Source organism: Luteibacter anthropi (assembly GCF_011759365.1).
GTDB classification, from domain to species: Bacteria; Pseudomonadota; Gammaproteobacteria; order Xanthomonadales; family Rhodanobacteraceae; genus Luteibacter; species Luteibacter anthropi.
The window spans coordinates 1-57,671 of sequence record NZ_JAARLZ010000012.1 but is presented as its reverse complement, the minus strand read 5'-3'; the positions used below and the strand labels follow the sequence as shown (position 1 = coordinate 57,671).

Annotated in this window: 48 protein-coding genes and 1 tRNA gene (1 of these 49 running past the window's edge); 21 read left to right on the top strand and 28 right to left on the bottom strand. The window is 64.7% G+C overall.

Features of this window, described 5'->3' with window-relative positions; all coding sequences use genetic code 11:
• From ychF to HBF25_RS18495, 8 genes are all read right to left on the bottom strand, one after another.
• Positions 1 to 494 carry the 5' end (the start) of a redox-regulated ATPase YchF gene (ychF, locus tag HBF25_RS18530; RefSeq protein ID WP_166951151.1) on the bottom strand. 598 nt of this gene lie to the left of the window's left edge, so the window shows 494 of its 1,092 coding nt (coding positions 1-494); it begins with the start codon at positions 492 to 494; its stop codon lies off the left edge, out of view.
• Between the two features lie 87 nt (positions 495 to 581).
• Positions 582 to 1,160 (bottom strand): aminoacyl-tRNA hydrolase, encoded by a 579-nt coding sequence (gene pth, locus HBF25_RS18525; RefSeq protein ID WP_166951149.1) that lies wholly within the window; start codon positions 1,158 to 1,160, stop codon positions 582 to 584.
• Between the two features lie 51 nt (positions 1,161 to 1,211).
• Positions 1,212 to 1,847: a 50S ribosomal protein L25/general stress protein Ctc gene (locus HBF25_RS18520; protein WP_166951147.1), complete on the bottom strand. Its 636-nt coding sequence runs from the start codon at positions 1,845 to 1,847 to the stop codon at positions 1,212 to 1,214.
• Between the two features lie 81 nt (positions 1,848 to 1,928).
• Positions 1,929 to 2,867 carry a ribose-phosphate diphosphokinase gene (locus HBF25_RS18515; RefSeq protein WP_166951398.1) on the bottom strand — a complete coding sequence of 313 codons (939 nt, stop codon included), beginning with the start codon at positions 2,865 to 2,867 and terminating at the stop codon, positions 1,929 to 1,931.
• Positions 2,868 to 2,937: 70 nt separating this feature from the next.
• Positions 2,938 to 3,014: transfer RNA gene (locus HBF25_RS18510), tRNA-Gln, on the bottom strand.
• 63 nt (positions 3,015 to 3,077) lie between these two features.
• Positions 3,078 to 4,466, bottom strand: coding sequence for a 4-(cytidine 5'-diphospho)-2-C-methyl-D-erythritol kinase (gene ispE / locus HBF25_RS18505; protein ID WP_166951145.1), 1,389 nt, complete (start codon positions 4,464 to 4,466; stop codon positions 3,078 to 3,080).
• Between the two features lie 164 nt (positions 4,467 to 4,630).
• Positions 4,631 to 5,242, bottom strand: a complete 612-nt coding sequence (lolB, locus tag HBF25_RS18500) for a lipoprotein insertase outer membrane protein LolB (RefSeq protein WP_166951143.1) — start codon at positions 5,240 to 5,242, stop codon at positions 4,631 to 4,633.
• Positions 5,243 to 5,362: 120 nt separating this feature from the next.
• Complete coding sequence (locus HBF25_RS18495; protein ID WP_341778107.1) at positions 5,363 to 7,066, bottom strand: tetratricopeptide repeat protein; 1,704 nt, start codon at positions 7,064 to 7,066, stop codon at positions 5,363 to 5,365.
• Positions 7,067 to 7,215: 149 nt separating this feature from the next.
• Between HBF25_RS18495 and hemA the strand changes: the two genes are divergently transcribed.
• From hemA to ppk2, 3 genes are all read left to right on the top strand, one after another.
• On the top strand, positions 7,216 to 8,487 hold the full coding sequence (hemA, locus tag HBF25_RS18490) for a glutamyl-tRNA reductase (RefSeq protein WP_166951139.1): 1,272 nt from the start codon (positions 7,216 to 7,218) through the stop codon (positions 8,485 to 8,487).
• Between the two features lie 31 nt (positions 8,488 to 8,518).
• On the top strand, positions 8,519 to 9,601 hold the full coding sequence (gene prfA, locus HBF25_RS18485; RefSeq protein ID WP_166951136.1) for a peptide chain release factor 1: 1,083 nt from the start codon (positions 8,519 to 8,521) through the stop codon (positions 9,599 to 9,601).
• A 357-nt stretch (positions 9,602 to 9,958) separates the two neighbouring features.
• Entirely contained in the window at positions 9,959 to 10,732 is a 774-nt protein-coding gene (gene ppk2, locus HBF25_RS18480) for a polyphosphate kinase 2 (RefSeq protein WP_166951134.1), read from the top strand.
• Here ppk2 and HBF25_RS18475 read toward each other — a convergent pair.
• The 7 genes from HBF25_RS18475 to HBF25_RS18445 form a co-directional block, all read right to left on the bottom strand.
• Positions 10,726 to 11,565 (bottom strand): cytochrome c oxidase assembly protein, encoded by an 840-nt coding sequence (locus tag HBF25_RS18475; RefSeq protein WP_425483509.1) that lies wholly within the window; start codon positions 11,563 to 11,565, stop codon positions 10,726 to 10,728. The two genes, ppk2 and HBF25_RS18475, sit on opposite strands and share 7 nt — an antisense overlap.
• A gap of 20 nt (positions 11,566 to 11,585) precedes the next feature.
• Positions 11,586 to 13,439: a GldG family protein gene (locus HBF25_RS18470; protein WP_166951128.1), complete on the bottom strand. Its 1,854-nt coding sequence runs from the start codon at positions 13,437 to 13,439 to the stop codon at positions 11,586 to 11,588.
• A gap of 3 nt (positions 13,440 to 13,442) precedes the next feature.
• On the bottom strand, positions 13,443 to 14,177 hold the full coding sequence (locus HBF25_RS18465) for an ABC transporter permease subunit (protein ID WP_166951126.1): 735 nt from the start codon (positions 14,175 to 14,177) through the stop codon (positions 13,443 to 13,445).
• Positions 14,174 to 15,109 (bottom strand): ABC transporter ATP-binding protein, encoded by a 936-nt coding sequence (locus HBF25_RS18460; protein ID WP_166951124.1) that lies wholly within the window; start codon positions 15,107 to 15,109, stop codon positions 14,174 to 14,176. Before HBF25_RS18460 ends, HBF25_RS18465 begins: the two co-directional genes overlap by 4 nt.
• A 370-nt stretch (positions 15,110 to 15,479) precedes the next feature.
• Complete coding sequence (locus HBF25_RS18455) at positions 15,480 to 16,838, bottom strand: SRPBCC family protein (RefSeq protein WP_166951122.1); 1,359 nt, start codon at positions 16,836 to 16,838, stop codon at positions 15,480 to 15,482.
• Positions 16,839 to 17,065: 227 nt separating this feature from the next.
• Positions 17,066 to 17,707 carry a response regulator gene (locus HBF25_RS18450; RefSeq protein ID WP_144915358.1) on the bottom strand — a complete coding sequence of 214 codons (642 nt, stop codon included), beginning with the start codon at positions 17,705 to 17,707 and terminating at the stop codon, positions 17,066 to 17,068.
• Positions 17,704 to 18,966, bottom strand: a complete 1,263-nt coding sequence (locus HBF25_RS18445; protein ID WP_166951120.1) for a sensor histidine kinase — start codon at positions 18,964 to 18,966, stop codon at positions 17,704 to 17,706. Before HBF25_RS18445 ends, HBF25_RS18450 begins: the two co-directional genes overlap by 4 nt.
• Before the next feature lie 190 nt (positions 18,967 to 19,156).
• Between HBF25_RS18445 and HBF25_RS18440 the strand changes: the two genes are divergently transcribed.
• Genes HBF25_RS18440 through HBF25_RS18420 form a run of 5 tightly spaced genes read left to right on the top strand, consistent with a single transcriptional unit; the run spans position 19,157 to position 22,115 of the window.
• Positions 19,157 to 19,753 (top strand): GNAT family N-acetyltransferase, encoded by a 597-nt coding sequence (locus tag HBF25_RS18440; protein ID WP_166951118.1) that lies wholly within the window; start codon positions 19,157 to 19,159, stop codon positions 19,751 to 19,753.
• Positions 19,750 to 20,526, top strand: coding sequence for a septum site-determining protein MinC (gene minC / locus HBF25_RS18435; RefSeq protein WP_166951116.1), 777 nt, complete (start codon positions 19,750 to 19,752; stop codon positions 20,524 to 20,526). The genes HBF25_RS18440 and minC overlap by 4 nt, the downstream gene beginning before the upstream one ends.
• 34 nt (positions 20,527 to 20,560) lie before the next feature.
• Complete coding sequence (gene minD / locus HBF25_RS18430) at positions 20,561 to 21,373, top strand: septum site-determining protein MinD (RefSeq protein WP_166951114.1); 813 nt, start codon at positions 20,561 to 20,563, stop codon at positions 21,371 to 21,373.
• Between the two features lie 2 nt (positions 21,374 to 21,375).
• Complete coding sequence (minE, locus tag HBF25_RS18425) at positions 21,376 to 21,639, top strand: cell division topological specificity factor MinE (RefSeq protein WP_166951112.1); 264 nt, start codon at positions 21,376 to 21,378, stop codon at positions 21,637 to 21,639.
• Positions 21,636 to 22,115 (top strand): hypothetical protein, encoded by a 480-nt coding sequence (locus tag HBF25_RS18420; RefSeq protein WP_166951109.1) that lies wholly within the window; start codon positions 21,636 to 21,638, stop codon positions 22,113 to 22,115. Before minE ends, HBF25_RS18420 begins: the two co-directional genes overlap by 4 nt.
• Before the next feature lie 298 nt (positions 22,116 to 22,413).
• On the opposite strand, the gene HBF25_RS18415 is transcribed toward HBF25_RS18420, so the two are convergent.
• Complete coding sequence (locus HBF25_RS18415) at positions 22,414 to 23,682, bottom strand: multidrug effflux MFS transporter (RefSeq protein WP_166951107.1); 1,269 nt, start codon at positions 23,680 to 23,682, stop codon at positions 22,414 to 22,416.
• 118 nt (positions 23,683 to 23,800) lie between these two features.
• Here HBF25_RS18415 and crcB point away from each other — a divergent pair, with 118 nt between their 5' ends.
• From crcB to HBF25_RS18400, 3 genes are read left to right on the top strand one after another with little or no spacing between them, the layout of a single operon-like run.
• A complete protein-coding gene (crcB, locus tag HBF25_RS18410) occupies positions 23,801 to 24,193 on the top strand; it encodes a fluoride efflux transporter CrcB (protein WP_166951105.1) in 393 nt (130 codons plus the stop codon).
• A 48-nt stretch (positions 24,194 to 24,241) separates the two neighbouring features.
• Positions 24,242 to 25,363 carry a cyclopropane fatty acyl phospholipid synthase gene (gene cfa / locus HBF25_RS18405; RefSeq protein ID WP_166951103.1) on the top strand — a complete coding sequence of 374 codons (1,122 nt, stop codon included), beginning with the start codon at positions 24,242 to 24,244 and terminating at the stop codon, positions 25,361 to 25,363.
• A gap of 38 nt (positions 25,364 to 25,401) precedes the next feature.
• Positions 25,402 to 26,841, top strand: a complete 1,440-nt coding sequence (locus HBF25_RS18400) for an MFS transporter (RefSeq protein ID WP_166951102.1) — start codon at positions 25,402 to 25,404, stop codon at positions 26,839 to 26,841.
• Here the strand turns inward: HBF25_RS18400 and HBF25_RS18395 are convergent.
• Positions 26,773 to 27,984: a carboxylate--amine ligase gene (locus HBF25_RS18395; protein WP_166951100.1), complete on the bottom strand. Its 1,212-nt coding sequence runs from the start codon at positions 27,982 to 27,984 to the stop codon at positions 26,773 to 26,775. The genes HBF25_RS18400 and HBF25_RS18395 overlap by 69 nt on opposite strands.
• 133 nt (positions 27,985 to 28,117) lie before the next feature.
• Positions 28,118 to 29,002: a PAS domain-containing protein gene (locus tag HBF25_RS18390; protein WP_166951098.1), complete on the bottom strand. Its 885-nt coding sequence runs from the start codon at positions 29,000 to 29,002 to the stop codon at positions 28,118 to 28,120.
• Positions 29,003 to 29,222: 220 nt separating this feature from the next.
• Between HBF25_RS18390 and HBF25_RS18385 the strand changes: the two genes are divergently transcribed.
• Positions 29,223 to 29,684: a hypothetical protein gene (locus tag HBF25_RS18385; protein WP_166951083.1), complete on the top strand. Its 462-nt coding sequence runs from the start codon at positions 29,223 to 29,225 to the stop codon at positions 29,682 to 29,684.
• A 27-nt stretch (positions 29,685 to 29,711) separates the two neighbouring features.
• On the opposite strand, the gene HBF25_RS18380 is transcribed toward HBF25_RS18385, so the two are convergent.
• Positions 29,712 to 30,626 (bottom strand): MASE1 domain-containing protein, encoded by a 915-nt coding sequence (locus tag HBF25_RS18380; RefSeq protein WP_166951080.1) that lies wholly within the window; start codon positions 30,624 to 30,626, stop codon positions 29,712 to 29,714.
• Positions 30,627 to 30,900: 274 nt separating this feature from the next.
• Here HBF25_RS18380 and HBF25_RS18375 point away from each other — a divergent pair, with 274 nt between their 5' ends.
• Positions 30,901 to 31,110 carry a hypothetical protein gene (locus HBF25_RS18375; protein WP_166951078.1) on the top strand — a complete coding sequence of 70 codons (210 nt, stop codon included), beginning with the start codon at positions 30,901 to 30,903 and terminating at the stop codon, positions 31,108 to 31,110.
• Here the strand turns inward: HBF25_RS18375 and HBF25_RS18370 are convergent.
• Together HBF25_RS18370 and HBF25_RS18365 are read right to left on the bottom strand one after the other, a co-directional pair.
• Complete coding sequence (locus HBF25_RS18370; RefSeq protein WP_166951074.1) at positions 31,085 to 31,513, bottom strand: hypothetical protein; 429 nt, start codon at positions 31,511 to 31,513, stop codon at positions 31,085 to 31,087. The two genes, HBF25_RS18375 and HBF25_RS18370, sit on opposite strands and share 26 nt — an antisense overlap.
• A gap of 104 nt (positions 31,514 to 31,617) precedes the next feature.
• A complete protein-coding gene (locus HBF25_RS18365) occupies positions 31,618 to 32,298 on the bottom strand; it encodes a basic secretory protein-like protein (protein ID WP_166951071.1) in 681 nt (226 codons plus the stop codon).
• Between the two features lie 370 nt (positions 32,299 to 32,668).
• Between HBF25_RS18365 and HBF25_RS18360 the strand changes: the two genes are divergently transcribed.
• The gene (locus HBF25_RS18360) at positions 32,669 to 33,664 is read left to right on the top strand and encodes an MASE1 domain-containing protein (RefSeq protein ID WP_166951068.1); all 996 of its coding nucleotides are present in this window, start codon (positions 32,669 to 32,671) and stop codon (positions 33,662 to 33,664) included.
• A 200-nt stretch (positions 33,665 to 33,864) separates the two neighbouring features.
• On the opposite strand, the gene HBF25_RS18355 is transcribed toward HBF25_RS18360, so the two are convergent.
• Positions 33,865 to 35,385 carry a S10 family serine carboxypeptidase-like protein gene (locus tag HBF25_RS18355; RefSeq protein ID WP_166951063.1) on the bottom strand — a complete coding sequence of 507 codons (1,521 nt, stop codon included), beginning with the start codon at positions 35,383 to 35,385 and terminating at the stop codon, positions 33,865 to 33,867.
• Positions 35,386 to 35,554: 169 nt separating this feature from the next.
• Here HBF25_RS18355 and HBF25_RS18350 point away from each other — a divergent pair, with 169 nt between their 5' ends.
• The 5 genes from HBF25_RS18350 to HBF25_RS18330 all read left to right on the top strand — a co-directional run bounded on the left by HBF25_RS18350 (position 35,555) and on the right by HBF25_RS18330 (position 43,565).
• Positions 35,555 to 36,259, top strand: a complete 705-nt coding sequence (locus HBF25_RS18350) for a response regulator transcription factor (protein ID WP_279588220.1) — start codon at positions 35,555 to 35,557, stop codon at positions 36,257 to 36,259.
• Positions 36,252 to 37,631, top strand: coding sequence for a sensor histidine kinase (locus HBF25_RS22575; protein ID WP_166951058.1), 1,380 nt, complete (start codon positions 36,252 to 36,254; stop codon positions 37,629 to 37,631). The genes HBF25_RS18350 and HBF25_RS22575 overlap by 8 nt, the downstream gene beginning before the upstream one ends.
• Before the next feature lie 142 nt (positions 37,632 to 37,773).
• Positions 37,774 to 38,937 (top strand): efflux RND transporter periplasmic adaptor subunit, encoded by a 1,164-nt coding sequence (locus HBF25_RS18340; RefSeq protein WP_166951055.1) that lies wholly within the window; start codon positions 37,774 to 37,776, stop codon positions 38,935 to 38,937.
• Positions 38,938 to 38,952: 15 nt separating this feature from the next.
• Positions 38,953 to 42,135 carry a CusA/CzcA family heavy metal efflux RND transporter gene (locus HBF25_RS18335; protein WP_166951052.1) on the top strand — a complete coding sequence of 1,061 codons (3,183 nt, stop codon included), beginning with the start codon at positions 38,953 to 38,955 and terminating at the stop codon, positions 42,133 to 42,135.
• The gene (locus tag HBF25_RS18330; RefSeq protein ID WP_208392671.1) at positions 42,132 to 43,565 is read left to right on the top strand and encodes an efflux transporter outer membrane subunit; all 1,434 of its coding nucleotides are present in this window, start codon (positions 42,132 to 42,134) and stop codon (positions 43,563 to 43,565) included. Before HBF25_RS18335 ends, HBF25_RS18330 begins: the two co-directional genes overlap by 4 nt.
• Before the next feature lie 278 nt (positions 43,566 to 43,843).
• Here the strand turns inward: HBF25_RS18330 and HBF25_RS18325 are convergent, their stop codons facing one another.
• From HBF25_RS18325 to HBF25_RS18310, 4 genes are read right to left on the bottom strand one after another with little or no spacing between them, the layout of a single operon-like run.
• On the bottom strand, positions 43,844 to 46,276 hold the full coding sequence (locus HBF25_RS18325; protein WP_166951047.1) for a GH92 family glycosyl hydrolase: 2,433 nt from the start codon (positions 46,274 to 46,276) through the stop codon (positions 43,844 to 43,846).
• A gap of 26 nt (positions 46,277 to 46,302) precedes the next feature.
• On the bottom strand, positions 46,303 to 47,736 hold the full coding sequence (locus HBF25_RS18320; RefSeq protein WP_166951045.1) for a glycoside hydrolase family 125 protein: 1,434 nt from the start codon (positions 47,734 to 47,736) through the stop codon (positions 46,303 to 46,305).
• On the bottom strand, positions 47,733 to 50,357 hold the full coding sequence (locus HBF25_RS18315) for a beta-mannosidase (RefSeq protein ID WP_166951042.1): 2,625 nt from the start codon (positions 50,355 to 50,357) through the stop codon (positions 47,733 to 47,735). Before HBF25_RS18315 ends, HBF25_RS18320 begins: the two co-directional genes overlap by 4 nt.
• Positions 50,357 to 52,996, bottom strand: a complete 2,640-nt coding sequence (locus tag HBF25_RS18310; RefSeq protein ID WP_166951395.1) for a TonB-dependent receptor — start codon at positions 52,994 to 52,996, stop codon at positions 50,357 to 50,359. Before HBF25_RS18310 ends, HBF25_RS18315 begins: the two co-directional genes overlap by 1 nt.
• 758 nt (positions 52,997 to 53,754) lie before the next feature.
• Between HBF25_RS18310 and HBF25_RS18305 the strand changes: the two genes are divergently transcribed.
• Positions 53,755 to 55,521 (top strand): DUF3300 domain-containing protein, encoded by a 1,767-nt coding sequence (locus HBF25_RS18305; RefSeq protein ID WP_166951040.1) that lies wholly within the window; start codon positions 53,755 to 53,757, stop codon positions 55,519 to 55,521.
• A gap of 221 nt (positions 55,522 to 55,742) precedes the next feature.
• On the opposite strand, the gene HBF25_RS18300 is transcribed toward HBF25_RS18305, so the two are convergent.
• The gene (locus HBF25_RS18300) at positions 55,743 to 56,042 is read right to left on the bottom strand and encodes a hypothetical protein (protein ID WP_166951037.1); all 300 of its coding nucleotides are present in this window, start codon (positions 56,040 to 56,042) and stop codon (positions 55,743 to 55,745) included.
• The gene (locus tag HBF25_RS18295) at positions 56,032 to 56,322 is read right to left on the bottom strand and encodes a hypothetical protein (RefSeq protein WP_166948800.1); all 291 of its coding nucleotides are present in this window, start codon (positions 56,320 to 56,322) and stop codon (positions 56,032 to 56,034) included. Before HBF25_RS18295 ends, HBF25_RS18300 begins: the two co-directional genes overlap by 11 nt.
• Positions 56,323 to 57,220: 898 nt before the next feature.
• Between HBF25_RS18295 and HBF25_RS18290 the strand changes: the two genes are divergently transcribed.
• The coding region (locus tag HBF25_RS18290) for a hypothetical protein (RefSeq protein WP_208392670.1) at positions 57,221 to 57,671 on the top strand (451 nt) is incomplete at its 3' end.

Here is a 57,671-nt window from a genome sequence, read left to right as displayed (position 1 = left end):
AGCACCGGCTTGCGGGCCAGGGCTTCCTTGTCGTTGGCCTTGGCGGAGCGGGTGGCACGGTCGAGCGCCTTCAGCACGGACTCCAGGTCGGCCAGCGCCAGCTCGGTGTCGATGGTTTCGATGTCGGCGATCGGGTCGACCTTGTTCGCCACGTGGATAACGTTGCCATCCTCGAAGCAACGCACGACGTGGGCGATGGCGTCCGTCTCGCGGATGTGCGCGAGGAACTTGTTGCCCAGGCCTTCACCCTTCGACGCACCGGCCACGAGGCCGGCGATGTCCACGAATTCCATCGTGGTCGGGATGATGCGTTCCGGCTTCACGATGGCCGCCAGCGCGTCCAGGCGCGGATCGGGCACGGGCACGATGCCGGTGTTGGGCTCGATCGTGCAGAACGGGAAGTTGGCGGCCGCGATGCCCGCCTTGGTCAGTGCATTGAACAGGGTGGACTTGCCGACGTTAGGCAGGCCGACGATGCCGCATTTGATACCCATGGGGCGATGCTCTCGATTCTTCGCAATAGTCGTTGGCTTACGGAGCATGGCCCTGTAAGTCGGGCCGTCGGCCCTGTAACCCGGCCGCTAGGCGGCCGTATGCAGCCTTTTCATGGCTTCCTCGAACTTGCCCGACAGCGCCAGCGGCAGCACGTCGAAGGCACGCCCGATACCGATCATGATGGCGTCCTCGTCGGATGCGCTCGGGCGACCGAGCACCCACGGGGAAACCTTGTCCTTGTGCCCCGGGTGGCCGATGCCGACCCGCAGGCGATGGAACTTGCCATGGCCCAGGTGGGCCATGATGTCGCGCAATCCGTTCTGGCCGCCGTGGCCGCCATCGAACTTCATGCGGACGGTGCCGGGCGGGAGGTCCAGTTCGTCGTGGGCGACGAGGCACTCCTCCGGCGCGATCTTGTAGTAGCGCAACGCCGAGGCAACGGCGATGCCGCTCTTGTTCATGAACGTGGCCGGCTTCAGCAGCCAGACGTTCTCGCCCCCGATGCGCAGCTTGCAGGTCTCGCCATGCAGCTTGCCGTCGAAGGCCCAGCGCTCACCCTGATCCATGGCCAGGGCGTCGACACACCAGAACCCGGCATTGTGCCGGGTCCTGACGTATTCGGCCCCGGGGTTGCCGAGGCCGACGATGAGACGAATTGACGCCATGAGAAAAAACGGGAGCGGCCCGCCACGCCGTGGCGCGCGGGCCGCCGCCGATTACTTCTTCTCTTCGGCCGGAGCGTCGCCGCCTTCGGCAGCCGGATCGACTTCTTCCTGGATGGCGGCCACGGTCACGACGGCAACGTCGTGTTCCTTGCCCAGGCCCAGCTCAGGAATTTCCACGCCGGCCGGCAGCTTGATGTCGGACAGGTGGACGATGTCGCCGCCCTTGAGGGACGCGAGGTCGAGCTCGATGAACTCCGGGAGGTCCTTCGGCAGGCACGAGACGGTGATTTCCGTCAGGTTGTGCGAGATGACCAGACCGGCGGTCTTGCCGGCCGGGCTCTTTTCCTGGTTCAGGAAGTGGACCGGCACGGCAACGCGAACGGCTTCGTTCTCGTTCACGCGCTGGAAGTCCATGTGCAGCATGAGCTGCTTGAACGGGTGCTTCTGCCAGTCCTTGATCAGGACCTTCTGCAGCTTGCCGTCGACGGTCAGGTCGATCACCGACGAGTAGAACGACTCAAAGCGCGAGCCGAGCAGGATGTCGTTGTGAAGGACCTGGATCGCCTGCGGGGCTTCGCCCGCACCGTAAACGATCGCCGGCACGTGGCCCGCAATGCGAAGGCGGCGGCTCGCACCCTTCCCTTCGATCTTGCGGCTCGTGGCCGTGAGCTTGTGGTTGGTAGACATTGGTGTTGCCTCAAGTGAAACCGCCTCGCGGCGGCTTGTAAAAGACTCCCCCGCGACCAGGGGAGTCTGAAAAACGATGAATCAGTCGATGTAGAGCGAGCTCACCGATTCGCCGAAGGCGATGCGGCGGATCGTCTCTGCCAGCAGTTCCGCGACCGACAACTGGCGGATTTTCGCACAGTTACGGGCGTTGTCGCGCAACGGCAGCGTATTGGTGACCACCAGCTGGTCGAGCTGGGAGGCTTCGAGGTTGTCGATGGCCGCGCCCGAGAGCACCGGATGGACGCAGTAGGCGACGACCTTGCGGGCGCCCTTTTCCTTCAGCGCGGCCGCCGCGGCGCAAAGCGTGCCGGCGGTGTCCACGATGTCGTCCACCAGGACGCAGGTCTTGCCTTCCACGTCACCGATGATGTTCATCACCGTGGCGACGTTCGCCCGGGGGCGGCGCTTGTCGATGATGGCCAGGTCGGCGTCGTCAAGGCGCTTGGCGAGCGCGCGGGCACGCACCACGCCGCCCACGTCCGGGCTGACCACGATCAGGTCGTCCATGCTGTGGTGGCGCCAGATGTCGGCCAGCAGCACCGGCGAGGCGTACACGTTGTCGACCGGAATATCGAAGAAGCCCTGGATCTGGTCCGCGTGCAGGTCGATCGTGAGCACACGGTCGGCACCGGCCGTCTGGATCATCTTGGCGGCCAGCTTCGCCGTGATCGGCACGCGGGCCGAACGGGGGCGACGGTCCTGGCGGGCATAGCCGAAGTACGGCATCACCGCCGTGACGCTGCCGGCCGAGGCGCGCTTGAGCGCGTCCACCAGCACCAGCAGGTCGAACAGGTTCTCCGCACTGGGAGCGCCCGTCGGCTGGATGACGAAGACTTCCTGCTTGCGGACGTTTTCCTCGATTTCGATCTGGGCTTCGCCATCGCTGAAGCGCCCCACCAGGGCCTTGCCCAGCGGGATGCCCAGGCGGGCGGCAACGTCGTCGGCGAGCGCGCGGTGCGCGTTGCCGGTGAACAGCATCGGGGTGGACGTATCCACGGGGGAACTCCTGGCGAGAGATGGGTTGGATCGGCTTTGCCACCGCGGACGGTGGCTGGGGCGGCAGGATTCGAACCTGCGCATGCGGGAATCAAAATCCCGTGCCTTAACCAGCTTGGCGACGCCCCAACAATTCTTCCGGCGAGCCGGTGGCCCACCATGGCTTGCCGCTGCCCGCGGCCCTTCCCGTCCTTACGACACGATATTCCCGGTGGCGAACCGGCTCCGCGCGACATGCAGCGGGGAAGGATCGACACCTGCCGCCACGTGGGCCGTGAAGCCCGCCGGACAGCGCGAAGCGACGGCCAGCGCCGCCTCGTGGGTTCTTGTTTCCAGGAAGACGCAACCGCCGCTGCCGGACAGGCGGGCGTGGCCGAAGCCCGCCAGCCAGTCCAGCGCCGCAGCCACCCGCGGGTGACGCGCCCGGACGACAGGTTCGAAGGCGTTATCCGCCGTTTCCCCGGAAACAAAGGCCGAAATTGTCGCCCGAGGGGCGTTTCGTGTCAATTCGGGGTCAGCGAAGAGCGCGGCCGTGGGCACGTGCTCGCGCGGGTCCAGCACCACGTACCAACGCCGTGGCAGGCGGATGGGGCTCAAGGCCTCGCCCACGCCTTCGGCCCAGGCGGAACGCCCGCGGATGAACACTGGCACATCGGCCCCCAGACGCAGGCCGAGGGCGGCCAGGGCATCTTCGTCCAGACCGGTATCCCACAGTTCGTTGAGACCGACGAGGACGCTGGCCGCGTCGGAGCTGCCACCACCGAGGCCGCCCCCCATGGGGATGCGCTTGGATATCTCGATCTCGGCGCCCAGGTGCGTGCCGGTGGTTTCGGCCAGCAGGCGGGCGGCGCGAATGGTCAGGTCGGTGTCTTCCGGCACGCCGTCAATCGCCTTCGGACGGGTGATCACTCCGTCTTCGCGGATGCGCAGGCGCACCTCGTCTCCCCAGTCGAGCAGGCGGAAGACGGTCTGGAGTTCGTGGTAGCCATTGGGCAGCCGGCCGACGATGCGCAGGAACAGGTTGAGCTTGGCCGGGGCCGGCCAGAGGGTCCAGTCGTCGCGAGTCAGCGGCGCCAGCTCGCGGCTCATGAAGACGCGCAGGTGGTCGGGGAACCCGTTCTCACGGTCGCGGGCCAGGGCTTCGGCGAACCCGGGGGCGTGCTTGTCCACCTCGACGAAGCCATGCTTTGCGTAGAACGGTGCATTCCAGGGCACATCGGCGAGGGTGCCGAGGTCAACGCGGCGATAGCCGGCCTCGCGCGCCCATGCACAGGCATGTTCGAGCAGGGCCGCGCCGATGCCTTTGCCGCCATGCGAGGGCAGCACGTCGATTTCGGCGATGCCGATGGCATCGCGGGCGCTTTCCGTATCCAGGCAGACGAAGCCGACCACCTCGTCATCGACCACCGCTACCCAGACCAGCCCCCGGGCGATGAGACCATGGACGACATCGGTCGGCAGCGATACGGCGGAATACGCAGACCAGGCGACGTGCCCGCGGAAGAGTTCGACCGCCGCACGCTCGATCGCGCAAATGCGCTCGACATCGTCGGGGCGGGCGCGCTCGATGGTGAAATGCATGGTGTACCCCGACGCAGGTAAACGCGAAATTGTAGGAGCGCGCCTTGCGCGCGACCAGCGGATGGGCTGTGAGGCGGCGTACGGTACGGACGGGTTGACGATCAGAATCGACGTTGCGATCCAGCCGGTCGCGCGCGAGGCGCGCTCCTACAGTCTGGGAGGCGTTATTGGCCCAGTTTCCAGTCTTCGATGGAAAGGCGGACCTTGTAGGGGGGCTTTTCCGCGAAGACCTTGGTCGGCATCGCCGGCTGGCGGGTGGTGTCCCATTGCTTGTAGTCGACGGTCCAGCCGTCCTGCGCCAGTCGCGAGGGCAACGCATCGGCGCCAAAGGCGATATCCGCCGGGCCGGCGTCGGCACGCAGGCCGAGCACCCAGCGCCTGAGCTCCACCACCGGGATCTGCCAGCCCACGGCCTTGGCCATCAAGGTCTCGGCATCCGGACCCTGGCGCGGGCCGCCGTCGAGGCCATCGAGCTGAGCGCCCTCGGGGCCGCCGGAGAGCCGGAAGCTGCGGCCCGTGACGGGTGCCCGTACAGTGAATTCATAACGATCGCCGTCCTGATGCCAGGTCAGGCTACCCGAGCCGGAATCCTTGCCGTCGGACACCGACAGACGCCCCTGGATCGTCCAGTGCGTGGTATCGGCCAGCGTGCGCTCACGATCTTCCTGCATGCCAAGCGTGATGGCATCGCCGGGCTGATGTACCGGACCGCGGGTGGTGGCGCAGGCGGCGAGCAAGAGCGTTGCCAGGATCGGAATGGAACGGAGACGGGTCATGCGGAATCCATGCATATGGCTTTTTGTAGGAGCGCGCCTTGCGCGCGACCGGAAGTGGCGAAGCAATCATTGCTTCGCGACAACCGGTCGCGCGCAAGGCGCGCTCCTACAAGGACGGTATCAGGGGCGGAGTTTCTTTTCGGTTTTTTCGAGGGAGGCGTTTTTTGGATCGATGCGGCGCACTTCGTTCAGCACCTTGCGGGCTTCGTCGTGTTCGCCGCGCGTCCACAGCACCTCGGCCAGGTGGACGCCGATGTCGGCATCCTTGCGGCTGGCCCATGCACCGCGCAACACGCTTTCGGCCTGGTCGAGCTGGCCCTGGCGGAACTTGAGCCAGCCCCACGAATCGGCCACGGACGGATCGTCGGGTCGCGCGCTTCGCGCCGTCTGGATGAGGTTCTGCGCTTCGCCGAGATCGCGACCGGCATCGGCCAGCGTGTAGCCGAGGGCGTTGCTGGTTTCGATGTCGCCCGGCTTGATCTCCAGCACCTTGCGGAAATCGGCCACCGCCTGGTCGGTCTTGCCGGCCTCCGCGTAAGCCAGGCCGCGGCCGTAGAGCATTTCCGCGTCGTCGGGCTTCACGCGCAGGGCCTTGTCGTATGAGGACACGGCAGCGGCGTAGTTGCCTGCATCCATGTACAGCTCGGCGTCCACGGCGAAGGCCTTGCGCAGCGCTTCCGGGCGATCGGCATACGTCGTCTGCAGGTCGGCCACCACTTCGTGCGCGTCGTTGTCCTTGCCCTGCTGGTGCAGGATCACGGCGCTACGTACGGATGCATCGAAAGCGCGCGGATCGTCATCACCCACGGCGGCATACCAGTCCAGTGCGTCTTCTTTCTGATCGAGGATTTCGGCGAGCTGGCCCAGGATGAAGGCATTGTCGGCCTGCACATCGTCGGACTGGCGACGGATCTCGTCGTATAGACGCTTCAGCGCCGCCTTGTCCTGGGCGCGGGCAGCCAGGGTCATCCGCATGGTGTAGGTGTCGCTGTCCTGCGCACCGGAGGCCAGCACCTTCCCCGCCGTCTTCTCGTCACCGCCCTGCGCCAGGATCGTGGCGTAGGCCAGGCGCAGGTGGGTGTTCTTCGGGTCTTTTTCGATGGCCTTGGCGAAAAGCTTCTTTGCTCCCTCGCGATCACCGGCCTTGTACTTCTGCTGGGCGGTCCATGCGTAGGTGTTGGCGTCGTGGAAACGGCCCTGGGCCAGCTCGCCGATATGCCGGGCGTAGTCGTGCCGCCCGAAGCTCTCGCCCAGCTCGCTCATGGCCATCCAGGCCACCGAATCGTTCGGCAGGCGCTGGGGGGTGGCGATGCGTTCGAGCAGCATGCCGGCCTGGGCCTGGTCGCGGCCCATGGCCAGCGTCCGGCCGAATTCACGCCAGGCGTTGGGATCACCCGTCGCAACCATGGCATTGAGCTGGCGCTCGGCCTCGGCCGTGTCGCCTCGGTCGAGGGCCATGCGCGCCCTGCCCTCGGCAAGATCCAGCGGCTTTGCTCCCAGCGCCGCCCAGCGATCAAGCGCCTGGGCGGCAGCCGTCTGGTCGTGGATCGCCAGGGCCAGTTCGGTCGCCCGTGCGGCCACGGCCGGATCGTTGCTGATGGCCGCCGCGTTGCCGTAGGCCGTCGCAGCTGCCTTGAGATCATTGTTGGCGATGGCGAAGTCGCCCGCCATCAGCTGCGCCTGGAGATCGCGCTCGGGCGGCACGATGGCCACCTGAAGCCGGTCGAGGGGCTGCACCCCGGTGCGTACGGCCCTGGGCTGTTCCGGCCGGGTGGTGGTGGCCGCACAACCGGCCAGGGCTGCGGCTAGCGCAGAAAGGGCCACAAAATGCCGCACTTGCTTGAACTTGGACCGACCGCTCAGCACACTAGTCTCCGTCGTTTTCCATCGGCCTCGCCTACATGCGGGGGCCTCATGGGCGCACAATGCGCTCTTAGCTTAGCCGACGCCACCGACACCGACTCACGCCCGTCATGCCACTCATCGCCCTCGGGCTCAATCACCTCACCGCGCCGGTCAGCCTGCGCGAGCAGGTGGCGTTTGACGCCTCGGCGGCGCCCGAGGCGTTGGGTGATCTCGCACGCCAGCCTGGCGTGGAAGAAGCGATGATCCTCTCCACCTGCAACCGTACCGAGCTGTATGTGAGCGTGGCGGAAGGCTTCGAGGGCGTACCCGGACAATGGCTGTCGCATCAGCACCGGTTGACCCCGCAACGGCTCGATGAGTTCCTCTACCGGCACGACGAACAGGATGCCGTGCGGCATATGTTCCGCGTGGCGACCGGGCTGGACTCGATGGTGCTGGGCGAGCCGCAGATCCTGGGTCAGGTAAAGGATGCCTACCAGCAGGCACGCAGCGCCCAGGTGCTGAAGGCACCGATGGAGCGCCTGCTCCAGCACACCTTCGCCGTGGCCAAGCGCGTGCGCACGGATACCCGCATCGGCGCGCACACCGTCTCGGTGGCCTACACCGCCGTGCGTCTGGCCGAGCAGGTATTCACCGATCTGCGCCAGGCCTGCGTGCTGCTGATCGGCGCCGGCGAGACGATCGAGCTGGCCGCGAAGCACCTGGTGGACAAGCAGGTACGCCGCCTGATCGTCGCCAACCGCACGCTGGAAAACGCCCAGGAGCTGGCCGGCCGCTATGGCGCCTATGCCATCGCCCTTTCCGACCTGCCCCGGCATCTGGCCGAGGCCGACATCGTCATCAGCTCCACCGCCTCGCGCCTGCCCGTGGTCACGCGCGGCATGGTCGCCGACGCCATCGCGCAACGCCGCCGCCGGCCCATGTTCATGGTGGACATCGCCGTGCCGCGCGACATCGAGGCGGAAGTGGCCCAGTTGGACGACGTATACCTTTACGGCATCGACGACCTGAAACAGGTCATCGATGAAAACCGGCGCTCGCGAGAAATGGCCGCCCGCGAAGCCGACGCCATCATCGACCTCCAGGTCGAGCGCTACATGGCCTGGCGCCGTGCCCTCACCCTGCGCAACCCGGCGGTGGACATGCGCAGTGCGGCCGAAGCCCATCGCGACGAGGTGCTGGCCAAGGCCCAGGCCATGCTGGCCAGGGGCCGCACGGCCGAGGAGGCCCTGGCCTTCCTCGCCAACACGCTCACCAACAAGCTGCTGCATACCCCCAGCGCACGTCTGCGCGATGCCGCACTCTCGGGCGACCTCGACCTCCTCCACGCCGCCGGCCGCCTCTACGGACTGGACCCGGACGACGAGGTTTCCGCATGATGTGCGGCTATTGCCGAACCTCGTGCACCGAATGACCCCGTCGATCCGCCGCAAACTCGAAGCCCTCGCCGAACGCCACGAAGAAGTGGGCATCCTGCTCGCCCAGCCGGACGTGCTGGCCGATGGCAACCGCTTCCGCGATCTTTCGCGCGAATACGCCCAGCTGGAACCCGTGGCGGCTTCGCTGAAGGAGCACGACGACGCCGAGCGCGAACTGGCAGACACCCGCGCCATGCTCGACGACCCGGACATGCGCGAGATGGCGGCCGACGACATCGAGCGTATCGAGGCACGCCTCGTCGACCTCGATGCCGAGCTGCAGATCCTGCTGCTGCCGAAAGACCCGCGTGACGAGGGCAACCTGTTCCTCGAAGTGCGCGCCGGCACGGGCGGCGACGAGGCGGCGATCTTCGCCGGTGACCTGTTCCGCATGTACGCGCGCTATGCCGAACGCCAGCGCTGGCACGTGGAAATCCTCAACGCGAATGACGGCGAGCACGGTGGCTACAAGGAAATCGTGGCCCGCGTGGAAGGCCGTGGCGCCTATTCGCGGCTGAAGTTCGAATCTGGCACCCATCGTGTGCAGCGCGTGCCGGAAACCGAGTCGCAGGGTCGCATCCACACCTCGGCGGCCACCGTGGCAATCCTGCCCGAGCAGGATGAAGTGAACGATATCGAGATCCGCGACGCCGACCTGAAGGTGGATACCTTCCGTGCTTCGGGTGCCGGCGGCCAGCACGTGAACAAGACCGACTCGGCCATCCGCATCACCCACCTGCCCACGGGCACGGTGGTGGAATGCCAGGACGAGCGCAGCCAGCACAAGAACCGTGCGCGGGCGATGAGCCTGCTGAAGGCGCGCCTGCTCGATGCCGAGCGCAGCAAGCTGAGCGCTGCGCAGGCCGAATCCCGCCGTCTCCAGGTAGGCTCGGGCGACCGTAGCCAGCGCATCCGCACGTACAACTTCCCGCAGGGGCGTATCACCGACCACCGCATCAACCTCACGCTGTACCGGCTGACCGAGGTGATGCAGGGGGATCTGGACGAACTGGTGGACACCCTCACCCGCGAGAACCAGGCGGATGAGTTGCAGTCGTTGACTGCCGGGGGGTGAGGGTTCCGGCCGCCCGCGGCGGTGTGGAGTGCCCTGGTTTCTACGGCCGCTCGCGGCGGTGTGGAGTGCCCTGGTTTCTACGGTCGCGCGCAGGCGCGCTCCTACACATTCGCCCTGTAGAACCGCGCCTCGCCCAGAACCAACGCAACCCTGTAGGAGCGCGCCTCGCGCGCGACCCACCCAGAACCGAAGTAATCCTGTAGGAGCGCGCCTCGCGCGCGACCGGTACAAACCGCCCCGCCCCGAATCAAACCACCGCCTGCAACAGCGCGCCTCGCGCGCGACCGTTTCCTGCGGGCACGCCACCGTGACGGGGACTGCGGCATAGTGACCGCTACCTTCCAAGGAACCCGTCCCATGGGCAAGAAGAAAAAAGCCTACGACCACGCCCTCGAAGACCTCCAGATCGAACTGGTCGGCCTCACCCGATGGCTGCGCAGCACGGGCAAGCGCATGGTGGTGATCTTCGAAGGCCGCGATGCGGCCGGCAAGGGTGGCACCATCAAGGCCATCACCGACAAGCTCGACACCCGGGCCGCGCGCGTCGTGGCCCTGGGCAAGCCTTCGCAGACCGAAGAAAGCCAGTGGTACTTCCAGCGCTACGTGCCCCACCTGCCTGCCGCCGGTGAGCTCGTGCTGTTCGACCGCAGCTGGTACAACCGCGCCATCATCGAGCCCGCCATGGGCTTCTGCACGCCGGAACAGTACGAATCCTTCATGAAGGCCTGCCCTGCCTTCGAGAAACTGCTCACCGACGACGGCATCCTGCTCTTCAAGTACTGGCTCACCGTCGACCAGGGCATCCAGGAAGAACGCTTCGCCGAGCGCGCGGAAGATCCGCTGAAACGCTGGAAGCTCTCGCCTGTGGACCTCAAGGGCCGCGAGAAATACGGCGAGATGAGCGACCTGCGCGACACCATGGTCGCCCGCACGCACTCCCGCCACGCGCCCTGGTTCATCGCTGACTACAACGACCAGAAGGTCGGTCGCCTCAACCTCATCCGCCACCTGCTCGACCAGGTGCCCGACGTGCTCTGCCCGCAGCCGGAGATCGACCTGCCGCCGCTGGACGCCAAGCCGAAGCGCGACAAGGTGAAAGTGAAGGCGGAAAAGGTGCCGAAGGCCTACTGACGCGCCACGGCGACCCGACGGGGCGGCGGTCGCTTCGGCAGCCGCCCCAGGCGCGACAGGCGCAGCCACTGGCGCATCGCCAGCAGGCCGCCCGCCGTCTCGATCATGGCCGCCGGCACCCACATGATGACGCCTCCGATCAGCTGGCCGGTGAGCACGTTCATGGTGAAAGCGCGTCCGCAGATCTCGAAGATCGGATAAAGATCGGTACGCGAAAAGGTGACGATGGCCCCTGCCACGATCTGCGGCGTCATCGTGAGGGCGGGAGACAGCACGCGGATGCCGGGCGACATGCGCCCCGGCGGCCTGGGACGGTGATCCAGCACCAGCCACCAGTAGGCCAGGCCCGACAGGATCATCGACCAGTTCATGGCGCGATAGATGCGCCAGTCCAGCATGGCCAGCGTCTGCAGGTCGGGCACCAGCCAGACCAGGATCAACGCCACGAAGGACAACGTGACGAAGGCCGGATTGAGCAGCACCACGTTCGCGATGCGCACGGGCAGCGAGCGACCCAGGCGGCGCAGGCGAACCCTCCACGACAACGGCAGCCCGGCACGCAGCACCGTGCCCGGGTACGAGGCGATGATGAACAGTGGTGCGAGATGATGCAGCAGCACCTGCTGGATGCGGTGCATGAAGAACTCATGCTCGGCGTAATAATCGAAATACGTGTGCAGCGACACGTAGACCATCGCCATGCCCACCCAGAACGCCGCCTGTCGCGCGATCGGCACCCTGAGACGCCGCGAGCCCGCGACATACAGGAAGGCGGCCGCCAGAAAGCAGAACAGGAACACCCAGGAAAACTCCCAGGGCACGATCCACTTCATGAGGCCGCCACCCGTCATCGCTACACCGCCCTTCTGCCGCGCCGTGACCGGCGCCAGCCGTAGATAAGACCGAAGAGCGCCACCAGGCCCGGCACCAGCACGATATTGATGAACTTCAGGCGCAGGCCGAGCGCGTCGATTTCGGCATTGAGCTGATGCTGCACCTCGCGCAGCTCCTTGCCGATGGCCAGCTTGCGCTGCAGGTACTGCTCGACCTCGCGTCGCTGCTCGGCATTGGACGACGAGGCACCACCGCTGGCCTTGGCCGGCTGCAACTCAGTGAGGCGTCGCTGGGTGTCGTACAGCTCGTTCTCCAGCTCGCGTTTCTTGGCCAGGAACTTCCGGTCCGCCACCGCCTGCAAGGCACGCACGCGGGTGAAGGGCCGTTGCAGGTTCGCACGCCCGCGAATGGAAAGCAGCGAGCTGGAACCGCCCAGGTTGTCCACCACGTTGGAGACGAAATCGCCGTTGTTCGCGAACGGCGTGAGCTGTTGCTGACCAAGCAGCAGCTGCACGTCGATCCACAGGCGATCGGACAGCAGATCGGTATCGCCCACCAGCACCACCTCACCCGGCGACGGCGCGACGGACAGGTGGCCGGCCTCTTTTCTTTCGGGGAACGCCGTGTGGAAGGTATCGCGCAGGCGGGCGGCGAGCACGTAGCGCTCGTGGGTGGGTTCGTAGCTTTCCAGCAACGACGATGGATCGCCCGATGATTCCCGCACGCTCTGCGCCGGCACCACGGAAGCATCGTCGGAGGTCTGGATCAGCGGCACCAGGCGCGCATGCGTATCCTGCGCCAGCTCGAAGAAACCCGCCGTGGACACGTTCACCCGCTGGAGGCTGGCCGTTACCACGTCATCGTGGTTCAGGTCCTGCGTACCCAGCCCGAGCATCGCCGGATGCACGACGTTGTTGCCGTTGAGCTCGATGGTGAGCGCCTGCGAACGGTCCAGCACCACCTTGGTCGGATCGTAGACCACGCCCCAGGCCGTGAACAGCCGGTGCAGGTCGGAGTTGTGATCGTCAGTGATGCCGTGCGAATCCACCAGCGGAGCGTTGTCCATCTCCGAGTCGGGGTCGACGAAGACCACCAGCCTGCCCCCGCGCAGCACGAACTGGTCGATCGCGTACTGGGCGTCGTCCGAAAGCCTCTTGGGATGAATCAGCAAGAGCACCTTGATGGCCGGATCGATACGCGTGAGCGACGACGCGTCGATCGTGGTGACATCCGCCAGCTGGTCCAGCTGACGCAGCACCGTCCACGGCTGCTCGCCCAGTACGGGGTTACCCTGCACCGGCAAGGTACTGATGATGCCCAGGCGCGGCTTCTTCGGCATGCCCAGCTCATAAAGCAGCTTGGCGATGTCGTATTCCACGAAGGCTTCGCGTGCCGGGTCGAAGAACGGAATCGCCTGCGGGGGCACCTCGCCCTGGCCACCCGTACCCACCAGCCCGAAGAACACCCGCTCGCCGTTGCTGCCACCCGTGGCCGGCGTGAGCCCGTAGCTCTCCGCCGCGTCCTCGTCGTCGGAATACGGCACGGGGTCGATCACCCTGAAGCGGATGCGGCCATGCGCCCGCACCGCCATCTCGCGCAGCATCTCCTGCACGCGCTGCTCGTAGCTGCGCAGCTGCGGAAGATCGCGGGTGGCGTGTTCGGAGAAATACAGGGTCACGGTGACCGGCTGGGTCAACGCATCCACGATTTTCAGCGTGCCCGGGGTAAGGGTGTAGATGCGGTCGGCGGTGAGGTCGATGCGCGCGGTGCGCAGCGACATCGAACTCACCCCGATGACCAGCAGGAAGGCCACGGCAACGCCCAGCAGGGCCAGCCTGAGCATGAAGGAACGCGAGATACGGATCGGCGACATGACTCAGCGCGTCCTCTTAAGGTCGAGGATGATCACGCTGGCACCCAGCCACGCCACGATGGTCGCGAAGAAGTAGACCAGGTCGCGCAGGTCCAGCACGCCACGCGCGATGGCGTTGGCATGTCGCGACAGGCTCACCTGGCCCAGCGCGCCGATCAGCTTCGGCGGCACCGAGTCCTGCAGGAAATCCAGCACCTGCGGCTGCCCGATCAGCAGCAGCACGAAACACACGCTGGCGGTAAGAATGAAGGCCACGATCTGACTGCGCGTGAGCGTGGACATGCAGGTGCCGATGGCAAGGAACGCGCCAGCCATGAGCCAGCTTCCTACGTACCCCGCAAGAATCACCCCGTTATCCGGATCACCGAGGTAGTTCACGGTGATCCACACGGGAAAGGTCAGCACCAGGCAGATGCCGATAAACACCCAGGCCGCCAGGAACTTGCCCAGCACCGCCTGCGAAATCGACACCGGCAACGAAAACAGCAGCTCCAGCGTGCCCGAGGCACGCTCTTCCGCCCACATCGGCATCGTCACCGCAGGCACCAGCACCAGGTAAAGCCACGGATGCATGTCGAAGAACGGCTGCAGGTCGGCCAGCCCGCGATCGTAGAAGTCGCCGGTATAGAAGGTGAGGAACCCGGCCATGACCAGGAAGATCACCATGAACACATAGGCCACGGGCGTCACGAAATACGCTGACAACTCACGACGCGTGATGGCAAGCACGGGGCTCATGCGTTACCCCCGCGCGGCGTCGTGGTGATCTGGCGGAACACCTCGTCGAGGCGCCCCCTCTCCAGTTGGATTTCCGACACTTCCAGGTTCTGCGTACGCAGCAAGGCCTGCACCTCTTCCATGATCGGCTGCCCCGGCTTGGGAAACACGGTCACACGCCCGTCGAGCGGATCGACCTCTACCATCGACACTCCGGGAATGCGTGCCAGCATCTCGCGCGACACCCCACTGCCCTGTGCGCTGAACGACACCGCCCCGTGATACCGCGAGCGAGCCTCCAGCTCCGCGGGGGTGGCGTCGGCCAGGAGCTTGCCGTTGGCGATGATCGCCACCCGATTGCACAGCGCGTGCACCTCTTCGAGCAGGTGCGTGGAAATAAGGATCGTGCGCTCGCGCGCCATGGCGTCGATCAGCATGCGCACGGAATGCTTCTGGTTGGGGTCCAGGCCATCGGTGGGTTCATCGAGCATCAGCACCGGCGGATCGTGCAGGATCGCCTGCGCCAGCCCCACGCGCCGGCGAAGGCCCTTGGACAGCGTACCGATGGTCTGCTCGAGGACATCCTCAAGCTCCAGCCGCATCACCACCTCGTCGAACCGGCGGAAGGCGACATCGCTGTCCAGCCCACGGACCCGCACCATGAAGAAAAGGAACTCCCGAACGGTCATCTCACCGTAGCTGGGCGCCCCTTCAGGCAGGTAGCCCAGCGCCCGCTTCGCTGCCAGCGGCTCCTTGCGCACATCGTGCCCGCAGACCCGCGCGGTGCCCGAGGTGGGCGTGAGAAACCCGGCAATCATGCGCATCGCGGTGGACTTGCCGGCACCGTTGGGGCCCAGCAGCCCGACCACTTGCCCAGGCTCGGCGCGCAGCGTCAGCGAATCGACCGCGGTCAGCGGGCCATAGCAACGGGTGAGTCGTTCGGTCTCGATCATTGCCCGCAGTGTAGCCAATGATGTGGGGTGTTCGCTTCGTAGGGTGGGCTCGCCTTGCGGCCTCGCGCTCGGCGCCTGTGGCGTGGCGGTGTAGAGGCGACGGGGGCGGCCCCGCCGCCTCTCCCCATCTCGCGGTGATCGTGCGGGAAACCTTTGAGCTACCGCCCCCCTGTAGGAGCGCGCCTGCGCGCGACCGGTCATCGCGAACATCATCATCGTTTCGATTCATCCGGTCGCGCGCAGGCGCGCTCCTACAGGGGACGCGTGCGAGGCCGCGAGGCGAGCCACCTGCGAAGCGGTGCCTCACCCGCGTAAAAAAAAGCCCCGGCCGAAGCCGGGGCTTTTCAGTTCCGCTACCGGACGCGAAAACTTACTTCGCGGCGGTGCTGGCCGGAGCCGGGGCGGTGCCCGCAGCGGCGGGAGCCGTGGACGAGGCGGCCGGGGCCGATTCTTCCAGGCCCGGCTGCTTCATGCCGGCTTCCTGTTCCGGGGTCTGGTCCGGGACGTTGTCGCCCTGCAGCGGGAGGTAGATCTCGAACTTCTGCTCGTCGTAACCCTCGATGGTGCCGTGGTTGTTCGTCGGCGCCTTCACCTGGATGTCGTACGGACGGAAGGTCACGTCGTCGAACTTGTAGCCGTGGGTCTGCGAGTAGGCAGCCAGCATCTGGCGGGTCTGCGGCAGGCCGGCACCGGTGCCGTTCCAGTCGGCCTTGAGCGCCTTGCCACCGAAGGCCAGCACGGCCTTGACGTTGCCATCGACGATCACGCGGCCGAGCTTGTCCTTGCTGCCCGGGGCGCTGTTGTCGGCGGCCGGGGCGGCGGCGGTCGAGGCTTCTGCCGGTGCGGCGGCGTCGAGCGCCGGACGCTGGGCGGCGGTCAGTTCGACATCCTGGCCGTTGATCTTCAGCGTGGTGGCGTCGATCTCGGCGGCCACGTCGAAGGTGTAGTTCTGGTCGCCCCAGTTGGTGGTGAACGTGATGCGCGGGCTCACGATGTTCACACCCAGCTTCTTGGCAGCCGCCTGGATTTCGGCCATGGCCTTGTCCGAAGCGGTGTCCACGTCATCGAGCGTACGCGGGGCGGTGGTCGAGACGAACAGGATCGGCTTGGCCGGCTGCTCGGCGATCGACGGGACCATCTTGCTGTAGTCGATGTTGGGGATGGCGGCCATGACGTTCTGGAGGTTCGTCAGGCTGAACTGGATCAGCGCATCGGGATCGCCATGGATGTAGAGGTTGGAGAAGCGGTCGACCAGGTTCCAGCCGTAGGCGACGTCATAGGACCAGTTCACCTTCACGAGCTTCTGGCTGCGGCCAGTGCGCTCGAGCTTGATGGTGAAGGTCTTGTCGTGGCCGCGCCAGTTGTTGTCCAGGTTCCATACGATCGTGCCCTTGCCAGCGTCGGTGACCTGAGCGAACGAGGGATCGATGGAGGCGATTTCGAGGGAGCCGTCGCCGATCTTCGGATCGGAAGCCTTCCAGGAAATCTTGGCACCCGGGCCGTAGGCCTTGCCAGAGAGCTCGAACTGCATCTTCGGATCGAAGGTGCGCAGCACGGTGTAATCAGGGAAGCGACGGAAGTTACTGAAAACGTCGTAAACCTGGCGCAAGTCCTTGCTGATGAGCATTTCGCGCTCGACGTGTCCCGTCGAGGGCATCGCGACGCCGACTACGACGCCGAGGACGGCGACGATGAGGATGGCGACAATAAATTCTAACAGACGCGTCATTCCACGGTTCTCCGAACGTCTTTGAACAGGCTCCACGCGCGGTTGTGGACACCGGCGGTCACCCCTGGCGAATCGGCCCGTGGCAGGGGTTCGCCCGCGCCGAAAGGACTGATGGTACTTGCTCGCGGCGGCGAACGCTATTGGGTCCCCTGCCCTTTTTTCCAAGCTGGCACAAGCCGATTTTCGGCCGGAGGGGTGAAGGGGGTCACGCTTCGGTCAGCTTGTGCTCAGACGATGCCCAGTTCCAGCGCCTTCAGCACCGCCCTGGTACGGTCGCGGACGCCCAGTTTGGACAGGATATTGGACACGTGGTTCTTCACCGTGCCCTCGGCGACGCGGAGGGAATTGGCGATTTCCTTGTTGCTGTAGCCGCCCGAGAGCAGGCGCAGGATCTCGGTTTCGCGCTCGGTGAGCGGGTCGGGCTGTTCCAGGCTGGTGAACTGGTTCTGGATGCGCCCCACCCCGGCCAGCAGGCGCTGGGTGACCATGGGCGCCACCAGTGAGCCGCCGGCGGCGACCGTACGCACGGCCTCCACCAGCTGGTCGAGCGAGACATCCTTCAGCAGGTAACCCCGGGCACCGGCCTTCAGGCCCGACAGCACCAGCTGGTCGTCGTCGAAGGTGGTGAGGATGATGGTCGGCGGCAGCTCGTTGCGGCCGCCCAGCGCCTGGAGCACTTCCAGGCCGCTCATGTTGGGCATGCGCAGGTCCAGCAGTACGACGTCAGGGCGCACCTGGGGAATCGTCTGTACGGCCTGGGCGCCGTCGGCACACTCGGCCACGACGCGGATGTCGCCAGCGAGGTCGAGCAGCGAGCGGATACCCTGGCGAACCAGGTTCTGGTCATCGACGAGACAGACGGAAATCATGATTGGCCCTCGGCAGGGGAGGAAAGTTTGGCATGGAGCGCCGGGTCGTGGTCATCCCCTGCGCCCATCTCGGGCCAGGGACGGAAGGGCGCATGGGCGAGGGTCTGCTCTTCGCCCAGCGGAAGCCGGGCCGTCAGCGCGAAGCCGCCGGTGGGTCCCAGGCGAAAATCGAGGCTGCCGTCGAACTCGGCCAGACGCTCGCGCATGCCGTTCAGGCCGTTGCCCGGGCGCAGCTGGCCGCTGCCGATCCCGTCGTCGCGGGCGTCGAGACACAGCTCGTCGGGACCGGTATGCCGGAAGGTAAGCCACAGGTTGCGTGCGTTGGCGTGGCGGACGGTGTTGGTCAGGATCTCCTGCACGCAGCGCAGCAGCATCTGCGCGCGACGCGGGTCCTCCACGCCGAAACGCTGGGGAATATCCAGGTGGACGGCCAGGCCGGGCACGCCTTCGGTGAGGCTGCGCAGGGCCTGGGTCAGGTCGATGGCATCGTCCTGGCGAAGCTCGCTCACCGCCTCGCGCACGTCGCCCAGCAGTTGCTTGGCCGTGCTCTGCGCCTTCAGCACGTGCTCGCGCGCCGTGTCGTTGGTGAGGTGGCTGGCCACTTCCAGGTTCAGGCTGAGCGCCGTGAGGTGGTGACCCACCAGGTCGTGCAGGTCGCGCGCGATGCGCATGCGCTCGGCGATACGGGTGGATTCGGCAAGCAGTGCGCGCGTGGCGCGCAGTTCGGAGTTCAGCCGACGCAGTTCCTCGCGCTCCTCGGCCTGCTGGTTGGCCACCATCGAGGTGATGAACATCAGCGCCGAGAAGCCGAAATACAGGCACGACTGCATCAGCGCCGCGAGGAAGGGCACGGGAAAACCCATGAATACAGGAATCAGCGCCACGTGGGCGAAGACCATCCAGGCCATGCCGACCGGCACGCTGACCAGCCAGGGCACTACGGAGGCCACGATGGTGAGCAGAAGGGCCGCCAGGCCGCTCTTGCTGATAACGCCGATCGCCAGCGCCGAGCCGGTGAGGATCAGCAGCACCGCCATGCGCGTAAGACCATCCACGCGCAGGCCCAGGTCGCGGGTGAACAGCCAGTAGACGAGGCCGAAGACGAGGTAGCACGCCGTCCACATCAGCAATGCGACGTCGCTGATCTGGCCCACGCCGTTGCCGGCACGCTGGATGGACAGCGGCAGGCCGACGCACAGGAAGACGAAGTACGTGGCGTACCTCAGAAGGCGGACATGGTTTAGCTGAACCTTGGACATGCCGGGCATCATAGGGCTTTGGCGCGGCACCGCCACCTGACGGATGGCACGGGACGGCCGTGGGCAAGCGCAGGCTTTACAACGGTTTTACATCTGCGCCCGCACACCCGCAGACCGGCCGGCATGGCATAATGGCGCGCATACGGCGGCCCGGGGGCCGCCATTCCCGGAACCACCTGCGGAGCATTGAATGGCCCCTGCCATCCGCGACGTGCGCGAGCACGATCTGGACGCCGTGCTGGCGCTGAACAACGCCGGCGACACCAGCATCCTCGCCATGGACGCTACCCGCCTGCGCCACCTGTACGACATCGCCGATTACTTCCGCGTGGCCGAACAGGACGGCCGCCTGCTCGGCTTCCTCATCGCCCTGCGCGAAAAAGCCACCTACGACAGTCCGAATTACCGCTGGTTCCAGTCCCATTACGACAGCTTCGTGTACATCGATCGCATCGTGATCGCCCACGAATCCCGCGGCCATGGGCTGGGCCGGATCTTCTATTGCGATGTACAGAGTTATGCCGAGGTACGTGTGCCGCTCCTGACCTGCGAAGTCTTCCTTGAACCCCGCAACGACCAGACCGTGCTGTTCCACGGCACCATGGGCTTCCAGGAAGTGGGCCAGCAGAAGATGGGCGAAGAGGGTCCGAAGGTGAGCCTGCTCGCCCGCGAACTGCCCAGTTTCCCCTTCGTGCGCGAGCGCTATCTCGAACACGGCGGGCTGCCCGACGTCGACTGGTTGCGCGGACGCGCGCGTCCCATCGACGGCAAGGGAGCCCACGCATGAATGCTCGTGCCGAATCCCTCGAAGCCGCCTGCGACCTGCGCTTCGGCCAGGTCGGTATCGCCTGCGTGCGCCTGCGCCGCGTCGATGCCGCCGCGCTGGTGGAAGAACTGGAGCGCCGCGTGCGCTCGGCACCGCAGATGTTCGCGCGCACGGCCGTGGTGCTCGATCTCTCCCACCTGCCCCGCCTGCCGGACGATGGCATGGTCGATGCCCTGCTGGAAGCCATCCGCAGCGCAGGCATGCTGCCGGTGGGCCTGGCCTACGGCACCAGCGAGACCGAAGCCCTGGCCGAGCGCATGGGCCTGCCGCTGATCGCCAAGTTCCGCGCCCAGTACGAGCCGGGCCACGCCGAGGCCGCCTCGTCGGCACCGCCGCCGGCGCCCCTGCGCGAAGAACCCGCGGCCACCCGCCAGGCGCCGCCGGCTTATGAACAGAACACGTCGTCCACGGCACAAAAGCACGTGGGCACGACCGTGCGCTCAGGCCAGCAGGTCTATGCGCGCGACCACGATCTCGTGGTGATGACCCCGGTGGCCAATGGCGCCGAGGTCATCGCCGACGGTTCCATCCATGTGTACGGACCGCTGCGCGGCCGGGCCATGGCGGGAGCCCAGGGGGACGAGACGGCACGCATCTTCTGCACCGACTTCCGCGCCGAACTGGTCGCGATCGCCGGGCATTACCGCGTGTTCGAGGACATCCCCAAGGAATTCGAGGGCCAGGCCGTGCAATGCTGGCTCGATAATGGAAAACTCATGATCGCGCGCCTCTGACGCCGGTCCAACGTTATTTTCGCGGAGACATCCTTTGACTGAAATCATCGTCGTCACCTCCGGCAAGGGCGGAGTCGGCAAGACCACCACCAGCGCCTCCCTCGCGACCGGACTCGCTATCGAAGGCAAGAAGGTCGCCGTCATCGACTTCGACGTCGGCCTGCGCAACCTCGACCTCATCATGGGCTGCGAGCGTCGCGTGGTGTACGACTTCGTCAACGTCGTGCACGGCGAGGCCACGCTCAAGCAGGCCCTCATCAAGGACAAGCGCTACGACACCCTCTACGTGCTGGCCGCGTCGCAGACCCGCGACAAGGACGCGCTCACGCAGGAAGGCGTGGAAAAGGTGCTGGATGAGCTCACCAAGGAAGGCTTCGACTTCGTCGTCTGCGATTCCCCGGCCGGTATCGAGAAGGGCGCCCACCTGGCGATGTACTTCGCCGACCACGCCGTGGTCGTGGTGAACCCGGAAGTGTCCTCCGTGCGCGACTCCGATCGCATCCTGGGCCTGCTTTCCAGCAAGACCCGCCGCGCGGAAAAGGGCGAAGCGGCCATCCAGCAGCACCTGCTGCTCACCCGCTACAACCCCAATCGCGTCGAAGCCGGCGAGATGCTCAGCGTGAAGGACGTCGAGGAAATCCTCGGCATCTCCGTCGTGGGTGTCATTCCCGAATCCGAGAACGTGCTGGCAGCGTCGAATGCCGGCGTGCCGGTGATCCTCGACGACAATTCCAATGCCGGCCACGCCTACAAGGACACTGTCGCCCGCATCCTCGGCCAGGAACGGCCGCTGCGGTTTATCGAGCCGACCAAGAAGGGCTTCTTCCAGCGCGTGTTCGGAGGCTGAACATGGGTATCCTCGATTTCCTGAAGCGCAAACCCGAACCGAGCGCAGGCGTCGCCAGAGAGCGCCTGCGCATCATCGTCGCCCAGGAGCGCTCGACGCGCGGCGGCCCCGACTACCTGCCGCTGCTGCGCAACGAGCTGCTGGAAGTGATCCGCAAGTACGTCAACGTCGACGTCGAGGCCGTGAACATCAACCTCGAACGCGACAGCGGTCACGAGGTGCTGGAACTATCGGTTGCCCTCCCCGAGGGCAAGCCCGGCGCATGAACGCTCCCGATCCCGCCGACGCGGTACTCCGCGTCGGCGACATCGGTTTCGACGAACCGCGTCACCTGCTTGCTTCGCACGGGCTCACGCTCGTTGCCATCGCCAACGGCGAGGCCATTCCCGGCAGCTACTGGGGCGACACCGAAGCCGGCATCATCGGCACCACGGTCTATGCCCGCGCGGATACGCCGGTGCACTCCCTGCTTCACGAAGCCTGCCACCTGATCGTGCTGCCGGACGACAAACGCGCGCTCGTCCATACCGACGCCACCGATTCCATCGAGGAAGAGGACGCCACCTGCTACCTGCAGATCGTGCTGGCGGGGCAGCTGCCTTCGGTGGGTTCTGTGCGGCTTATGGAAGACATGGACCGCTGGGGGTATACCTACCGGCTCGGTTCGACCCGTGCGTGGTTCGAGCAGGATGCCGTTGAGGCGCGTGAGTTTCTGCTTGCACGTGGGTTGCCTGTTTCGTAGGGGCGTGGCCGCCACAACCGACTGCACCGCGCCAGGTTCCAGCTTTCGCTGGAACGACGGTAGGTGGTGGGGACTTTCAGCTCGTCGTTCCTGTGAAAACAGGAACCCAGCGCCCCGGTTTGCCAGCACGGCGAGGGCGCCACATCGGCTTTGGCGTAGGGCACTCCCTCGCGACATCCCGCTGCACCGCGCTGGGTTCCAGCTTTCGCTGGAACGACGGTAGGTGGTAGGGACTTTCAGCTCGTCGTTCCTGTGAAAACAGGAACCCAGCGCCCCGGTCCACACCAGGGCGACCGCATCACATCGGCTCGTCCGCCTCGACCTCGGCAGCCACCGCCGTAGCGGCACCTGCCTTCGCCCGATCCACCCGACGGCGCTCCATCATCACGTACCACACCCACCCGGACATACCGAGCAGGCACAGGCCTGTGCCACCCAACGCCAGCACCAGCATGTCGTTCGACAGCATCGGCGACAGTACGCCGGCCACCAGGGCCGTGGTCATCAGGCTGCCGAAGGTCTGCACCGACGATGCGCCGCCGCGCTGCTCCGGGAAGCGATCGAGCAGGAGAATGGTGATGGTCGGGAACGCAATCTGCACACCGCAACCGTAAAGAGCGAGCGGCAGCGTCGTCCACGGCACCCGCGGATGGTCGAGCCCTACGGCCAGCACGATATTGAGCGCACAGGATGCCAGCATCGCCGCATAGCCCCAGCCCACCGTGCGAATGGCGCTCACCCGCCCCGCCACGCGTCCCGAGATGAAGGCACCGGTCACCATGCCCACCACCACCGGCACGAACAGCCACGGGAACCCATCGGCTCCCAGGTGGAGCACGTCGCGGATCAGGTGCGGTGCTGAAGCGATGTAAAGGAACAGACCGGAGAAGTTGATGGACCCCGCGATGGCCAGCGGCCAGAACGGCCGGTCGCTGAGGATATGCAGGTACTGCCGCATCAACGGGCGCGGACGGAAGATCGTGCGCCGCTCCACCGGATGCGATTCGTCGAGGTAGTACCAGGTGACGATCGTGAGCAGTACGGTGAAGCCGGACAGCGCCCAGAACATGCCACGCCAGCCGTCGAGGCCCAATAGCCACGCGCCCACGATAGGTGCGATGGCCGGCGCGATGCCGAAGATCATCATCACCTTCGACATCATCCGCTGAGCGTCTTCACCGTTCATCGTGTCGCGCACGACCGCGCGCCCCACGACGATACCGGCACCACCGCAGATGCCCTGAAGGATGCGACAGCCCAGCAGGAAACCGAAGCTCGGCGCCATGGCCGCACCCAGCGATGCCGCCGCATACACACCCATGGCAATCACGATCACCGGCTTGCGCCCATAGGCATCGGAGATGGCCCCATGGAACAGGCTCATCACGCCATAGGCGAGCAGGTAGACACTGAGCAGCTGCTGCAATGCCACCTCACCGACGCCGAACGTGCGCCCGATGTCCGGGAACCCCGGAAAGATGGCATCGATGGAGAACGGCCCGATCATCGTCAGGGCCGCGAGCAGGAGCGGCAGATAGCGCCGCGTATCGCGGGGCGCGGTAGTCATGCGACAGTGTTTCTGTACGGGGGCAGAAAATCAGTATAGCTTGAATCCGCAAGCACACCCTCGCCGTCTCGTGGCGAAAGGCAGATAATCGGGGACATCGATCCTCCTCGGGGGTAACGTGGGTTACACCGGATTCCTGGCCGTCGGCATCGGCGGCATACTCGGTTGCTGGCTGCGCTGGTGGCTGGCCGTGGTGTTCAACCCCATCTTTGCCGACGTGCCGGTGGGCACGCTCGCTGCCAACCTCACCGGCGGCCTGCTGATGGGCGTGGCCCTGGGCGTGTTCGACCACTTTCCGTCGCTGCCGCCGGAAATCCGCCTGCTGGTAGCCACCGGCTTCCTCGGCGGCCTCACCACCTTCTCCACTTTTTCCGCCGAAGCCGTGGGCCTGCTGTTGCGCCAGCAATATGCATGGTTTGCCGGCCACGTGGCATTGAACCTGTTCGGCTCGCTCATCATGACGATCGGCGGCCTCATGATCACACGCGGGGTACTCAGGCACTTCAGCTAGCGACACGCCGCGCGGGGCGGCACGAGGGCCAGACCGGAACTCAAGGACATGCACAACGATTCGTCTCTCAAGGCACGCGCACAATCCATCCTCGAACACGCAGGCGTCAGCATCGGCGGGCATCGTCCCACCGATATCGTCGTCCATGACGAACGCACCTATGCGCGCGTCTTCGCCCACGGCTCGCTGGGCCTCGGCGAGGCCTACATGGACGGCTGGTGGGATGCCGCCGACCTCCCCGGCTTCTTTACCCGGGTGCTGTCGTCCCATCTCGACCAGTCGCTGCGCACGCTCGACACCCTGCTGATGCACCTGAAGGCGCGCTTCGTGAACATGCAGCGCGGCGACCATGCCTGGGACGTGGGACGCCAGCACTACGACCTGGGCAATGATCTGTTCGAAGCCATGCTCGGCAAGCGCCTGGTGTATTCCTGCGCTTACTGGGCCGGGGCCGACAACCTCGACGACGCACAGGAAGCCAAGCTCGACCTGATCTGCCGCAAGCTCAAGCTGCGCCCGGGCCAGCACATCCTCGACATCGGCTGCGGCTGGGGCGAGGCACTGAAGTTCGCGGCCGAACGCTATGGGGTCAGCGGCGTGGGCGTCACCATCTCGAAGGAACAGGCCGCCTACGCACGCGAGCTGTGCAAAGGCCTGCCCATCGAGATCCGCCTGCAGGACTACCACGAACTCAACGAGCCTTTCGACGCCGTGCTCTCCGTGGGCATGTTCGAACACGTGGGCCAGAAAAACTACCGCAGCTGGTTCGAGGTGGCACGTCGCTGCCTGCGACCCGAAGGTCTCGCCCTGCTCCACTGCATCGGCAGCAACGGTCATCCCGGGCGCCCCGATCCCTGGATCGAGAAATACATCTTCCCCAACTCCCTGATCCCGGCCATGAGCCAGGTGGCGACCGCGCTGGAAGACCTGTTCGTCGTGGAGGACTGGCACAACTTCGGCCCGGACTACGACCGCACCCTCATGGCGTGGCTGGCGAATTTCAATGCTGCGTGGCCACGACTCAGCGACCGCTACGACGAGCGCTTCCGGCGCATGTGGCACTTCTACCTGGGCTGCTCGGCCGGCGTCTTCCGCAGCCGGCGCGACCAGCTCTGGCAGCTCACCCTTTCGCCCGACGGCGTGCCGGGCGGCTACCGCGTGCCGCGCTGACGACAGAACGACGACTTTCGCCCCGGTAGGGTCCGGGGATGGCCGGAGCATCGGAACAGCATGGCGGGGCGATCAGGGAGACGGATGTCCCCGCGCGGCTGGATCGGCTGCGCTGGGGACGCTTCCACACACTGGTGGTCGTCGCCCTGGGCATCACCTGGGTGCTCGACGGCCTGGAAGTGACCATCACCGGCTCCATCGCGGGCGCGCTGAAATCCAGCCCCGTGCTGCACCTGAGCGACGCGCAGGTGGGACTGGCCGGAAGTCTCTACCTCGTCGGTGCCGTGGTGGGGGCGTTGTTCTTCGGCTGGCTCACCGACCGCCTGGGCCGGAAGAAAGTGTTCACCCTCACGCTGGGCCTGTATCTCGCCGCCACCGCAGCCACTGCGCTGTCGCCCGACTACGCCACGTTCGTGATCTTCCGCCTGCTTACCGGCGCCGGTATCGGCGGTGAATACGCCGCGATCAATTCGGCCATCCAGGAGCTGATACCGGCCCGCTATCGCGGTCACACGGACCTGGTCATCAATGGCAGTTTCTGGATCGGTGCCGCCCTGGGGGCGCTGGGTGCCGTCGGGCTGCTCGACAACCCGCGGGTGCCTGCCGAGATCGGTTGGCGCCTCACCTTTGCCATGGGCGCCGTGCTCGGCCTGGGCATTCTCTTCCTGCGTCGCTGGATACCGGAAAGCCCTCGCTGGCTGATGTTGCACGGCCGGATCGCGGAGGCCAACGCCATCGTGGCCGATATCGAACGCCGCGTGCATGCCCCGCCACCACGCGAACCGCTGCCTGTATTGCGTCTGCATCCCCACGCGATCACGCTGGGCGACGTGGCGCGCACGCTGTTCCGGAAATATCCACGCCGCACGCTGCTCGGCGTGGTGCTGATGGCGACGCAGGCGTTTTTCTACAACGCCATCTTCTTCACCTACGCACTCGTGCTCGGCCGCTTCTATGGCGTGGCCGATGCCGACGTGGGCCTCTACCTGCTGCCGTTTGCCGCCGGCAACTTCCTCGGTCCCCTGCTGCTGGGCAGGCTTTTCGATACGTGGGGGCGCCGGCCCATGATCGCGCTGACCTATGCCTTGTCAGGCCTGTTGCTGCTCGTTACCGCCTGGCTGTTCGTGCACGGCCATCTCGATGCGCGCTCGCAGACCATCGCCTGGAGCGTGGTGTTCTTCTTCGCATCGGCGGCCGCCAGTTCGGCCTACCTCACCGTGAGCGAAAGCTTTCCGCTGGAATTGCGCGCCCTGGCGATCGCGCTGTTCTATGCCTTCGGCACTGCGCTTGGCGGCGTCGGCGGGCCCTGGCTGTTCGGTGTCCTGATCGGCAGCGGCGAGCGATTATCCATCGGCTGGGGCTACGTGCTGGGCGCGGCCCTCATGCTCATCGGTGCCGTGGCGGGCTGGCTACTTGGGATCGCGGCCGAGCGGCGATCCCTGGAGGACGTCGCCGCCCCCCTCGGGCGGGCGGACTGATTCGCGCAGGTGGCGTTTCACGAGGTCGCCGACGAAGTGCAGCGCAGGTCGCGCGTCGTCCATGCGAAAGGTGTGCAGGCTGGCGCCACTCCATTGCTTCAGCACCTCCGGCCAGCCCAGCACACGGCGTTTGCGCAGCGCACGCACCGAGGCAAGGTCGTGGTAAAGATCCACGCACCGCCTGCCCTCCGGATAGTGTCGCAGCGCACGAGTGACGGGCAGGCCGAGCGCATCCTGCCAGGCCATCTCGCACACGTTCACGCCATGGCGGGCGGCAAACTCCACATACGTCCAGGCACGCGTGTTCACTTCGAGGATGCGGAACTCGCCGTCGCGCGGATCGCGCTTGAACTCCGCGCTGAAGATGCCGCGGTAATGCAGCCCGTCGAGCAGGTGGCGCAGGTGATGCATCGCCGCAGGCACATCGGATAGCGGTACCGACGTACAACACGAACTGTTGCCGAAGTCCGGTGGCGACATGCGAACGCGGCGCCGTGCAAAAACACCGGCGTAGTCGCCATGCGTATCGCGGAAGCCGTCGATGAAGTAATGCTCGGTCGCAGGTCCCGGCACGTATTCCTGGGCCATCACGTCGAAACCCTGTGCATGCAGGCGCAGCCACGTGTCGTGCAGCTCATCGCGTCGCGTCACCCAGAGCCCCTTCACGCCGATCACGTCGCTGAAGCGCTGCGAGTTCACCGGCTTGACGAAGACACGATCCAGTTCCCCGAAAGGAATCCGCTCCACATCCGCCAGGGACGACAAACGATAGGTACGGGGATGCGGAATATCGGTCTTCGCCAAGTACGCCGCGAACGCCGACTTGTCCTGCAACAGGGCCTGCACGCCGCGCGTGGCGGTGCTCACCATGAAGCGATGTCCCAGCAGCGATTCGGCCAGCTCGGCCGCCCACAGGGCGGCATCGTCCGCGCCCGGAACGATCACGGCCTTTTCCAGCGGCATCGCATCCAGTGCGGCGTACGCCTGGGGACCCGGACGACCGTCCCACGGCTCGGCGCCGGGCGTGGGGCGGTACCAGCGCGAGTACGTGACCATATCCCCCGCGGGTGCCGCCACGTAGGCCGGAATATCCGCCATGCGCAGGCTGCGCAGGATGCCCAGCGCCGTCGGCCCGCGCGCCATCACGATTGCCGGAACCCTTCCGTTGTCCCATCCGTCCATTGTCGCCCCCGGCAAGGGCGCGGCGCCGGAATGGCGAGCCCTGCCCGGCGCAATGTGACATCGGCTACCGCGGGCCGGTAGCTCGCCAGTTGGCCTATTCCGAACCGCCAGCCACGGGCGTGCCACCCTGCAGCTGGCGCGCCGCGAGCGCGGCCTCTATGGCCGCATCCATCGACAGTGTGTCTGGATGATCGCCAAGCTCCATGACGTCCTGAAGATCGGGAGCCGGGCGATGGGCAGCGTCGGCATCAATGGCAATGGCGTACTTCACGATCTTCACGGGCCGGCCGTGAGCATCGAAGACGGGGTTATAGGTAGCCTGCAACCACACCACCCTGCCGTTGCGCCCGAGGCGACGGTAAAGCGCCGCGTCGTGCAGTCCGGAACGCAGGCGTCGCCAGAACGCGATATAGGCATCGGAGCGGCTTTCGGCCTCGTCGACGAACATGCTGTGGTGGCGCCCCAGCAGTTCGTCGCTGCGATACCCCATCAGCTCCAGGAAGGCATCGTTGGCCGCCAGCAGCATGCCATCCAGCGAGAACTCCACCACCGCCTGCCCGCGCCCGGCATCAGCCAGGCGCTGGGCCAGGTCGAGCGAGCGCAGGTGCTCGGAGGTCACGTCCACCGCATACATCATCACGCTGGACACCCGGCTGTCGCCATCCGACAGCGGCAGATACGAGCCGTGCAGCCAGGCCACCTGGCCGCCCGGCCCGATCGCGCGGAAGGTGCCCGTCATCGGCTCGCCACGGCCCACGCCACGCCACAGGCGCTCTTCGTCGTCGTTCTGGATAAACCGGGCATGCGGCATGCCCAGCACCGCATCGGCGCGGCAGCCCAGGGCCGCAAGAAAACGCTCGTTGGCCGAGCGGATGACGCCATCGGGCCCGAATTCCACCACCGCCTGGCAACGCGACAGGCCGCCGAGGATCGCCCGTTCGGGGCGAGCACGCCGGCTGAACCAATCGAACATTCCCATACGGCTGCCCCACGCGTCATCGTGAATACGAAAACCGTTATCGACCGGTGGACCCACCGGCTTTAGCCCCCTGTGGCGGGGTCATCATGCTCCTTTTCGGAAGGGGAAAAAGGGCGACTCCGGCAAGAATCATCCGTCGCCGGCCTGCGTCTCCAAAGCACTGGTTCAGCGCCAAGACGAGGCGCTAGGCTACGGGCTCGTTTACAGACCAGGAGGTCGCATGCGTCCGTTTGCCCGCCGTACCCTTTCGCTCACCCTGCTCGCCGCGCTGTCTGCCACGTGCGGTACCGCGCTTGCCGCGAATCCGCCGGCGCCGGCAGGCGGACTGGGTGAAAGCTGGCCCAACGCCAGTGACGTCAGCAGCAGCTCCAACTGGCATGTCTATGTGTTCCAGCGCGGCAACACCCGCTACATCCAGGTCAACGATGCGCAAGGCAAGGTACGCGGCGCATTCGCGCGGACACCCTATGCCCTGGTCGGCCTGCCCATTGGTTCGGATGCGGCGAACCTCGCCACGCCGGACGAGCCGTTGCCCAGGCCCGCCAGCGTCGCCGGCGAGACTATCTATCGCGGCAATGGCATCCAGGTGTTCGTGGCTCCGCAGACGGATGGCACCGCCCGCCTCATGGCTGTGATGGGGGATTGCACGAATCCTGCTGTGTGCAGCGTACCGCGACAGTAATCGGCACAAGGTGATGCCCGATGGTCATCACCTCTCTGATATCAGCGTCTCGCGAGATGCGTTCGGCAACCTTGCCGCGGTAAACAGACTTGCCGAAACCACCAGAGAAAGAACGACCTGAAACTGGATCATCTTCGGATCCAGCAGGGCGTCCGCAGTGGCCGCCGAAGCAATGCTCGATACCATGCCGGCAATGGCACCTCCATGCCAGCCATGCCGCCAAGTCATGGCCACAACAGGAACCAGCATCGCAAATCGTGCCAGCTGTTTCGCAACTTCGTCGTGCGTCGAGAAGGCATACCAGCAAAGCATTCCTAGAATGGGGACGATGGCCATCGTGTCCCGGAAAAGCGGACTGCGCGTCAGCATGGTCATGCTGAAAAAACCCTGTTCGTCGAATCGTTGTTTAAGCGCCAGAATCATCGGCGTGAGCGTGAGCGCCCCGAGATAGGAACCCAGCAGGTAGGCCCAGAAATAAAGATGCAGATCTATGTCGGGCCATGCCCCCGGGGAGTCCATCAGGGCAGTAAGAGTCGTCACCGACGTTTTGATCGCAGTCAGCAAGGCGCAGGCAAGTGTGGCGCCTAGCAGAAACACCTTGTTTAGCCGCCCATCCGGGCTGTAGTAGGACCATCTGGCGCGCATGGGCTTTATGCATGCCATGCAGAGCACGATCATCGGTACGGAGGCCGATATAGCCCATGGAATCCCAAACTGGGGAATGCACAGCAAGGCGTTTTCCACCATGGGCAGCAATTCGCCCAGCGCCAGCGCAGGCCAATATCGGACAGGTACCAGCAGGAGGCAGCTGAGGCGCAGCCCTGCCGTCAGTATCCAATGCGGAAAGGTGACGTGACGGGTGACTTCGTAGCAAGCGGCATAGGCGCCGGCAATCGCGATGTATTGTCCCCAGGCTTTCCAGTGCTCCGTGCTCGCGCTCACGCCGTCCCCTTAGCGTCTCCATGGAAAGGTCGAGGGTGCCAGATTCCCTGCCCCCTGTCAGCGATGAAGATGAGAACTCGTTGGCTGAAAAGGATATTTGCCGAAAAAGCTCCTGCCCAGGCATCGCCCGGCAAATTTACGCATGAACCGCTGGGGTGTCCCATGGCACGGCCGAACGTGGCCCAGATCACGCCCCGCCGTTGCCAGGCCGCACTTCCGGCCGCCAGCCCGCTAAAATGACCTCGTCCATCAGATCCACAGGGGAATCGGGCGAGTGCAGTCACGAAATTTCGCGGTATCCGTCGTTCAGCCTGGCGGCAAGGCCGCCATCGAAATCGAATTCAACGAAAAGGTCCATGGCCTTTCCGGCGACACGCTGTGGCTGTCGCTGGATGAATCGGCCTCGCTCGAGGACGCCGAGGCGCTGCGCGCCCTGCTCGAGCGGCTGGGTCACCGGATCACGGTAACGAACGTACGCTCCTGACCGGCAGCTCGGCGGGTTCCACTACCGCCAGCGGCCGCAGGTGCGGCGACAGCCGGTGGTTGACGCCATGCACCCGGCCGCAGCCCAGGCAGCGCCGGGTCTTTCCCAGCCCTTCGCGCACAGGCCGGGCAGCGCCCAGCAGGCAACCACAGACGTAGCAACTGGCATAGGCCCCGCGCTCCCACTGCCTCACCCTCACCGTCTGGGCCACGGCCAGCAAGGCCGACAGCGTGGCCGCACCGGCAAAAAGCCAGCTCGGCAGGTGGGAATAAAGGGATGCGATGCCCAGTTCGCCCGGCAGGTCCTGCACTGCATGGGCAACCCATGCCGAGAGGGCACCCGCAGCCAGCACGAAGGCGCTGGGCAGGTACATCCGTAGATACATGCGGCCGGTGTGAGACATCGGTTTCCCCTTCCCGGAACGTCCGGTCGCCCGCAGCATGTGGACCCGGAGGTCTAGCGACCGTGAATGTACCGCGCGGATGATCCGCGCGGTACCTGCCGCCCTCAGATGCCCGGCGAACGGGTGTAGCGGTCCCAGAGGGTATCCACGCTGGCGCCGGTGATCTGCACCCAGGTATTGGCCGTGTACCGGCGTCCACGCAAGGCGGCGTCGAAACGCTGCACGGCACCCGGGAAGTGCTGCTCCACCCAGACCAGGAAGCGAGCGGTGACGCGGTAGCTGTCGGTGTATTTCTGCCCTGCCTGATAGGCCGGCAGCGACCATCCCGCGGCCGCGTTGTTCACGCCATAACGATAGCGCGCATAGTCTGCGATGCCTTCGACCAGCCAGCCCGGGATGTTCTGCTGACCGTAGTCCTGCACGATGTGCATGGACTCGTGCGTAACGGTATCGGTGTCCTTCGGGTGCGAGATCATGTAGTTCGCGCCATAGGTTTCCGTCGCATTGGCCGTGGCGGCCACGCCGTCGTACGACGGATCGAGCACGATGGTGACCGTCTTCGAGGTATCGGGATTGAAATCCCTGGCTTCCTCGGGATAGATCGTGAAGAACGTATTCACCATCGTGTCGACGGTGGACTGTGCCACTTTCGAATCCTTGTCCGTCACGATGAGCGTGTAGCCGTTGCGCTGGTAAGTCTTCGTCGTTTCCGCCGATGCGGTAGTCACGGCAAAGAACGACAACGCGAAGACGAACGGTACGGCGAAACGCGTGCCTTGCTGCATGGTGCGTGCTCCTGCGTGGGTGGTCTTCGCATGATGAGGGCCATGACTACCTGGTTTTGTTGCACCCGTCACAGCTCAGGCACCCTGTAGGAGCGCGCCTTGCGCGCGACCGCACCATGTGATGAATCGATATAGCACCACGAAGACCGAAGGCTTCATAAGTCGTACTTTTACAAGTTGCTGAGCGCAGCAAACAGCGCAGTTCACTCACTGCACCAGAGGGCTGGCGGTAGCGATTAAATTCGTCCTATGGAAGCACATGCAGTTAGGCACTTAATCGGCAATTTGCATGCCATCGCCCTGACTAACCGCCAAACTATCCTATTGGCTAGTAGAGAGAAAGTTGTTGATGGTTATCTCGGTAGACAGCATGGAAAAAACCACTACGTGGTGGCATCACGCAGCAGTAATGGCGGCGTATGCTGGAACCTATACGATACTTAGAGAGGCATCCTTTACTCATTGGGTTCTTACAGCTGGACTCCGCGTTACCTGCCTCATGTTCGTCCCTCCGCGCTTCTGGCCTGCGTTAATAGCTGGCGAAACACTGGCCATGAGCGTTCAACTGCACTCCATTTATGTCCGCTATGGCCTTGTATTCGCTTTACTTTGCAGCATTTCTCACTACTTTATATACATACCCGTCGTGACGTTTGTACGGAGAAAACTATCTTTCCTTGATGTACACGGAAACATACACATCTTCCCTGTCCTCATCAGTGCCCTACTCTGCGCAGTACTTGGCGCAACCATGACACGACTAAGCATCACGACCGTTGTAATGGCTGACGGGTCCCAAGGTATGCCGTTACTTCTCTCGTCTTGGCTCGAGTCGATTCTTGGCTACTATCTTGGAATATTAACCATCACCCCGTGCTTTATTGCTGTGCGAGATCGCATCAGTCTTGTAAGAGACCCATTTACATGGAAAAACATCCGTCAAGGATCGCTACGCCGGGACATCATATTTTTTGAACTTCCCATAGTCGTCGCCATGCTATTAGGATCGGTGTACATCGGCGGCGATTCTCTTCCATACTTCCGGGCACTGATGTTACTCCCAGTTGTAGTCCTCAGCCTAAGACATGGCTGGCACGGTGCTGCCATTGGGGGAATGCTTGCTTCCTTGCCGCTCACCATTACAAAAATAGATTTTCGTGATCCCTCAGTTATTCCAGCACAAGCGTTACTTGCTCTGGCGATATCCACCTGGTTGCTTTGGGCGTTCCGTAAGACTCCCGGCATTCAGCCACCGATGCCACCAGCACCGCAAACCGGTATCACATTTTTTCTTAATCCACTGAGGCTATTTTCGAGCAACGCTATTCTTGGAAGAATTGACCCATCTCGTCATCGGAATAAGTAAGCGCATGCTAGAAGGCAAGCTGCTATTCGTCGACGATATAATCTAGGGATACTTTTCATTCGTTCTCGCAGGTACCAGTGCGATAACAGAGCAACGAGCTATCTCAAGAAATTCACTTTACGCACCACGGGCCATGCGATGAACGTAATCGGTCTCGCGACAACTGGTCGCGCGCAAGGCGCGCTCCTACAAGGGTGGGGTTAGTGGATGAAGTGGCGCAGGTCGGTGGCGAGGGCCGCGCGTTGCGTGGGGTCGTCGCCGATGGTGTGGCCGGCCGGGTAAGCCTTCGAAGTCCAGCGGGTCATGTCGATGCCTGCGCGCGACAGGGCGTAGCGGCCTGCTTCCAGCGGCGTATTCGTGTCGTAGTAGCCGCCGGCGGTGAACAGGCGCAGGTTCGGGTTCGCCGTCATGGCCGGTGCGAGGTACTGCACCACCGATACGGGATGCGACTCGTCGCCATAGCGCCACTGGCGGTTGATCGTGAGGTTGAGGGCGCGATACGGCAGCGCAGGCACGTAGCCGAGGCTGCGCAGGTAATCGTCCATGACTGCGGACGGACGACGCCCCAGGCTCATGCCGGGGTCGTCGTAGGGAACCGGCAGCTTGTCCAGTGAATCGTCCACGACCATGCGCGTGTCCAGACGGCCGACGCGCTTGCCGCCCGACAGCAGGCCCGTACGGAATGCATCGGGTGAAAGACGCAGATGCATCGCTTCCAGGCGTTCTGCAGGGATGCCCGTCCGTTCGCTGGTCGCCAGCGCGACCTCGTGCAGATCGACAGCACTCAGGCGATCGCCCTGAAGCAGGGCGCCCATATACGTCGTGCGCGCAAAGCGCCATGCTTCCTCGTATGCCTCGCTCGCGGACGCGGCCGGCATCCCCTGCTTGTGGTGAAACCATGCCGTGGCGGCATAGCTGGGCAACACGGCCATCGATTCCACATCGTCGTTGTCGATGCCGCCCACGTACATCGACAGCAAGGCCACGCCAGAAAGGTGCAGGCGCGGATACGGTGCATCCTCGTGCAGCATCGCCAGCGCACGCGTGGTGCCGTAGCTTTCACCGATCAGGTACTGGGGAGATGCCTCGCGGCCGTTCCTGTGCAGCCAGTCGCCGATCAGGCCAACGAAGAAGCGCGCATCGCCGGACAGGTTCCACAGGCTGCCCGCATCGCCGCCTTCCACGGGGAAGCTGGCGCCAGTGCCGACAGGATCGATGAAAACCAGGTCGGTCACGTCCAGCAGGCTGGCCGGATTGTCACTTAGCGCGCCATGGCTCCCGTCGTAGACCCTTGGCCCGAAGCCTTCCATATGCAGCGGCCAGGAAGACGCGCCGGGGCCACCATTGAAGACGAAGGTCACCGGCCGGCGGGCAGCATCGGCGTCCCGGGCGATATAGGCGTAGGTCACGGCGACACCTGCCGGCTTGCCGTCACTGCCGTCTACCTGCGTTTCTTCGACGACTGCACGGTAGGCGATACGTTGGCCATCCAGGGTAAGGACATGGTCACTGGTCGCGCGGCGATGGCCCACATCGGGGCGGCTCTGCGTCGGCGCGAAAGCGGCCTGTGCGGCCTCTGCCGCCGAGCGTTCGGATGCCCTGGCCCCTGCAACAGGCATGAGGACGAGGATGGCGCAGACCAGGAATGGGATCGGAGAGGCATGGCGCATGGCGATGGACGTCCATAAGGGAAGCCTGTGGAGCAGCAACGAACGTGCCATGCGACGAGCCTGGAGTACCCTGTCCGTCGGTTCCGACCGGACTGTCTGAAACCGTCTCCGTACATGTCCGCGGACAGTACGACACGACGGCAGCGGGTCCGCTCCCTGCCAAGGGGTTGCCAAACCGGTCGGTACTGGATTACAAGCCCTCACCACCCCAACCCTGATCATGCCGATGCGCTGCCTGCTTATCGAGGACGACATGCCCACCGCTTTCCTGGTCAGGGAGGGCCTGGTGGAGGCAGGGCACCGGGTCGAACTGTCTCATGACGGCATCGATGGCATGGTGCGCGCCTGCGGCGAACCCTGGGACCTGATCGTGCTCGACCGCATGCTGCCGGGTGAATACGATGGCCTGGATATCGTGGCGGCGCTTCGCTCGCGCGATGATCGCACCCCGGTGCTCGTGCTGAGCGCACTCAGCAGCCTGGACGAGCGTATCCGCGGCCTGCGTGCCGGTGGCGACGACTACCTGACCAAGCCTTTCTCGCTCGACGAATTACTGGCGCGTGTCGATGCACTGACGCGCCGTACTTATACCCACGGCGACGCGGAACGCCTGGCCTTTGGCGACCTGGTACTGAACCCGCGCATGCGCCGCATCTACCACGGCGATCGCCAGCTCTCGCTGCAACCACGCGAATACATGCTGCTCGAATACCTCATCCGCCATCGCGGCGAGGTGGTCACGCGCAAGATGCTGCTTACCGCTGTATGGGGTTATCACTTCGACCCCGAGACGAATGTCATCGACGTGCAGATGAGCCGCCTGCGCAGCAAGCTGGAGCGCGAAGGCGTTCCTCCCATCATCCGTACCGTGCGCGGCGCCGGCTTCACCATCGGCGCGCCGGACGGGTCCGACGACGGTGGCTGACTTCCGTCACTCCGTGGTTTTCCGCATGTCGGCGAGCTACGGCGTGGTGCTGATGTTGTCCGTGGCGCTGATTTCCACCGTGTTTTACGTGGGCACCGCGGGGCTGCTCGGGCGGAACATCGACACCCAGCTTCGTGGAACCATGCGCCAGCTGGTCGAAACACGCGAGCAGCACGGTGCCGATGCGCTGGTGCGGCAGATCCATGCACTACTGAGCGACGATCGCGACATCGACACCGAGATCTACCTGGTGACCGATGCGAGCGGACGCAAGATCATCGGCAACCTCACGGCATGGCCTACCGCGGCCATCTGGCCCGACGGACTGCGCACCATGCAGGTGAAGCGCCTGGGACGCGATGCGTCCAGCCGCTTGCTCGCCTATCGCTTCGGTGACGGCAGCCGCCTGCTGGTGGGTCGCGACATGCACGATGTCCGCGAGCTTGAGCGCATGGTGATCGAAGCACTCGCCCTGGGTGGCGGCCTCGTGATCGTGCTCGCCACGGCCGGCGCCATGCTTTTCCGGCGCCAGCTGCAACGCCAGCTCAATGCCATCCATCGCGTCACCACCGAAGTGGCCGGTGGCAGCCTGGACCGGCGCATCGCCATCGGCCAGTCGCGCGACGAATTCGCACGGGTGGCCCGTGACGTCAATGACATGCTCGACCAGATCGAGCGCCTGATGGAAAGCGCACGTAACGTCTCCAACGCCATCGCGCACGACATGCGCACGCCGCTGGGCCGGATCCGCAGCTCCATGGAACAGGCCCTGCGCTCGCCCCAGCGCAACGAGCGACTGGTGACGGGCGCGGAAAACGCCATCACGGAAATCGATGGCCTCATCACGCTTCTCGACAAGCTGCTGCAGATTGCCGAGGCGGAATCCGGCGTACGCATGCAAAGCTTCGCACCGGTCCCCCTGCGTGAGCTGGTCGAAGACATCGTGGAGCTTTACCGGCCCGCCGCCGAGGCGCGCATGATCGACCTGGAAGCCGATGTCGTGGGCGAGCCGGTGGCCCTGGCTGATCACCACCTGCTGGCGGGCATGCTTGCCAACCTGCTCGACAATGCCCTGAAGTACGCCGGCGACGGCGCCACCGTGCGTGTCAGGGCCACGCAAGCCCAGGAGCCCGGCATGGTGGCCCTCAGCGTGCGCGACGATGGTCCGGGCATGCCGGAGGAAACCCTTGCGCGTGCAACGGAACGGTTCTTCCGTGCCGACGCCAGCCGCCATCGGCCAGGCAACGGACTGGGCCTCAGTATCGTCGCCGCCGTGATTGCCCTGCATCGCGGCAGGCTTGTGTTGCGCAACATGGCGCCGGGCCTCGAAGTCTGCATGCTGCTGCCGGTCGCAAACCTTTCCGGATCGTAACTGTCACCCGCCGTAACCCGGCGCTAAGGTGAAAACCGTCCCCGCGTCGAACTTCCCCATCGACGCCCCCCCTGCCGATATGACGCGGGCGACACCTCTTTTGCCGGATGACGCACCGGCACACCACCCGGATGACGACGATATGAAAAACACGGGCGGAAGGCTCGTCACGACCGTATGCCTGCTCGCAGCCCTCGGACTCGCCCTGGAGTTCCGCCATGGAGGCGCCAGCGCGGCGGCCGCCACCGCCACGGCGCCGGCCGAGGACCCGCAGAAGGTCACCGTCGATGCCGAACAGGCCAAGCAGGTGCATGTCACCACCACCATCGAGCGTGACTTCGCGCCCCGCGTGGAGGCCACCGGTCGCGTCGATTTCGATCAGGACCGCCTCGCCCAGGTCACCTCGCCTTATGCCGGTCGCGTGCGCGATGTCTTCGTACGCGCGGGCGCCAGCGTGACCCAGGGTCAGCCTTTGTTCTCCGTGGACAGCCCGGACCTCACCCAGGCCGAAGGTGCGCTCGTCGGTGCGGCAGGCGCGAGGGAACAGACGCACGTGGCCCTGCAGCGGGCGAAAGGCATGGCCGCCGTGCAGGCCAATGCGCCGCGCGACCTGGAACAGGCCGTGGCCGACGAACAGACGGCCGAGGGCAACTACCAGGCCGCACGTCGCACCCTGCACCTGTTCGGCAAGAATGACGCCGAGATCGACCAGATCGCTGCCGGGCGCAAGGTCGATGGCGTGCTGCGCATCGACAGCCCCATCGCCGGCGTGGTCTCGCAGCGCAACGTCGCCCCGGGCGATCTGCTCCAGCCTGGCACCGGGGTGCCGTTCACCATCGGCGTGCGTGATTCGCTGTGGCTGGTGGCCGATGTGCCGGAGAACGATGCGGTGCAGGTGCGCGTGGGGCAGCCGATGACCGCTACGGTGGCCGGCAGGCCCATCGACGCGACGGTCAATTACGTTGCCGACAGTTCCGATGCGAACACCCACCGGGTCACCGTGCGTGCCGTGCTCGACAAGCGCCCGGAGGGTATCCGCGCGCAGATGCTCGCCGCCATCGCCATCCGTACTGCAACCCCCGAACGCCACATTGCCGTACCCGAGGATGCGGTGGTCCGTGAGTCCGATGGCGGCCTGGTCGTGTTCACCACCGACGACGGCCTTACCTTCACCCGCCGCCCCGTTCACCTGGGCGAGCCGCGGGATGGCTATTACCCCGTGCTCTCCGGCCTGCCCGGCCATGGCCGCATCGCTGCCGAAGGCGCGCTCTTCCTGAGCAATGCCCTCGCCCTGCGCGCCCGCTAGTCCGAAGGAACCATCGTGCTCAGAGGTATCGTCGCCTTCGCCCTGACCCGCCGGGCCATCGTCCTGATGGCGCTGGTGGCCTTCGCCGTTGCCGGCATTGCCGCCTACGCCAGGCTCAACATCGAGGCCTACCCGAACCCCGCACCCGTGATCCTGGAGATCACCGCGCAGTCGGCCGGCCTGTCCGCCGAGGAAATGGAACGCAGCTTCACCCGTCCCATGGAGGTGGGCCTCGCCACCGTGCCTGGCGTGCAGAGCATCCGTTCCACGTCGTTCTACGGCCTGTCGTTCGTGCGCGTGACCTTCAATTACGGCACGGATTACTACTTCGACTACACCCAGGCCGCGCTCGCGTTGCAGCAGAACGTGAGCCTGCCCGGCGGCATACAGCCGCAGATCCAGGCATCCAGCCTCGTCGGCGAGATCATGCGCTACCAACTGGTGGGGCCTCCGGGTACCAGCCTCACCGAACTGCGCACGTTGCAGGACTGGGTGGTCACCCGCCGGCTGCTTTCCGTCCCGGGCATTGCCCAGGTCGTGACCTGGGGCGGCACCACGAAGGAGTACGACGTCGAGGCCGACCTGCACAAATTGCAGGGCTATAACGTGACCCTGCCCCAGCTGGTCGCGGCCATCGGCAATGCGAACACCAATGTCGGCGGCCGCACCGTCAACATCGGCCAGCAATCGGTGAATATCCGTGGCGTCGGCCTGGTGAAGGATGTCGACGACATCGCGGAGGTCGTGCTCAACCAGAACAACGGCGCGCCGATCCGGGTGAAGGACGTCGCCACGGTGAAGATCGGCGCCGTGCCACGCCTGGGCAAGGCCGGACGCGATCATCAGGACGACGTGGTCACCGGCATCGTCGTGATGAACCGCACCTTGCAGACCAACGAGGTCGTGGCCGCGGTAAAGAGCGAGGTCGACAAGCTCAACAGCGACGGCACCCTGCCGCATGGGGTACTGCTGCAACCGTTCTACGACCGCTCCACGCTCGTCGGCGTCACCACGCACACGGTGCTGCACAACCTCATCTTCGGCTGCATCCTGGTCTTCCTGATCCAATGGGTCTTCCTGGGCGACCTGCGCAGCGCGATCATCGTCAGCGCGAACATTCCCATTGCCCTGTTCTTCAGCATCATCATCCTGGTGCTCATGGGCGACTCGGCGAACCTGTTGTCCCTGGGTGCGGTGGACTTCGGCATCATCGTCGATTCGGCGGTGATCCTGATCGAGAATGTCTTCCGTAACTTCCAGAAGACCAGGGAAGAACGGCAGGCCCTGCTCCATGACAGCGCCCAGGGCGAACTGCGTGAATACCTGCACGGGCCTGCATCGCGCGGCTGGACGGATCGCCTGCGCATCCTGTTCATCAGCACCCTGCAGGTGGATCGCGCGGTGTTGTTCTCCTCGGCGATCACGGTGGCGGCCTTCATCCCCCTGTTCACCATGCAGGGCGTGGAAGGCCAGATCTTCAATCCGATGGCGCGCACCTATGCTTATGCGCTGTCCGGTGCGCTGATTGCCACCTTCACCATCTCGCCCGTACTGGCCTCCCTGCTGCTTCCGCGCCATGTCGAGGAAGTGGAAACCTGGTTCGTGCGTGCGATCCGCAGGGTCTATTCACCGGCACTGCGTTGGGCACTTGAGCGCCGGGGACTGACCGTCACGCTGGGCGTGGTCTTCCTGGGTCTCGCCGGACTGCTGTGCACGCGTGTCGGCACGGAATTCCTGCCGGCACTGGAAGAAGGCAACCTGTGGATCCGAGCCACCATGCCCACCACCATCTCGCTGGAAGCCGGCGAAGACAAGGTGCATGTGCTGCGCGAGATCCTGCTGCGTCACCCGGAGGTGATCACCGTCGTCTCGCAGCATGGTCGCCCCGATGACGGCAGCGATGCGTCCGGGTTCTACAACGTGGAACTCTTCGTACCGCTGAAATCCCAGGACGATTGGCCGGCCGGCCACACCAAGGCAAAGCTCGTCGAGGACCTCACCCACGAGTTCGAGGATGCGCTACCCGGCGTGGATTTCAATTTCTCCCAGTACATCCAGGACAACATCGAGGAGGGGCTGTCCGGCGTGAAGGGCGCCAACTCGGTGAAGATCGTCGGCCCGGATCTCAAGGTGCTGGAAAACCTTGCCGACCAGGTGCAGGCCCAGATGCAGCAGGTACGCGGCATCGAGGACCTCGGCGTATTCCACGTGCTGGGCCAGCCCAACCTCAACATCGTGGTGGACCGCAAGAAGGCCGCGCGCTATGGCCTCAACACCGGCGATGTGAACACGGTGCTCCAGGCGGCCGCTGCCGGTACGCAGGCATCGACGGTGCAGGAAGACGATCGCCAGTTCCCGCTGGTGGTGCGATTGTCGCCGGAGTACCGCAAGAGCCTCGCCGACATCGGCAATATCCAGGTCAACTACACGCGTTCCGACGGTGGCACGGGTTACGTGCCGCTGCGTGACGTGGCCGACATCAGCCTGGATACCGGTGCCTCGTACATTTACCACGAGCGCAACGAGCGCTTCGTGCCCGTGAAATTCAGCGTACGTGGCCGCGACCTGGGTGGCACGGTGGCCGAAGCGCAGGAGCGGATCGCAAAGCATGTCGTGTTGCCGTCGGGTTATCACCTCATCTGGGCGGGCGAGTTCCAAGACCTGCAACAGGCGAAGCACCGGCTTGCCATCGTACTGCCGATCGCCATGGGCCTGATCCTCGCCCTGCTGTTTGCCTTGTTCAATTCCCTGCGTGACAGCCTGCTCACGCTGGCTGCCATCCCCTTCTCCATCGCAGGCGGCATCGTGGCGCTGTACCTGACGGGGCTGGATCTCAGCGTGTCGGCGGCCATTGGCTTCGTCTCGCTGTTCGGCGTGTCGGTCATGAACGGCATCCTGGTGATTACTTACTTCAACCATCTCGTCCTCGAAGGACTGACGCCGCTGGAAGCCATGCATCGCGCGGCCGAGCAACGCATGCGCCCGATGCTGATGACTGCCCTGTCGGCGTGCATCGGCCTGCTTCCCGCCGCGCTGTCGCACGGTATCGGCAGCCAGGTGCAGCGCCCACTGGCCACGGTGGTGGTCGGCGGCATGCTGATCGGGCCGGTCATGTTGCTTGTTGTCGCGCCGGCCTTGCAGGTGATGGTGGTCGAATGGTCGCAACGCCGCCGTCGCCAGCGTGGAGGCACACCATGATCCGCTCCCTCGTACTGTGTGCCGCCATCGCGACGATATGTGCCGGCTGCGCTGCCGGCCCTGACTACAAGCGTCCGTCGCTGCCGGCACCTTCTGGCTACGTGCGCGGCGAGCAGCCTGCGGTCATTGGCACGGATACCGCGCAGGCACAGCGCTTCAGCCCTGCACCTGTGCAGGGCGAATGGTGGACGATGTTCGGCTCGGCCGCGCTCGATGCACGGGTGAAGCAGGCGCTGGCCCACAATGCCTCGCTGGATGCCGCGCTGGCAGCACTGGATGCGGCGCGGGAAAACGTTGCGGCACAGCGGGCCACTTATTTCCCGTCGGCGCAGCTGAGCTATGCGCCTTCGCGCCAGCGTGATGCCGTGGGCACCCTGTCGCCGACGCTCTCCAATAACGCCACGTATTACAGCCTGCATACCGCGCGGCTGGACGTAAGCTATGCGCCGGATGTGTTCGGTCTCAACCGGCGCACCGTCGAATCGCTATCGGCTCAGGCCGAGGGGCAGCGCTACCAGCTCGACGCCGCACGGCTGACCATCGCAACCAACGTGGTCAACGCGGCGATCACGGAAGCCTCGCTGCGTGCGCAGATCGATGCGACCAACGAAGTCATTGCCGATGGTGAGCGTGCGCTGACGATTCTTCGTGACCAGGCGCGCCTTGGCTATGCCTCGGCGATGGATGTGGCCGCGCAGGAAAGCGCGCTGGCACAGTCTCGCCAGGCCCTGCCCGGTTTGCGCAAGCAGCTGGCGCAGAATCGCGACCTGCTGGCCGTGTTATGTGGCGAGGCGCCGGCCGATGGTGGCTCGCCCGAGTTCGTCATGGATGGCCTGACGCTGCCTGCGACGTTACCGGAGGTGGTGCCGGCGAAGCTGGTGGACCAGCGTCCCGACGTAAAGGCAGCCGAAACCGATGTGCAGGCGGCCAGTGCGGCTGTGGGTATCGCACTGGCGAGCCGCCTGCCCCAGCTGAATCTCACGGCCAGCTATGGCAGCAGCGCCACGACGTTCTCGCGGATGTTCACGGATGACAATGTGTTCTGGTCGCTGGCTGGCAGCGTGACGCAGAGCGTGTTCGACTTCGGTGCGCTGAAGCATAAGCAGCGTTCGGCCGAAGCGGAGTTGCGGCAGTCGGTGGCGCAGTATCGCGGCGTGGTGCTGGGGGCATTCCAGGATGTGGCCGACACGCTATATGCGCTGGAGGAAGATGCTCATGCCTATGCGGCGGCGAACGATGCCGAGGTGGCGGCGCAGCGCACGATGAAGCTCACGGCTGAGCAGCAGCGACTGGGTTATGTAGGTACGCTGGCAGCGATTACGGCGCGACAGGCCTGGCAACAGGCACGCATCGCGAAGATCCAGGCCCAGGCCACCCGCCTGCAGGATTCGGCAGCCCTGGTGCAAGCCCTGGGTGGCAACTGGATGTAGGAGCGCGCCTCGCGCGCGACCGGAGGCTATCGCAACACCCGTCGCGCGCAAGCACGCTCCTACATGTAATAGCTACGTTGTAGGAGCGCGCCTTGCGCGCGACCGGAGGTTATCGCAGCACCCGTCGCGCGCAAGCACGCTCCTACATGTCATAGCTACGTTGTAGGAGCGCGCCTTGCGCGCGACCGGAGGTTATCGCAACACCCGTCGCGCGCAAGCACGCTCCTACATGTAATAGCTGCGTTGTAGGAGCGCGCCTTGCGCGCGACCGGGGTCTATCAGGCGGCGGGCTGGCCGTAGGACGGCGGGCGGTCGGCCATTGCCTTGCCGAAGGCCTCGTTCGGCTTGTCGCCCATGACGAAGGTGAGCGTGCCGCCGGCGGCGAGTTCGGCGTGGGAGATCCACGTCTTCGTCCACGGCTGGCCGTTCCAGGTAACCGACTGGATGTACGGACGGTCGGCACCGTTTTCCTTCGCCTCGATGGTGAGCACCTTGCCGCCGCCGAGCTGGATCTGCGCCTTGTCGATCACCGGGCTGCCGAACACATAGTTCGTGCTCACCGGGTCCACCGAATAGATGCCCATGGCGCTCATGATGTACCACGCGCTCATCTGGCCGCAGTCTTCGTTGCCCGGCAGGCCGTCCGGCTCCGGCATGTACATCGTGTCGAGCAGCATGCGCACGCGGGCCTGCGTCTTGTGGTGCGAACCCGAGTAGGCGTAGAGGTAGGGCATGTGGTGCCCCGGCTCGTTGCCGAATGCGTACTGCCCCACCATGCCAGCGATATCCGGCGGCGCATTGTCCGGCAGGCGCGGATCGGCATTGAACAGGCCGTCGAGCTTCTTCTCGAACGCCGCCTCGCCACCGAACAGCGTCATGTAGTGATACACGTCGTGCTGGTTGAGGAAGGTAGCCTGCCAGGCATTGGACTCGGTGAAGTCACGCCAGCGGTTCGAATGACCGATGGCGATCGGGTCGAACGGCTCGATCCACTTGCCATCCGCATCGCGCGGACGCGTGAACTGCGTGTCCTTGTCGAACACGTTGGCGTAGTTGCGTGAACGCTTGCGCAGCAGGTCGGCATCGTCGGCGTGACCGAGCGCCTCGGCCATGTGTGCCACGGCCCAGTCGTCATAGGCGTATTCGAGCGTCTTGCTGACCGCCTCGCCTTCCTTGTCGCTTGGGATGAAACCCATCTTGCGGTAGTACGGCAGGCCGAAGTAGTCGTCCTGCATCGCGCGACGGCGGAACACCGGCCATGCCTTCGCATAATCGATGCCCTTGAAACCCTTGGCCTGCGCCTCGGCAACGACCACGGCGGAGTGGTAACCGATCATGCATACCGTCTCGACACCCTGCAGCGGCCACACGGGCGCACCGCTCGGGCTTTCCACGGCCAGGCGCACGAGACCATCGACGATGTCCGGCACGCGATCGGCCTGGTACAGCGTGAACAGCGGATGCTCGGCGCGATAGGTGTCCCACAGCGAGTAGGTGCTGTAGTTGTGACGACCTTCCGGCAGCGTATGCACCGCCTTGTCCATGCCGCGGTAACGACCATCGATGTCGCTGAACACGGTCGGGGCGAGCATCGAGTGGTAAAGCGAGCTGTAGAACGTCTTGCGGATCTTGTCCGAGGTGGTGTCGATCTGGATCTTCGACAGTTCGGTGGTCCACTCGGCCTCGGCCGAGGCACGCACGCCGTCGAAGTCCCACGCCGGGATTTCGCCATCGAGGTTGCGCATGGCGCCATCGATGTCCACGCCGGAGATACCGACCTTGACCAGCAGCGGCTCCTTCGACGCATGGTCGAAGTGGATGGCAGCCTTCAGCGTATCGCTCCTGGCTTCGCTGGTGCCCTTCGGCAGGGCCTTGCCACCGTCGTACAAGGTGACTTCCTTGAATGGACGCGACACCTTCATCGCGAAGTAGATCACGCGACCCGAAGCCCACTGGTAGACGCGACGGCCACCTACTAGGGTGTCGTTGCCGATCACACGCACTTCGACGTCGCTGACGCGGGTAGCTTCGCGCGGGTTGTCCTGGAAGCCGTGGGTCATGTCCAGCAGCACGTGGGCATCGCCATCCTTCGCAAAGGTGTAGCGATGGATGCCCGCGCGCAGCGTGGCCGTGAGTTCGGCAAGGATGTCGTGCTTGGTAAGCTTGACGCGGTAGTAGCCCGGATGCGCCTGCTCGCCCGTGTAATGCGAGCGGTAGCCCTTCACGCCGGTCTTGTAGCCCTTGGGGGCTTTCTCGCCGCTGATCTTGGCCGCGTCGTAGCGCGACACGTAGTTCACGCCGTCGTAATCGCGATCACCCGGCTGCAACAGCACCGGACCCATCGACGGCATCACCAGGAAGTCGAGCATGTCGCTCGCACCCGTGCCGGACAGGTGGGTGTGCGAGAAGCCCATGATCGAACCGTCGCCCTGGTGGTAACCGGACGAACCGTCCCACTCGGCGTTATACGTATCGGGGCTGAGCTGCATCATGCCGAACGGCCGGGTCGCACCGGGATAGGTGTGACCATGGCCGCCCGTGCCGACGAAAACGTCGACGTAACCCAGGATGCCCTCCGCGGCGGTGCCGCCGCCGGCGGAAGGCGTGTTCACGGCGCGCTGTACGCCATGGGCAAGCGCGGAGAGGGAGCCGAGCTGGCCGATGGCGGTGGCCGCAGCCATGCCCTGGAGAAAACGTCGACGAGTAACCATGAATCGCTCCAAACAGGGGCGGCGCGTCAGACGCGCCGCAGTGAATCGGGGGTCGTGCCGGCAAGATGCACGATGAGTTCGCCAAACAGCGTGTTGGCCCAGGCAAACCAGCTGCGCGTATACGTCGCCGGGTCGTCCTGGTCGAAAGCCTCGTGCATGAAGCCCGTGCCTGCGTGCGTGGTCTTCAGCCAGGTGAGGCACTGGCGGATTTCGGCCACGTCGTCGGTGGTGAAGGCCTTCATCATGATCGACATCGGCCAGATCATGCGCAGGCCCTCATGCGGACCACCGATACCTTCGGCGGCCTTGCCCTTGAAGAAGTACGGGTTGTGCGTGCTCCACACCTGGGCACGCGTACGCGCGTAGCGGGCATCGCGCGGCGTGCATTCCAGGTACGGCAATGCCAGCAGGCTGGGGACGTTGGCATCGTCCATGAACAGCTGCTGCCCGTAGCCGTCCACTTCGTAGGCCCAGTAGTCGCCCTGCTCGCCCTTGACCACGCCGTACTGTTCGATGGCGTTCGCCACTTCGTCGGCCAAGGCATTGCACTCGGCCGCGAACGTGGTGTCGCCATACAGGCTCGCGTGCATCTGCGCGAGACGGCGCAGGGTGATCACGGCGAACAGGTTGCCGGGGATATTGAACGGATACAGCGTCGCGTCGTCCGAAGGACGGAACATCTGGTGGATCATGCCCACCGGACGGGTGGGATTGCCGTAGCCCTTCAGGAACTGGCTTTCGCTGGGGTGCGGCGACTGGCGCTGGAAATGATACGGACCCTGGCCATCCTTGCGCTGCTGTTCGCGGAAGGTGCGCACGATCAGCTTCGACGCCTCGCGCCAGCTGTCGTCGAACGGCTCGCGGTCACCCGTGGTCTGCCAGTAGCCGTGCGCCAGGCGCACGGGATAGCACAGCGAATCGATTTCCCATTTGCGCTCGGCCACGCCCGGACGCATGTCCGTGTCGTCGGCCTGCGCCCAGTCGAGCGTGCTCTTGGCCTTCGGATCGGGCAGGAAGGCGTTGGCGTAGGGGTCGATGGAAATACAGCGCGACTGGCGACGGATCAGGCCGCGGAACAGCTTGCGCAGGGCTTCGTCCTTCGCGGCCAGCGGCAGGTACGGCCAGACCTGGGCGGACGAATCGCGCAGCCACATCGCATCGATGTCGCCGGTAACGACGAAGGTATCTTCGAAGCCGTCCAGGCGACCGACCTCGACCGTGGTGTCCAGGGTGTTCGGGAAGCAGTTCTCGAACAGCCACGCCAGTTCGGGATCGGCGATCTTCTTCTTCGTGGCGACGATCAATGCCTCGACGGCCGGGCTCGTGAACTTGCGACGCTCCACCGGGGGGCGCTTGCTCACGAAGCGCGGCGCGGCGAAGGCCGTGCCGACGCCGCCGGCCACGGCAAGACCGGGAGCCAGCGACAGCCACTTGAGCAGGTTACGACGGCTTGGATTCAAGGCATGTTCTCCTTCAGTGCATCGACCAGCGACATGACCGAGAGGGCATGGCGCAGGGTGGCGGCATCGACCTTGCCATCGACGGCGATCTCGCGGCTTTCGCCGGGCAGCAGGTCAAATGCATTGTCGGCAAGTCGCACGTCGGTGTCTGCGGTATCGATCCAGACGGCACGGGCCAGGCGCTTCGCCTTGACCGTGACCACCAGACCCTGACCGGCCTCGCGCACGTCCCATTGCAGTTCCGGCTTCGGCAGCGCCAGGTCGCGCGCCGCGCCGAAGTAAAGCAGGTGACGGGTGACCGGCGCGCCCTGTTCCACCAGCTCGAAGGACACCACGGTGTGTTTCGGATCGGCGCCCTTGAGCAGCGCAGCGTCATCGAGCTTCAGCACGGAGGTGCTGGACAGCGCCGCCGCATGCACGGGCTGGCTGGATTCGCGCAACAACTTGCCACCCATGTCGTAGACGCGCACGCGCAGGCTGGCATCGAAAGCGCTGGTGCGATCGGAGACCGCGAACACCTCGGTCACGCCGTTACGGCGCAGCGGCACCACGTCCACCGGCGCATAGAAGCGCTTCGCATGGAATTGCAGGGCCTTCCAGCGGTTGAAGTAATCGACCGACGCCCAGGACGCGCCCGGCCACACATCGTTGAGCTGCCAGTACAACGAGCCCATGCTGCGCGGACGTGCGCTGCGCAGGTGCTCGGCAGCCAGTTCGATGCCCTCGGCCTGCATCACCTGGCTCAGGTACACGAACGACGGAAAATCCTTCGGCTCGCCGTATTCCTGGCGGATGTACAGCAGCAGGCGCTGGTTGCCGTCGCCGTTGGCGAATTTCTGGTGCGCACGCATCACCTTCGATTCCGGCTGCATGTCTTCCGGTTTCGCGAAGGCCTTGATCGTGGCCATCACCGGGAAGGACTGCAGGCCGTACTCCGACTGGAAGCGCGGCGTGATGTCGAGATAGTGAGAGATGGGTTCGGAACCCGACCAGACCTTCCAGTAATGGAAGTCGCCGTCGTTCTCGACGTTGGCCGGACCATCGAAATCGGTGCTGGGCGAGCTGGCCCAGTACGGCACCTGCGGCGAGAGATCCTTCACCACCTTGCGCAGGGTCTTGTCGAAGATGTCGCGCATGCCGTCGTCGATGCGCTTGACCTCGTCGGCATTGACGAACTTGCGGAAGTCCTGGCGATCCGGCCAGTCGTCCCAGCCGGTCTGCACTTCGTTGTTGCCGGCCCACAGCACGATCGACGGGTGATCGCGCAGGCGGGTGACCTGCTCCACGGCCTCGATGCGGGTGCTCTCGCGGAAATCGGCGTCATACGGCGTGATGGCACCGCCGAACATGAAGTCCTGCCAGATCATCAGGCCCATGCGGTCGGCCAGGGTGTAGAACGCGTCGTCCTGATAGGTGCCGCCGCCCCACATGCGCAGCATGTTCATGTTGGCGTCGTGCGCCGAACGCAGGATGGCTTCCATCCGCTCAGGCGTGACGCGCGAGGGAAAACTGTCGAACGGGATAAGGTTGGCGCCCTTGGCAAAGATGGGCACGCCGTTGACCACGAAGGCGAAGCCACGGCCCCATTGATCCTTCTCGCGACGCAGCTCGACACTGCGCAGGCCGGTCTCGCGATCGGTGCTGGCCAGCGTGGCGCCGTCGCTGGCGACCTCGGCATGGAACGTATAGAGATTGGGCTCACCGTAGCCCACCGGCCACCAGCGCTGCGGATGGGCGATGGCCACCGGCAGCGCCACGTGATTCTCGCCCTTGGCAAGGGTCACGGTGCGCTCTTCGTGGCCGTGGCTGCCGTCGGGCGCTTTCCAGTCGACCTTGAGCATCACGGGGCCGGCCTTGTCGCTGCGCACGTCGAACTGTGCGTCGAGCTGGGCGTTGTCAGCATCCACATGCTGCTGGGCCACGTGGAAATCGGCCAGGCGCAGGGTGTCCCAGGTTTCCAGGCGCACCGGGCGCCAGATGCCAGCGGTGACGTAGCGCGGACCCCAGTCCCAGCCGTACTGGTAGTTGGCCTTGCGCACGTAGTTGGAGGTCTGCTTGCCCTTGGGTTCGTCGCCGAAGGCGGAATCGAACTCGCCCGGCAGCGAATACGGCTGTTTCATCAACCAGGGAAGCAGACGCGAAATGGGGGACTGGAAATGCACTTCCAGGGTATTGCTGCCCTTGTGCAGGGTGTCCTTCACCGGCAGGCGCCACTGGCGGAACATGTTGTCCGCCGCGACCAGCTTCTTACCGTTGAGATTAACCTCAGCAAAGGTATCCAGACCGTCGAAAACGAGATCGACGTGACCGCGTGCCAGGGTGGCCGCGTCCACGTCGAAGTCGAGTCGATAATCCCAGTTGGCGAGGCCGATCCATTGCAGGCCGGCCTCGTTGTCACGCCAGAACGGATCCTCGATCCGTCCCAGCGCCAACAGGTCTGTCTGGACGGCACCCGGCACGTGGGCCGGCTGCCAGTCCTTCAGGTTTGCATGCGCGTCGGCTTCCGCCCCTTGGGCAAGACGGAAGCGCCAGCCAGCGGAGAGGTCTCTCTCCGCCGGCACGGTGGCACTGGCCGCTCCGGCGGCCAGCCAGAACGCCAGGGCCAACGACGCGCGGCGCATCACAGCTTCAAGCCCAGCGACACCGTGTAGGTACGACCGTTCTTGTACGCATTGAGCGGCTCCGAAGGCGTGTTGTCATACTGGTAGTAGGTCTCGTCGAGCAGGTTGGTGGCATCCAGCGACACACGCATGTGGTCGTTGATCTGGTAGCCGACCGAGGCATCCAGTTCACGGAAGATGCCCGTGATCTGCTGCGACTGCAACTGTGCGATCGAGGTGAAGTACGACGAACGCCAGCTGTAGGTCACGCGAGCGCTCCATGGACCCTGCTCGAAGAACGGCGACAGGTTGAAGGAGTTCTTCGAGTTGTACGGCAGCGGGAAGTCGTTGCTGGTGTCCACATCCGAGTACGTGTAGTTGGCAAGCATGCCGAAACCGTACTTGAAGTTCTGCTGATAGGTCAGAGACACGCCCTTGACCTTGGCAACACCGGCATTGATCGGCACCTGCATCTGGTACACGGCGTTCTGCTGGGTCGTCAGGTTGAACTGCGTCTGCTCGACGTTGGTGTTGAGGATGTAACCCGAGATGCGGCGATAGAACAATTCGGCCGACAGCAGGCTGTTCTCCGAGAAGTACCACTCGGCCGAGAAGTCGTAGTTGGTCGACTTGTACGGCTTGAGGTTGATGTTGCCGCTCGAACCGGTAAGGGTGCGGTCATCCAGCGCCACGTACGGGGTCATCTGCTGGTAGCGCGGACGGGCGATCGTCTTCGCAGCGCCGAAACGCAGGGTGACGTTCTCGGCCGCGTCGTAGGCGATGTTCAGCGACGGCAGCCAGTCGTGGTAGCTGCTGCGCTTGTTCACCGGTGCGTACTGGTTGTTGCCGATGTTGGAATAGCCGTTGACCGTGTCACGGGTGCGGAAGTAGCGCACGCCGAGGTTACCGCGGTAGTCGTCGCCCGAGAAATCACCCTGCAGGTAGAACGCGCGATTCTGCTCGGCGATGCTGTAGGTCGCCTTCGGATCGAGCGAATAGCCGTACTTGTCCTTCAGCGCGTTCACATAGTTCTTCAGACCGCCCTTGCTGATGGTCGTCCAGTCACCCATGTTGCCGGCAGGCGAGAGGCCATCGAGGAAACCGCTGGGGGTACCGCCGCCGGCAATGCTGGACAGCGGCATGCCCGAGGCGGCAAGCACGTCGTTCGGGAAGTTCGACGAATACGCATCCTGGCCATCGAGATGGTTGGTGGCCTTGATGCCGGTTTCGATCTGGTTGAACGGCCCCCAGCTGACGTCGTGCGCGAAGTCGGCCTGGAAGTAACGCTCGCGGTCGTAGCTGGGCGCATGGCTGTAGCCTGCACCATTGATCAGCGACTGGTTCGGGTTGTCGCCGTTGTTGAAGTTGATCTGCGGATGCTGGCCGTCGAGGTTGTAGGTGTAACCGCCGAGGCTCTTGAACTGGGCGTTGTAGATGCCTGCCGAACCACCCGTGGAACCGGTGTAGCCGATCTGGCTCGATGCCGTCCAGCCGTCGCCGTACCAGTCGGCGCGCAGCTGCGCGGTACCGGTGTTGACGGTGGATTCGCGCTCGTAGCCGTCGAGGTAGGTGGCGGCGTTCGGGCCGTAGGTGCCCGAGGTGGCCACGCCATTGTCGAAGCCGAGCTGGGTGGCGTCCTTGGCCGAACCGGACCATTCGCCGTAGTGGCTCTGGTTGAAGTTGTTGAACTTCTCGGTGACGTACAGGCCGGTGAAGTTCAGCTCGAAGCCGTCGTTCGGCTTCCACTGCACGCCGGTGGACACGCCGTCACGCTTGCGTTCCTGCTGGAACCACGCGGTGTTGACGGCCGTCGGGTAAACGCCCTGCTGGTTCTTCGGCACCACGGCCGGATCGAACTGGTGGCTTGCGTTGGTGTCGGTCGGGTCATTGACACGCTGGTAACCGAACACTTCGGTGCCCTGGCGATCGATGATGCGATCGGAGTGCATCACCGAACCCAGGATGCCGAAGGTGTTGTCCTGGTTCTTCCAGCTGTACATCACCGAAGCGTTCGGCTTGCCGCGGTCGGCGCGGTCGTTGTAGCTGTAGCTGACGTTGCCGGTAAGGGTGTTGGCCTTCAGGTCGAGCGGGCGACGGGTGTTCACGATGACCGTGCCGCCGATGCTGCCTTCGTCGATGTTCGCCTGCGGGGTCTTGTAGACCTGGGCGTTACCGATGATTTCCGAGGTGAGCAGGCTGTAGTCGAACGAGCGGCTGTCCGGGTTGTTCGGATCGGACGTCCAGTTCGTCGAGGCCAGGGTCTGGCCGTTGAGCAGCAGGCGGTTAAGCGCCGGGTCGGTACCCAGGATGCTGACCTTGTCGCCTTCGCCGAAGTTACGGTCGACGCTGATGCCCGGAAGGTGCGACAGCGACTCGGCCACGTTGGTGTCCGGGAACTTGCCCACGTCTTCGGCCGAGATGGCATCGACGATGGAGTCGGAGTTGCGCTTCAGGTCCAGCGACTTCTGCAGGCTGGCACGGATACCGGTGACGGTGATGCCGTTGAGGTTGGCGGCATCCTGCGCGGATGCCGAACCCGGCGCGCCGGCGGTCGGGTCTTCGTTCTTCTTGGCAGCGGCGGTCTTGGCGGGCGGGGTCGTCGTGCTTGCGTCCTGCGCCATCACGCTACCCGTGGCGAACAGCCCGGCCATGATGGCCATGCTCAGTGCGCTGATACGGTGGTTCACATCGATCTCCTGGAGATTGAATCGGATAGCCGGAACAAGCCGCTCGCGCGCACTGGTTGCCTTAGCCCCGCTGGTTTGTTTTCGCGAAGCGAACGCCACCGCGCTGGCTTGCGCCAGCGTTCCGAAGACGTTCGATCCCTTGAATGTTCCGTGCCCTGTTCGTTGTCGCCGCGGCCAAACGTGGGGAGAGCAACCGGCGGCGTTAACCCAGTGTCGTTGCACCGGTGTTACGAGGCGGATTCTTGGGTGGGCTGACAACGTTGTCAACCAATTTTTTAACTCGATCCAAGGATGACAAGTTAGCATCAACGTATTGATTTATATAGCTTTGATGAAAATACCAAAATAGTGCAGTGCGGAAATTCTCAGGAGCAATTTGGATCGATCCATCTTTAGTCAATACGCTGGATATATATTTTCAACTTATTGGTTTTCATTGTTTTTATTTTCGTCCACGAACAGAGGTGACCGGAACCGGCTTTGGATACCCTTGCTTGCTGCACTGCAGCGTAAAAACATCCCCAAATCCGGCAATTCGCCCACGCTGCGTCCAACACTCTTCTAACGCAGGGCGCCGTCGTCCCCCCGCAGGTTCCCGCGAAGTCCGACGCGTAGCTAAATGCCCCTGCAGATTCGCAAGTGATTACGGCAGCAGACAGCGCGCAGTCACGCAGTAAAAGGGAATCTGGCGCCATGTTGGATCGATCCCCGATCCGGGACTGAAGGCCACCATGAAACGAAGCACGAGGGATGTCTTCCTGATGTCTGCCCTGTCGGTCGCGACGATCGGTTTTCTTGCCGGTTGCCAGCGCCAGGCCCCTCCCGACGAGGCGGCGCAACCGGCGCCCGCACCGGGCGCGAGCGCCCCCCAGGTATCGCAGCAGGCGGTCTACCAGCCGCCCACGGCCGAGCAGCTCTATGCGCTGGTGTCGCCGATCGCGCTGTTCCCCGACAAGCTCGTGGCGCTGACGCTCGCTGCGTCCACCCACCAGGACGATGTGAACCAGGCGCGCAGCTTCCTCGAAGGCAACCGCAACCTCACCGGCGCGGCCCTCATCGATGCCGCCGACGCCCAGCCGTGGGACCCCAGCGTGAAAGCCCTCGTGGCCTTCCCCGCCGTGGTGGACCAGCTCGCCACAAACGCCGACTGGACTGCCGCCCTCGGCGCGGCCTACGCGGCGGAACCCACCGACGTGATGAACGCCATCCAGGTGATGCGCCAGCGCGCCCGCGCGCATGGCTCGCTGAAGGATTCAGCACAGCAGAAGGTACAGGTAGTGGAAACCGCGCCCGCGCCAGCCGCCGTGGAAGAACGGCGCATCGTCGAGGCCCCGGCCGAGACCATCGAGATCGAGCCCTCGCAATCCGACGTGGTGTACGTGCCGCAGTACGACCCCGATGTGGTCTACGGCGAGCCGGTGTATTCCACGGTGTATTCCGAGCGCTGGTATTCGCCGCCGGTAAGTCGTGGCGACCTGGTGGCCACCGGGCTGGTCTCGTTCGGCGTCGGCGTGCTCGTGGGCGAACTGTTCGAGCACGGGCACCACGATCATCCGTGGGGCTGGAATGCGTGGAATACCTCGTGGGGTGGTCCCCGCGGCGGTGGCGGTTTCTCGCGGCCGGCCGTGGTCTACGACAACCATCCGTATGTCGTGAACCGGAACACGGTGATCAACAACTATACGAACGTCAATCGTTCGGTGCACATCGACAACCGCCACAACTTCGGCAACGTCAACAACATCAATAACTCGGTCAATAACTCGGTCAACAATTCAGTCAACAACAACACGACCAACAACATCCACAATCATTTCAACAACGGGCAGCCCGCCGCAGGCGCACCGGCCGCCGGCGCCGCCGACTTCGCGCACATGCAGCGCCCGAACTTCAGCCCGCAGATGATGCGCGCCACGGCACCCAACGAACACCCCAACTTGCCGCAGGCGCAGACGCGCCCTGGCGTGGAAGGTTTCCAGCGCAATGCGGCGGCCCCCGGCGCCGGTCCGCAGCCTCCGCAGGCCGCGCCAGGCCAGCCGCATACGCCCAACGCAATGTTCCGCAACGACCGTGTCGAGCGCCCGACGGCACCGCAGGCAGCGCACGTCGCCCCCCGGATGGACATGGCCACCCCGCCGCACCCGCAGCAGCAGGCGCCACACAACGAAGCCCGCGTACCACCGGCCAATGAACCCGCGCGGCCGGAGCCCAGGAACGAAGGCCCGCGCCCGGAACAGCGCTTCGAGCAACATAGGCAACAGCAACAGCAACAGCAACAGCAACAACAGCAGCAACAACAGCAGCAACGCGCCGAGCAACAACGTGCTGAACAGCAGCAACGTTTCGAGCAGCAGCGCATGGAGCAGCGCCCGCAGCCCCAACGCCAGGAGCCACCGCGCCAGGAGCCCAGAAACCAGCCCCGCCCGGAACAGCGCCCGCAGGAACACCACGACGAAAAGAAGCCGCCGGAACACGAACACGACAAGCACGACAACTGATCGCCACACTGCCTAAAGTCCTCCTGTAGGAGCGCGCCTGCGCGCGACCGTTCATGGCGCGGCCCATCATCGCTCCCGTTCCACCGGTCGCGCGCAAGGCGCGCTCCTACAGGGACACGGGGTCGTGGTGCGAATACCTTGTAGGAGCGCGCCTGCGCGCGACCATTCATGGCGCAACCCATCACCACTCCCGTTCCACCAGTCGCGCGCAAGGCGCGCTCCTACACTTTCCACCGCGACAACACCCAGAACGCTACAGCACCCGACGTTGCCAATCCCATCCCCGTCATCGCCAGCCGAAACAACACAAACGTCGTCTCATCCTTTGGATGAATCCACACCTGGATCATCAACTGATCCATCGCCAGCAAGGCCACGATCGCGCTGCCGAAGGCCGCCACCGCGAATCCGCGCGCACCGCGCGTGGCAAGGCTCATTCCCTCGCGGCGATCCATGAACACCAGCACGTTGATCACCATCAACCCCAGCGCCATCGTGATCTGCACGATTTCAATGCCCATGGCTCACCTCGCTGGTGTCGTACCTCGACGGTGCCTCGAACAACACCTGTGTATGCGCCCGCTGCACGCAGTAATGCCCCACCGCCACCAGCGCCGCCACGCCGCCGATCGCCAGCGACAGGTCGCGATGGTCTGCATCGTCTGCCTCTTCATGCGCTACTTCGGCCAGCAACCGCGCGGTGCCCTGCGCATACGCCAGCCACTCCGTCGCTTCATTGAGCAAGCGTTCGGTGGAGGCATCGTCGTCCTCCAGAATCCAGTGTTCGTTGATGTCCTTCATGTACGACTCCATGGGTCAGCGCCGCCCTCCCATCCCAGGTGTGGCACGCCATGGACTCCATGAACGTGCCACGGGGTAACGCAACGTCAGGTTGACGTTTTACTGCGCATCGCTCCGGGACGATGAGGCTCTCCGGCGTGTCCGTGAGCGGACGCCGGGCGGCGTGATTGTCGAAGTGGATGCGGCGTCAGCGGGCCTTTACCGGGCAGCCGGCAACGCGCCGGGTGTTTACGGCAAGGCCAAAGCGCTAGAGGCGCGGCTCACGCCGCGGTTCGTCAACCGCGTTCTGGCAGGGCCGGAACGGCCCGGGCACCGGAGGGTGGGCCACCGCGGAGAAGCGGCGGGCGGACGAGTGACGTAGAATGACAGATAGCCATAGACGACTCCTTGCTAGTTCGTGCTAGTTGAGGATGACTCGGTGGTTAGTGGGATCGGGGTGACGCCAATCGCCCCGGTTCCACGCCCCCACCGCCTTGGAGCGAAGGCTGCCTGCGAATACGAGTGAAGCGACAGCGCAGGCAGCGGTGACAACGTAGCAAAACAACACAGAATTGTCTGTAGGCGCCGCCCGCGTGTTGCCGTCGTGAGGCCACCGCGCGACCACCTGCTTGTGTAGGAGCGCGCCTTGCGCGCGACCGGTTTTTGCGATCACGCCTCACGCTCATCGTTCGCGATCATCTCCATTCCTTCGCTTCGTCCGGTCGCGCGCAAGGCGCGCTCCTACACATGCAGGAATCTCGCGCAGAAACCGATACCTCGCATCCTCCCGACCGTTTCTGCCTATTCGCGCCTACAACGGACGCCCTATATCGCCCCCCCATCCCACGGCGCACGCTGCTAGCCAGCGCGTCGACGCGCGCCTCCCGAACCCCACATCCGCACCGCACAGGAGAGCGACATGGACCACAATGCGATGGGCACGGACCCCTGCGATAGCCAGAACGACGCCATCTTCAACACCACCACGCAGAAGCGCACGCATGTCGACCCTCGGACGGGCTTGTTCGAGGCACTGGTGCCACTGCAAAAGATCACCGGCAATCCCGGACAGGGCCCGGTCATGGACCTGAGCCTGTACTACTCCCCTGTGGTGAACAACATGGCCGCCCTCGGCGATGGCTGGTCATTTGCCGTTACCACCTGGTACGAGAAGAACGACGACCTCACCCTGCATACCGGTGAGGTGATCGACGTCAAGAAGGGTGCAACCTTCAAGAACGCCGCCGTCAAAATCACCTGGACGGACAACAACACGACCATGACGGTCGAACGCACCGACGGCCGCGTGGAAACCCTCAAGAAGCAGGGTGACAGCCAGATCTGGGTGCCGCAGAAATTTACGACCGACG

Excerpts from the sequence above, each read along its gene's own strand:
- pth (WP_166951149.1), bottom strand. The coding sequence starts at position 1,160 with ATGGCGTCAATTCGTCTCATCGTCGGCCTCGGCAACCCCGGGGCCGAA.
- HBF25_RS18520 (WP_166951147.1), bottom strand. The coding sequence starts at position 1,847 with ATGTCTACCAACCACAAGCTCACGGCCACGAGCCGCAAGATCGAAGGG.
- HBF25_RS18515 (WP_166951398.1), bottom strand. The coding sequence starts at position 2,867 with ATGCTGTTCACCGGCAACGCGCACCGCGCGCTCGCCGACGACGTTGCC.
- ispE (WP_166951145.1), bottom strand. The coding sequence starts at position 4,466 with ATGCATTTCACCATCGAGCGCGCCCGCCCCGACGATGTCGAGCGCATT.
- lolB (WP_166951143.1), bottom strand. The coding sequence starts at position 5,242 with ATGACCCGTCTCCGTTCCATTCCGATCCTGGCAACGCTCTTGCTCGCC.
- hemA (WP_166951139.1), top strand. The coding sequence starts at position 7,216 with ATGCCACTCATCGCCCTCGGGCTCAATCACCTCACCGCGCCGGTCAGC.
- prfA (WP_166951136.1), top strand. The coding sequence starts at position 8,519 with ATGACCCCGTCGATCCGCCGCAAACTCGAAGCCCTCGCCGAACGCCAC.
- ppk2 (WP_166951134.1), top strand. The coding sequence starts at position 9,959 with ATGGGCAAGAAGAAAAAAGCCTACGACCACGCCCTCGAAGACCTCCAG.
- HBF25_RS18475 (WP_425483509.1), bottom strand. The coding sequence starts at position 11,565 with ATGAAGTGGATCGTGCCCTGGGAGTTTTCCTGGGTGTTCCTGTTCTGC.
- HBF25_RS18470 (WP_166951128.1), bottom strand. The coding sequence starts at position 13,439 with ATGTCGCCGATCCGTATCTCGCGTTCCTTCATGCTCAGGCTGGCCCTG.
- HBF25_RS18465 (WP_166951126.1), bottom strand. The coding sequence starts at position 14,177 with ATGAGCCCCGTGCTTGCCATCACGCGTCGTGAGTTGTCAGCGTATTTC.
- HBF25_RS18460 (WP_166951124.1), bottom strand. The coding sequence starts at position 15,109 with ATGATCGAGACCGAACGACTCACCCGTTGCTATGGCCCGCTGACCGCG.
- HBF25_RS18455 (WP_166951122.1), bottom strand. The coding sequence starts at position 16,838 with ATGACGCGTCTGTTAGAATTTATTGTCGCCATCCTCATCGTCGCCGTC.
- HBF25_RS18450 (WP_144915358.1), bottom strand. The coding sequence starts at position 17,707 with ATGATTTCCGTCTGTCTCGTCGATGACCAGAACCTGGTTCGCCAGGGT.
- HBF25_RS18445 (WP_166951120.1), bottom strand. The coding sequence starts at position 18,966 with ATGTCCAAGGTTCAGCTAAACCATGTCCGCCTTCTGAGGTACGCCACG.
- HBF25_RS18440 (WP_166951118.1), top strand. The coding sequence starts at position 19,157 with ATGGCCCCTGCCATCCGCGACGTGCGCGAGCACGATCTGGACGCCGTG.
- minC (WP_166951116.1), top strand. The coding sequence starts at position 19,750 with ATGAATGCTCGTGCCGAATCCCTCGAAGCCGCCTGCGACCTGCGCTTC.
- minE (WP_166951112.1), top strand. The coding sequence starts at position 21,376 with ATGGGTATCCTCGATTTCCTGAAGCGCAAACCCGAACCGAGCGCAGGC.
- HBF25_RS18420 (WP_166951109.1), top strand. The coding sequence starts at position 21,636 with ATGAACGCTCCCGATCCCGCCGACGCGGTACTCCGCGTCGGCGACATC.
- HBF25_RS18415 (WP_166951107.1), bottom strand. The coding sequence starts at position 23,682 with ATGACTACCGCGCCCCGCGATACGCGGCGCTATCTGCCGCTCCTGCTC.
- cfa (WP_166951103.1), top strand. The coding sequence starts at position 24,242 with ATGCACAACGATTCGTCTCTCAAGGCACGCGCACAATCCATCCTCGAA.
- HBF25_RS18400 (WP_166951102.1), top strand. The coding sequence starts at position 25,402 with ATGGCCGGAGCATCGGAACAGCATGGCGGGGCGATCAGGGAGACGGAT.
- HBF25_RS18395 (WP_166951100.1), bottom strand. The coding sequence starts at position 27,984 with ATGGCGCGCGGGCCGACGGCGCTGGGCATCCTGCGCAGCCTGCGCATG.
- HBF25_RS18390 (WP_166951098.1), bottom strand. The coding sequence starts at position 29,002 with ATGGGAATGTTCGATTGGTTCAGCCGGCGTGCTCGCCCCGAACGGGCG.
- HBF25_RS18385 (WP_166951083.1), top strand. The coding sequence starts at position 29,223 with ATGCGTCCGTTTGCCCGCCGTACCCTTTCGCTCACCCTGCTCGCCGCG.
- HBF25_RS18370 (WP_166951074.1), bottom strand. The coding sequence starts at position 31,513 with ATGTCTCACACCGGCCGCATGTATCTACGGATGTACCTGCCCAGCGCC.
- HBF25_RS18365 (WP_166951071.1), bottom strand. The coding sequence starts at position 32,298 with ATGCAGCAAGGCACGCGTTTCGCCGTACCGTTCGTCTTCGCGTTGTCG.
- HBF25_RS18360 (WP_166951068.1), top strand. The coding sequence starts at position 32,669 with ATGGAAAAAACCACTACGTGGTGGCATCACGCAGCAGTAATGGCGGCG.
- HBF25_RS18355 (WP_166951063.1), bottom strand. The coding sequence starts at position 35,385 with ATGGCACGTTCGTTGCTGCTCCACAGGCTTCCCTTATGGACGTCCATC.
- HBF25_RS18350 (WP_279588220.1), top strand. The coding sequence starts at position 35,555 with ATGCCGATGCGCTGCCTGCTTATCGAGGACGACATGCCCACCGCTTTC.
- HBF25_RS18340 (WP_166951055.1), top strand. The coding sequence starts at position 37,774 with ATGAAAAACACGGGCGGAAGGCTCGTCACGACCGTATGCCTGCTCGCA.
- HBF25_RS18330 (WP_208392671.1), top strand. The coding sequence starts at position 42,132 with ATGATCCGCTCCCTCGTACTGTGTGCCGCCATCGCGACGATATGTGCC.
- HBF25_RS18325 (WP_166951047.1), bottom strand. The coding sequence starts at position 46,276 with ATGGTTACTCGTCGACGTTTTCTCCAGGGCATGGCTGCGGCCACCGCC.
- HBF25_RS18315 (WP_166951042.1), bottom strand. The coding sequence starts at position 50,357 with ATGCGCCGCGCGTCGTTGGCCCTGGCGTTCTGGCTGGCCGCCGGAGCG.
- HBF25_RS18310 (WP_166951395.1), bottom strand. The coding sequence starts at position 52,996 with ATGGCCATCATGGCCGGGCTGTTCGCCACGGGTAGCGTGATGGCGCAG.
- HBF25_RS18305 (WP_166951040.1), top strand. The coding sequence starts at position 53,755 with ATGAAACGAAGCACGAGGGATGTCTTCCTGATGTCTGCCCTGTCGGTC.
- HBF25_RS18300 (WP_166951037.1), bottom strand. The coding sequence starts at position 56,042 with ATGGGCATTGAAATCGTGCAGATCACGATGGCGCTGGGGTTGATGGTG.
- HBF25_RS18295 (WP_166948800.1), bottom strand. The coding sequence starts at position 56,322 with ATGAAGGACATCAACGAACACTGGATTCTGGAGGACGACGATGCCTCC.